The 57,671-nt window shown below is 39.3% G+C and carries 50 protein-coding genes, 2 tRNA genes and 3 pseudogenes (1 of these 55 running past the window's edge); 20 read left to right on the forward strand and 35 right to left on the reverse strand.

Features of this window, described 5'->3' with window-relative positions:
* From FIM66_RS04840 to FIM66_RS04875, 8 genes and pseudogenes are all read left to right on the forward strand, one after another.
* On the forward strand, positions 1-763 hold a 763-nt coding region (locus FIM66_RS04840), incomplete at its 5' end, for a coiled-coil domain-containing protein (RefSeq protein WP_140600133.1).
* Positions 764-773: 10 nt separating this feature from the next.
* Positions 774-3,203 (forward strand): annotated as a pseudogene (locus FIM66_RS04845) (hypothetical protein).
* Positions 3,200-3,769 carry a hypothetical protein gene (locus FIM66_RS04850; RefSeq protein WP_140500937.1) on the forward strand — a complete coding sequence of 190 codons (570 nt, stop codon included), beginning with the start codon at positions 3,200-3,202 and terminating at the stop codon, positions 3,767-3,769. Before FIM66_RS04845 ends, FIM66_RS04850 begins: the two are co-directional and overlap by 4 nt.
* 15 nt (positions 3,770-3,784) lie before the next feature.
* Positions 3,785-4,045 (forward strand): WXG100 family type VII secretion target, encoded by a 261-nt coding sequence (locus FIM66_RS04855; protein ID WP_140500935.1) that lies wholly within the window; start codon positions 3,785-3,787, stop codon positions 4,043-4,045.
* Between the two features lie 10 nt (positions 4,046-4,055).
* Positions 4,056-5,525 (forward strand): annotated as a pseudogene (locus FIM66_RS04860) (HNH endonuclease).
* Positions 5,495-5,914: an SMI1/KNR4 family protein gene (locus FIM66_RS04865; protein ID WP_120927571.1), complete on the forward strand. Its 420-nt coding sequence runs from the start codon at positions 5,495-5,497 to the stop codon at positions 5,912-5,914. Before FIM66_RS04860 ends, FIM66_RS04865 begins: the two are co-directional and overlap by 31 nt.
* A gap of 1 nt (position 5,915) precedes the next feature.
* Positions 5,916-6,263 (forward strand): hypothetical protein, encoded by a 348-nt coding sequence (locus tag FIM66_RS04870; protein WP_121294090.1) that lies wholly within the window; start codon positions 5,916-5,918, stop codon positions 6,261-6,263.
* Positions 6,256-8,682: pseudogene (locus FIM66_RS04875) on the forward strand (FtsK/SpoIIIE domain-containing protein). The gene FIM66_RS04870 and the pseudogene FIM66_RS04875 overlap by 8 nt, the downstream one beginning before the upstream one ends.
* Positions 8,683-8,753: 71 nt before the next feature.
* Here FIM66_RS04875 and FIM66_RS04880 read toward each other — a convergent pair.
* From FIM66_RS04880 to glmM, 10 genes are all read right to left on the reverse strand, one after another.
* Positions 8,754-9,551, reverse strand: a complete 798-nt coding sequence (locus FIM66_RS04880) for an urease accessory protein UreD (protein ID WP_140500934.1) — start codon at positions 9,549-9,551, stop codon at positions 8,754-8,756.
* A complete protein-coding gene (ureG, locus tag FIM66_RS04885; protein WP_000238764.1) occupies positions 9,551-10,150 on the reverse strand; it encodes an urease accessory protein UreG in 600 nt (199 codons plus the stop codon). The genes FIM66_RS04880 and ureG overlap by 1 nt, the downstream gene beginning before the upstream one ends.
* 28 nt (positions 10,151-10,178) lie before the next feature.
* Positions 10,179-10,943 (reverse strand): urease accessory protein UreF, encoded by a 765-nt coding sequence (locus FIM66_RS04890; protein WP_140600134.1) that lies wholly within the window; start codon positions 10,941-10,943, stop codon positions 10,179-10,181.
* A 22-nt stretch (positions 10,944-10,965) separates the two neighbouring features.
* Entirely contained in the window at positions 10,966-11,478 is a 513-nt protein-coding gene (gene ureE / locus FIM66_RS04895; protein ID WP_140600135.1) for an urease accessory protein UreE, read from the reverse strand.
* Between the two features lies 1 nt (position 11,479).
* Complete coding sequence (ureI, locus tag FIM66_RS04900) at positions 11,480-12,067, reverse strand: acid-activated urea channel protein UreI (RefSeq protein WP_120905126.1); 588 nt, start codon at positions 12,065-12,067, stop codon at positions 11,480-11,482.
* Between the two features lie 192 nt (positions 12,068-12,259).
* Positions 12,260-13,969 (reverse strand): urease subunit beta, encoded by a 1,710-nt coding sequence (ureB, locus tag FIM66_RS04905; RefSeq protein ID WP_000724308.1) that lies wholly within the window; start codon positions 13,967-13,969, stop codon positions 12,260-12,262.
* A 3-nt stretch (positions 13,970-13,972) separates the two neighbouring features.
* Positions 13,973-14,689 carry an urease subunit alpha gene (gene ureA / locus FIM66_RS04910; protein ID WP_000779222.1) on the reverse strand — a complete coding sequence of 239 codons (717 nt, stop codon included), beginning with the start codon at positions 14,687-14,689 and terminating at the stop codon, positions 13,973-13,975.
* A 249-nt stretch (positions 14,690-14,938) separates the two neighbouring features.
* Positions 14,939-15,014: transfer RNA gene (locus tag FIM66_RS04915), tRNA-Val, on the reverse strand.
* Positions 15,015-15,034: 20 nt separating this feature from the next.
* Positions 15,035-15,508, reverse strand: a complete 474-nt coding sequence (gene lspA / locus FIM66_RS04920) for a signal peptidase II (RefSeq protein WP_140490391.1) — start codon at positions 15,506-15,508, stop codon at positions 15,035-15,037.
* Positions 15,502-16,839: a phosphoglucosamine mutase gene (gene glmM / locus FIM66_RS04925; RefSeq protein ID WP_140600136.1), complete on the reverse strand. Its 1,338-nt coding sequence runs from the start codon at positions 16,837-16,839 to the stop codon at positions 15,502-15,504. Before glmM ends, lspA begins: the two co-directional genes overlap by 7 nt.
* A gap of 89 nt (positions 16,840-16,928) precedes the next feature.
* Here glmM and rpsT point away from each other — a divergent pair, with 89 nt between their 5' ends.
* The 4 genes from rpsT to FIM66_RS04950 all read left to right on the forward strand — a co-directional run bounded on the left by rpsT (position 16,929) and on the right by FIM66_RS04950 (position 21,540).
* Positions 16,929-17,198: a 30S ribosomal protein S20 gene (gene rpsT / locus FIM66_RS04930; protein WP_001273632.1), complete on the forward strand. Its 270-nt coding sequence runs from the start codon at positions 16,929-16,931 to the stop codon at positions 17,196-17,198.
* Between the two features lie 121 nt (positions 17,199-17,319).
* Positions 17,320-18,378: a peptide chain release factor 1 gene (prfA, locus tag FIM66_RS04935; RefSeq protein WP_120896683.1), complete on the forward strand. Its 1,059-nt coding sequence runs from the start codon at positions 17,320-17,322 to the stop codon at positions 18,376-18,378.
* A 420-nt stretch (positions 18,379-18,798) separates the two neighbouring features.
* On the forward strand, positions 18,799-19,566 hold the full coding sequence (locus FIM66_RS04945) for an outer membrane protein (RefSeq protein ID WP_140498832.1): 768 nt from the start codon (positions 18,799-18,801) through the stop codon (positions 19,564-19,566).
* A gap of 246 nt (positions 19,567-19,812) precedes the next feature.
* Positions 19,813-21,540, forward strand: a complete 1,728-nt coding sequence (locus tag FIM66_RS04950) for a dentin sialophosphopreproprotein (RefSeq protein WP_140600137.1) — start codon at positions 19,813-19,815, stop codon at positions 21,538-21,540.
* A gap of 373 nt (positions 21,541-21,913) precedes the next feature.
* Here the strand turns inward: FIM66_RS04950 and tlpC are convergent, their stop codons facing one another.
* The 9 genes from tlpC to fabD form a co-directional block, all read right to left on the reverse strand.
* The gene (gene tlpC, locus FIM66_RS04955; RefSeq protein ID WP_140600138.1) at positions 21,914-23,935 is read right to left on the reverse strand and encodes a methyl-accepting chemotaxis protein TlpC; all 2,022 of its coding nucleotides are present in this window, start codon (positions 23,933-23,935) and stop codon (positions 21,914-21,916) included.
* A gap of 154 nt (positions 23,936-24,089) precedes the next feature.
* Entirely contained in the window at positions 24,090-24,479 is a 390-nt protein-coding gene (rpsI, locus tag FIM66_RS04960; protein ID WP_001227270.1) for a 30S ribosomal protein S9, read from the reverse strand.
* Complete coding sequence (gene rplM, locus FIM66_RS04965) at positions 24,476-24,901, reverse strand: 50S ribosomal protein L13 (RefSeq protein WP_000167675.1); 426 nt, start codon at positions 24,899-24,901, stop codon at positions 24,476-24,478. The genes rpsI and rplM overlap by 4 nt, the downstream gene beginning before the upstream one ends.
* A 291-nt stretch (positions 24,902-25,192) precedes the next feature.
* A complete protein-coding gene (locus FIM66_RS04970) occupies positions 25,193-25,381 on the reverse strand; it encodes a DUF5408 family protein (protein ID WP_001178792.1) in 189 nt (62 codons plus the stop codon).
* Between the two features lie 6 nt (positions 25,382-25,387).
* A complete protein-coding gene (locus FIM66_RS04975) occupies positions 25,388-26,740 on the reverse strand; it encodes an FAD-dependent oxidoreductase (protein ID WP_000061414.1) in 1,353 nt (450 codons plus the stop codon).
* A 53-nt stretch (positions 26,741-26,793) separates the two neighbouring features.
* Positions 26,794-28,167: a C40 family peptidase gene (locus FIM66_RS04980; RefSeq protein WP_140490381.1), complete on the reverse strand. Its 1,374-nt coding sequence runs from the start codon at positions 28,165-28,167 to the stop codon at positions 26,794-26,796.
* Between the two features lie 19 nt (positions 28,168-28,186).
* Complete coding sequence (gene rpoD, locus FIM66_RS04985; RefSeq protein WP_140547932.1) at positions 28,187-30,226, reverse strand: RNA polymerase sigma factor RpoD; 2,040 nt, start codon at positions 30,224-30,226, stop codon at positions 28,187-28,189.
* 222 nt (positions 30,227-30,448) lie between these two features.
* A complete protein-coding gene (locus tag FIM66_RS04990) occupies positions 30,449-31,144 on the reverse strand; it encodes a 5'-methylthioadenosine/adenosylhomocysteine nucleosidase (protein WP_140547931.1) in 696 nt (231 codons plus the stop codon).
* Between the two features lie 10 nt (positions 31,145-31,154).
* Positions 31,155-32,084 (reverse strand): ACP S-malonyltransferase, encoded by a 930-nt coding sequence (fabD, locus tag FIM66_RS04995; RefSeq protein ID WP_108337884.1) that lies wholly within the window; start codon positions 32,082-32,084, stop codon positions 31,155-31,157.
* 132 nt (positions 32,085-32,216) lie between these two features.
* Between fabD and FIM66_RS05000 the strand changes: the two genes are divergently transcribed.
* The 3 genes from FIM66_RS05000 (at position 32,217) to FIM66_RS05010 (ending at position 34,341) form a co-directional block, all read left to right on the forward strand.
* Positions 32,217-32,308, forward strand: a tRNA-Ser gene (locus FIM66_RS05000).
* 215 nt (positions 32,309-32,523) lie between these two features.
* A complete protein-coding gene (locus tag FIM66_RS05005; protein WP_140600139.1) occupies positions 32,524-33,522 on the forward strand; it encodes an HTH domain-containing protein in 999 nt (332 codons plus the stop codon).
* A gap of 3 nt (positions 33,523-33,525) precedes the next feature.
* Positions 33,526-34,341, forward strand: a complete 816-nt coding sequence (locus FIM66_RS05010; RefSeq protein ID WP_140600140.1) for a DNA-methyltransferase — start codon at positions 33,526-33,528, stop codon at positions 34,339-34,341.
* A gap of 19 nt (positions 34,342-34,360) precedes the next feature.
* Here FIM66_RS05010 and futC1 read toward each other — a convergent pair whose 3' ends face one another.
* The 3 genes from futC1 to FIM66_RS05025 all read right to left on the reverse strand — a co-directional run bounded on the left by futC1 (position 34,361) and on the right by FIM66_RS05025 (position 35,894).
* Positions 34,361-34,801, reverse strand: a complete 441-nt coding sequence (gene futC1, locus FIM66_RS05015) for an alpha-(1,2)-fucosyltransferase FutC1 (protein ID WP_140547930.1) — start codon at positions 34,799-34,801, stop codon at positions 34,361-34,363.
* The gene (locus FIM66_RS05020) at positions 34,798-35,265 is read right to left on the reverse strand and encodes an O-fucosyltransferase family protein (protein ID WP_140600141.1); all 468 of its coding nucleotides are present in this window, start codon (positions 35,263-35,265) and stop codon (positions 34,798-34,800) included. The genes futC1 and FIM66_RS05020 overlap by 4 nt, the downstream gene beginning before the upstream one ends.
* Positions 35,266-35,363: 98 nt before the next feature.
* A complete protein-coding gene (locus FIM66_RS05025) occupies positions 35,364-35,894 on the reverse strand; it encodes a hypothetical protein (protein ID WP_140600142.1) in 531 nt (176 codons plus the stop codon).
* A gap of 72 nt (positions 35,895-35,966) precedes the next feature.
* Here FIM66_RS05025 and FIM66_RS05030 point away from each other — a divergent pair, with 72 nt between their 5' ends.
* Positions 35,967-36,911 (forward strand): D-2-hydroxyacid dehydrogenase, encoded by a 945-nt coding sequence (locus FIM66_RS05030; RefSeq protein WP_140568375.1) that lies wholly within the window; start codon positions 35,967-35,969, stop codon positions 36,909-36,911.
* A gap of 204 nt (positions 36,912-37,115) precedes the next feature.
* Here the strand turns inward: FIM66_RS05030 and FIM66_RS05035 are convergent, their stop codons facing one another.
* Both FIM66_RS05035 and thrC read right to left on the reverse strand, forming a co-directional pair.
* Positions 37,116-37,829 carry a hypothetical protein gene (locus FIM66_RS05035; RefSeq protein WP_140600143.1) on the reverse strand — a complete coding sequence of 238 codons (714 nt, stop codon included), beginning with the start codon at positions 37,827-37,829 and terminating at the stop codon, positions 37,116-37,118.
* 105 nt (positions 37,830-37,934) lie between these two features.
* Positions 37,935-39,395: a threonine synthase gene (gene thrC, locus FIM66_RS05040; protein ID WP_140600144.1), complete on the reverse strand. Its 1,461-nt coding sequence runs from the start codon at positions 39,393-39,395 to the stop codon at positions 37,935-37,937.
* A gap of 192 nt (positions 39,396-39,587) precedes the next feature.
* On the opposite strand from thrC, the gene tlpA reads away from it, so the two are divergent.
* The 3 genes from tlpA (at position 39,588) to FIM66_RS05060 (ending at position 43,601) form a co-directional block, all read left to right on the forward strand.
* Positions 39,588-41,615 (forward strand): methyl-accepting chemotaxis protein TlpA, encoded by a 2,028-nt coding sequence (gene tlpA, locus FIM66_RS05050; protein WP_140600145.1) that lies wholly within the window; start codon positions 39,588-39,590, stop codon positions 41,613-41,615.
* Positions 41,615-42,721, forward strand: coding sequence for an epoxyqueuosine reductase QueH (locus FIM66_RS05055; RefSeq protein WP_140547924.1), 1,107 nt, complete (start codon positions 41,615-41,617; stop codon positions 42,719-42,721). Before tlpA ends, FIM66_RS05055 begins: the two co-directional genes overlap by 1 nt.
* Positions 42,722-42,839: 118 nt before the next feature.
* Positions 42,840-43,601, forward strand: a complete 762-nt coding sequence (locus tag FIM66_RS05060) for an outer membrane beta-barrel protein (protein WP_140600146.1) — start codon at positions 42,840-42,842, stop codon at positions 43,599-43,601.
* On the opposite strand, the gene FIM66_RS05065 is transcribed toward FIM66_RS05060, so the two are convergent.
* The 8 genes from FIM66_RS05065 to FIM66_RS05105 all read right to left on the reverse strand — a co-directional run bounded on the left by FIM66_RS05065 (position 43,584) and on the right by FIM66_RS05105 (position 54,155).
* Positions 43,584-44,363, reverse strand: coding sequence for a glycosyltransferase family 2 protein (locus tag FIM66_RS05065; RefSeq protein WP_140547922.1), 780 nt, complete (start codon positions 44,361-44,363; stop codon positions 43,584-43,586). The genes FIM66_RS05060 and FIM66_RS05065 overlap by 18 nt on opposite strands.
* Positions 44,364-44,480: 117 nt before the next feature.
* Positions 44,481-45,629, reverse strand: a complete 1,149-nt coding sequence (locus tag FIM66_RS05070) for an HNH endonuclease (RefSeq protein WP_194146358.1) — start codon at positions 45,627-45,629, stop codon at positions 44,481-44,483.
* On the reverse strand, positions 45,629-47,650 hold the full coding sequence (locus FIM66_RS05075) for a DNA methyltransferase (protein ID WP_140547921.1): 2,022 nt from the start codon (positions 47,648-47,650) through the stop codon (positions 45,629-45,631). The genes FIM66_RS05070 and FIM66_RS05075 overlap by 1 nt, the downstream gene beginning before the upstream one ends.
* Before the next feature lie 129 nt (positions 47,651-47,779).
* A complete protein-coding gene (tlpB, locus tag FIM66_RS05080; RefSeq protein WP_194149260.1) occupies positions 47,780-49,435 on the reverse strand; it encodes a methyl-accepting chemotaxis protein TlpB in 1,656 nt (551 codons plus the stop codon).
* A gap of 242 nt (positions 49,436-49,677) precedes the next feature.
* Complete coding sequence (locus FIM66_RS05085; RefSeq protein ID WP_140548839.1) at positions 49,678-51,423, reverse strand: bifunctional metallophosphatase/5'-nucleotidase; 1,746 nt, start codon at positions 51,421-51,423, stop codon at positions 49,678-49,680.
* Between the two features lie 151 nt (positions 51,424-51,574).
* Positions 51,575-52,033, reverse strand: coding sequence for an S-ribosylhomocysteine lyase (locus FIM66_RS05095; RefSeq protein WP_194149258.1), 459 nt, complete (start codon positions 52,031-52,033; stop codon positions 51,575-51,577).
* A 37-nt stretch (positions 52,034-52,070) separates the two neighbouring features.
* Entirely contained in the window at positions 52,071-53,213 is a 1,143-nt protein-coding gene (locus FIM66_RS05100) for a cystathionine gamma-synthase (RefSeq protein WP_140600148.1), read from the reverse strand.
* Positions 53,214-53,237: 24 nt separating this feature from the next.
* The gene (locus tag FIM66_RS05105) at positions 53,238-54,155 is read right to left on the reverse strand and encodes an O-acetylserine-dependent cystathionine beta-synthase (RefSeq protein ID WP_194149259.1); all 918 of its coding nucleotides are present in this window, start codon (positions 54,153-54,155) and stop codon (positions 53,238-53,240) included.
* 114 nt (positions 54,156-54,269) lie between these two features.
* On the opposite strand from FIM66_RS05105, the gene FIM66_RS05110 reads away from it, so the two are divergent.
* Positions 54,270-54,851 carry a hypothetical protein gene (locus FIM66_RS05110; protein ID WP_140548835.1) on the forward strand — a complete coding sequence of 194 codons (582 nt, stop codon included), beginning with the start codon at positions 54,270-54,272 and terminating at the stop codon, positions 54,849-54,851.
* 229 nt (positions 54,852-55,080) lie between these two features.
* Here FIM66_RS05110 and dnaK read toward each other — a convergent pair whose 3' ends face one another.
* The 3 genes in view from dnaK to FIM66_RS05125 are tightly spaced (at most 29 nt apart) and all read right to left on the reverse strand, a layout consistent with a single transcriptional unit that may run on beyond the window.
* Positions 55,081-56,943: a molecular chaperone DnaK gene (gene dnaK / locus FIM66_RS05115; RefSeq protein WP_140478093.1), complete on the reverse strand. Its 1,863-nt coding sequence runs from the start codon at positions 56,941-56,943 to the stop codon at positions 55,081-55,083.
* A 29-nt stretch (positions 56,944-56,972) separates the two neighbouring features.
* Positions 56,973-57,548, reverse strand: a complete 576-nt coding sequence (grpE, locus tag FIM66_RS05120; RefSeq protein WP_140548833.1) for a nucleotide exchange factor GrpE — start codon at positions 57,546-57,548, stop codon at positions 56,973-56,975.
* Positions 57,548-57,671: the final stretch of an HrcA family transcriptional regulator gene (locus tag FIM66_RS05125; protein WP_140600150.1), read on the reverse strand. The gene runs 707 nt beyond the window's last position; only the last 124 of its 831 coding nucleotides appear in the window; its start codon lies off the right edge, out of view — the gene reads right to left on this strand; its stop codon occupies positions 57,548-57,550. Before FIM66_RS05125 ends, grpE begins: the two co-directional genes overlap by 1 nt.

Genomic DNA, 57,671 nt, shown 5'->3' on the forward strand with positions numbered 1-57,671 from the left:
GCTGACTAAAGAAAACGCCACACTGACAACCGAAAACGACAAGCTATTCGCAGAAAACGAAAGCTTATCTGTAAAAATCAGCGGGTTAGAAAACTCTAACGATCAACTATGGCAATCTAAAGACAAGCTGACTAAAGAAAAAGCCGAATTATTAAGAGAAAAAGACAATCTAACTAAAGAAAACACACGCTTATTAGCAGCAAGAGATCGGCTGACTGAAGAAAAAAGAGAATTGACAACAGAAAAAGAAAGGCTAAAAAGAAAAACCGCCGATCTGAAAACCGAAAACGACAAACTCAACCACCTAGTTAAAGCGCTCACTCAAGAGCAAAATAGCCTCAAACAAGAGCGAGCGCAATTGCAAGGAGAGCGTGGGGTTTTAGAAGAACTATGCACTAATTTAGAAAAAGAAAACCAACACCTAACCGAAAAGCTCAAAAAGTTAGAAAGCGCTCAAAAAAATTTGGAAAACACTAACAATCAATTACAGGAAGCTTTAGAAAACGCTAGCGCCCAATTAGCGCAAGCTAAAGAAAAAATAGCCATAGAAAAAACCGAGCTGGAGCGAGAAATCGCGCGTTTAAAGAGTTTAGAGGGTATGGAAGCCAAAAGCGACCTGGACTTACACAACAGGCGTTTAGTGAGCGCAAACCAGGATTTAAAACGCCAAAACCGAAAATTAGAAGAAAAGAACATCGCCCTCAAAGAGAGGGCTTATGGCTTGAACGAGCAACTCACATTGCAACCACAAAAACCACAATAAAGGAAATATCATGGTAAACCCCTTACAAAGTTTAAGACTGCCTCTTGGCCACCCCTTAGTAGAGAAATTGTGCGATCTGTCTTTAAAGGATGGAGTCAAATTCAATGAAAAAAGTGGAGTCAATTTCAAAGAAGAAGTGTCAGAAGAAGACAAAATCAAATTCAAACAAGTGCTGCGGGTGCTTCATGCGATCGTCAATAATGAGACTTCTTTAAGGTATCTTTCTGATGAAAATCAAAAATTCCTAGAGGATTTAGCGCAAGCTAAAAAGATCACTAATGAGAAAATAGAAAAAACCTTAGAGATCGTTTCTTATAGCGATGTGGATGTGGATTTTGAAAAATTTAAAGAATTGATGCTCAATGTGGATAACATAGCGGTAGGCCTTAAGAGCTATAGCCAGAGCCAATTGCTTGATTTAGGTGGAGGGCATTGGGATTTAGAGGTGCCTAGCGCGTCTAAAGAAAGCGTAACCTTTAGGTTTGATAATTTAGACTCTAGCGAAAAAGAAATGAACTTCTATGCGCGCTCAAGTTTGAAGGATTTAAAAAAGGGCGTTGTCGCTATTGACTTTGGGACTAAAAGCACGACCGCAAGCTATATGGATAAGAACGGAGATTACCGCTTGCTCTCTATTGGCGGGCTAGTAGATGACACAAGCCTGACAAAGTTTGAAAACCCTACGATCATGGAGTTTAGATATAAAGAAAACTTTCTTAACGCTTACAACGCGCTAGATCACCGTCCTTTCACAGAAAAGAACGATATAGGAGTGGTGCATGAAGCCCAAACGAACGCTGCAGGCGTTAAAGGGAATGGTTTGTATCGGTTTTTTTCTAAATTGAAGCAATGGGCTGGAGCGGATGAAAAACAGAATTTTAGGGATTTAGAAGAGGATTTTTCTTTAGAAAGCTTCACTAACTGCACGGATTTTAACCCTATAGAAATCTACGCTTACTACATCGGCCGCTGCATCAACAACATGGAAAATGGCGTGTTTTTGAAATACTTTTTATCCTACCCCATCAAGTATGAAAAGCATCAGGCTGAAAAAATCAGAGAGAGTTTTGAAAGAGGCTTGAAAAAATCCTTACCCCGGCATGTTTTTGACGATGAAAAAACGGCTAAAACTTTCAAAATGGAATTGAGAGCGAGCGAGCCTTGCGCGTATGCCATTAGCGCTTTAAAAAGCTATGGGTTTTTTAAATCAGAGAAGTTAGACAAGCCAATTTATTACGGGGTGTTTGATTTTGGGGGCGGGACGACGGATTTTGACTTTGGCAAATGGGAAAAAAGCACTAGCCCCAAATTTGCCTACAAAATGACGCATTTTAGCAGCGGAGGGGATAAATATTTAGGCGGTGAAAATTTATTGGAATTGTTGGCTTGGGAAGCGTATGCCAAAAATTTCCAAACGCTAAAAGAAAAAGACATTATCATCGCTAAGCCCAACTATGACAGGATCGATACGCAACGCTTTGGATCGTTTATGCAAAACTCCAGGGAAGTGCGTTTGAATTTGCAAGAGATTGCTTCTCAATTGCGCCCTTTTTTAGAAAATTTAGACGCTGATATTGCTGATATTATAGAAGCGATAGAAGAAAATGAAAAGTTTAGCATAGAGGATTTTGAAAAGGATTTTAAAACTACGCTGTTGGATAGGAATGGGGTAGAAACAGAATGCGATCTTAAAGTTGATTGCAAAGAGCTTTTAAACCTCTTAAAAGACAAGATCAATGAAGGCGTTGCCAACTTCTTTGCCGGATTTTCTAAGGTGATGGCTGAAAACATTGATGATCAGTGTCGGGCGTTTCATATTTTCTTAGGCGGGAATGCGAGCCGTTCGGCGTTAGTCAAACAAGCGTTTGAAAACGCCAAAGAAAAGCAGCTCAAAGATTACCAGCAAAAGACCTCTAAAGATGATTTCACATTCATTATTTATGAGCCGCTAGGCACAGAAAAATCAGACAAACAGATTTTAGATCTTACCGGAGAATATGTTTCTAACACACCCGCTTATTTGAAGCCCACTTGCAAAACCGGGGTGGCTTTTTGGCTTTTAGAAAGCAGGGACAAGGCTAAAGGGATTGAAATGCCCTCTATAAGCTCCAATCCTGTGTTTAAATACGATTTAGGCATTGAGATAGAGGGGAAATTCCACGCTAAAATCCATAGGGATTCTTTAAAGCCTAATGAATACCAGATTTTCTAAACTAAAGAGGAATGGGGAGGCTTTGATGAGTTAGAGATACGCTACAGCGACAAAGCCCTAGCCAACACCAACACTCTGGACATTAAAGATACGCAAATGATTTCCATAGCACTAGAAGAGCATGAAGAAGTGGATGTGAAGGTGTGTTGCGTGGATTCCCAAAGCATTAAGGTGGGGCTGTTTAAAGACGACCAACTAATCTATGAAAGCGAGGTAGAAAAATTATGATGATTAAGAACGCTTATGCGTTTGTCGTGATTGAAAAAAGTATTATGGTGTTTAAATGCGCCAAAGATAAGAGGCGAATCCCTATCACTGAAGGCTTTGCGCCTTTAAAAGAGGGCTTTTTGAAAAATTTTAAAGAGCGTTGCAATGTGGAATTTTTAGAAAATTTAGACCTTTTGTTTTTGTATGACTACCAGTTTTCAAGCGAGGTTTTTTCCTTGTGTAAGGATTTGAAAAATTCCATTTGGGACAGGAAGCTTGTGGTAGCGCTAGTGGAGGCTTTGGAGGGTTTTAAGGGTTTGAATTTGTCTCTTAAGATAGAAGACAGGCATTCTAACAGCTTGGGTAATGGCGTTCAAAAATTGCTCACCAACGCTGATTTAGGGAACACCCATAAAGCAATCGTGATAGACAGCATGAAAACATACCACCAAAGCCAGCAAGAAAAATACAGAAGAGAAAGAGGCGAAACGCTAGAGGTTCGCCCCACAACACCCCCTAGCTATGGGGGTGGGAGCATTAGAATCAGCGGCGATAAAAAGCCTGATTCTAATGAAGAAAATTTTTAAAAGAAAGGATAACCGATGAGCAAAGTGCAAATGGATACCGAAGAGGTCAGGGAATTTGTAGGGCATTTAGAACGCTTTAAAGAGTTACTAAGAGAGGAAGTGAATAGCTTGAGCAACCATTTCCATAATTTAGAATCATGGCAAGACGCTAGGAGGGATAAATTTAGCGAGGTGGTGGATAACTTGAAAAGCACTTTCAATGAATTTGATGAAGCCGCGCAAGAGCAAATCGCATGGCTTAAAGAGAGGATTAGGGTTTTAGAGCAAGATTATTAAGGGGTGGTTTATGGCTGAATGGAAAACGGACACAGAAGAAGTCAAAAAGGTTGTTGATAAATGCAGGGATTTTAAAAGATCCCTTCAAAAAGAAAGGTGTCTTGGTTTTATCAAAGACCTTGATAGTTACGCGCTAAAAATCATAGTAGAGCGCAGAAAAACTGAAATGCAATTGGAAAAAGCCATAGGAGAATTAAAAAAGCCATAAAAAAGCGAAAGGGCTTTTGGGGATCTGTTTTAGATTTTGGAAAATGTCTTTTTGATGCGGTAGGGTCGGTTATCCCTCCTTTTAAATTAGGCGCTGAACTTTGTGAAAAGGGCTTAAACCTTATGGAAGACAATATAGAAAAATGGGAACACAATGTAAGGTTATTAGAACAAGTGCTTGAAATCTACTCCACTCAAGCCAAAGCAAGCGTGGATCTTGTGAATCAAGCTTGGGAGGGCGTTAAAAAGAGGTTGCATTTTTATGCCGATAAACACCAGGAATTTATCAGGCGTTTGAAACAAGCGAGCGATGCGATAGATAATGAATACAACTTTCCAACCCTAGGCGTTTTAATGGAATACGATTTTGAACGGCCTGCTATCTCATTATACCCCTAAAAAAAGCGTTTTTAATGAGCTCTTGAAGGATTTGAGAGAAAATTTTAGCGCTTCTTTATACGCTGATTTGAAAGATAATATCAGCGCTTTTTCTCATAGGGATCGCGCCACAACTTCTAAAGAGCATGGATTGGATTTGATGAGTGCATCTTCTTATGATGAGAACCCTAACGATGAACTGGATCGCATGGCAAGCTCTAAAGAGCGAGAATTTGAAAAGAGTTTAGAGGATTTGATGCCAAGCGTTTTAAGCGTGCCTTCTTATAACGAAAGCTTGACTCTAGCCAAAAAGCATTGTGTTAAAAATTGTAAGAAAGTTTTAGAAGGTTTTACAGAAAAAATCAAAGAATCCCCTAACGATTCAAACGCTATCAATGAAGCCTTTGATAATTTAGAAACAGAGTTAGAGCGCGCTACGGAAAATTTGAGCCAAAAAATCGATCCCGTTTTAGAACGCAATGAAAATTATACACAAAAAGCGTTGGAGTATAGGGAGTTTTTAGAAAGCCGTAAAGAGGACTTTATTGTAGATGAAAAAAACCCCTACCCTGATGAGGTCAAATTCAATGATTTGCGTTTAGCGGAGTTTGATAGCGTTTTTAGCGCCATTGTGCCTTTAGAAGATTTAAATAAAACCGCATGCGCTCATCATGCCCTAAAGGCTTTACAAACCGCGCTTAAAGACAACGATTTGGGCTTTGATGCAACAGAGTTGGAACAGATCGCAAAAGGATTCATCCCTAGGGGCTATTTATGGCATTTTGACGCGAATGTTTTAGGGAATGTGGCGCTGGTGAGAGAAGAGTTATTATTAGGCGTGAAACACACGAAAGGATACAAACTATGGACAACATTCCTACAAACACAGAACTGAATTGGGAATTTGTAGAGCCGCTCAATGAAAATGCGTTTCATTTATTAGAAGAGCGGTTGAAAATAGGCTTGAGCGATGCGTTTAAGGACTTCATCAAACGATCAAACTATGGTTTTAGCCAATTGCGTTATTTCATGGTGGGCAATGAGTCTTACATGTTCAAACATGTTTTGAATTTCAACTTAGAGAGCTTGTTTATTGATTTCATGCAGAGCTTGAAAGAATGGTTAGAGCCTGAAGAAATCGTCTTTGCTAATGACGGGTATGGGGGGTATTATCTTTGGAATACGACTACTGATGTGGTGCTGTTTTTAGACACTGATGATGGCTCAAAAAAAGCGCTATTAAATCTTAATATGTTTTTAAAAAAACTGGAATCAAGGGGTTAAAATGTTTTCTCATAAAGTTTTTTTGGAGGGTTGCACCAATGAGTTAAGAAGGATTTGCGATGATTTCACAGAAAACGCCATGCAAGATGATTTGGGGCAGAAACTTAAAAGTGAGATGCTAGAGGAGATGCTAAAAATCGCGCATGACTTAGAAAATTTAGAGCAAGACACTCAATACCAAAGAATAAAAATCAACGAGCAAATTGAAGAAGCTAAGTATTTGGAGAAGCAAATTCATATGAATTTCCATTCACCAAGCGAGATCGATAGGCTTATGCGTGAAGCCAAAGAGCATGAAAGAGAAGCTAAGAGACGCTATGATGAATATCTTAAGGATAAAGATGATTGATGCGGGTAATTTATTAAAAGAACTAGACGACGCCTTAGATAAGGTTGTTGCTAAAAAAGAGCCAGAGAGTTTTCTCAAGCCGTCCACTTTAAAAATAGAGGAGTATCAAAAGAGTATCAGGCAAATTCAAGCACAATTCATAGACGCGCCACAATTCAATGAAACGAGTGCTTACCCTAAATTTTTAAGCTGTGGTTTGTTGCATGTTAAGGGCAAAAATGGCGCTAATATGGAATTTTTATTGCCTAAAGTTTATCCTTTCTCCCCTAAAAGCTTGTATATAGAGCATGAAAAAGACGGGCAGTTTTTGAGAGAAATGCTCATGCGCTTACTCTCCAGTGCGCCTTTAGTGCAACTGGAAGTGATTTTGATTGATGCGTTGAGCTTGGGGGGTATTTTCAATCTAGCCAGAAAGCTTTTAAATAAAGACAATGACTTTATTTACCAGCAAAGGATTTTGACCGAAAGCAAGGAAATAGAAGAAGCCCTAAAGCATTTGTATGAATATTTAAAGGTTAATTTGCAAGAAAAATTAGCCGGTTATAAAGATTTTGCGCATTATAATGAAAACATCAAAGACCCCTTGCCTTTAAAAGCGCTTTTTTTAAGCGGGGTAGATGCTTTGAGTAAAGACGCGCTCTATTATTTGGAAAAAATCATGCGTTTTGGCTCTAAAAATGAGGTTTTGAGCTTTGTCAATTTGGAGAGCGAAAAAAACAATAAATCCGCAGAAGATCTGAAAAAACATGCGGAGTTTTTTAGGGATAATAAAAGTTTTGAACGCTTTAAATACCTTAATGTGGAAGTCATCAACGATCAAGGGATTAAATCCCAGCACATGCAAGACTTCGCCGATAAAATTAAAGCGTATTATAGGCAAAAAAAAGAAGTTAAAAGGGAGTTGAAGGACTTACAAAGAGATAAAGAATTTTGGACTAAAAGCTCTCAGCATGAAGTAAGCGTGCCGGTGGGGTGGGATATTAACCATAAGGAAGTGTGTTTTGAAATCGGTAACGAACAAAACCACACGCTCATTTGCGACCACAGCGGGAGCGGGAAATCCAATTTCTTGCATGTGCTGATCCAAAATCTGGCCTTCTACTACGCGCCCGATGAGGTCCAACTCTTTTTGTTAGACTATAAAGAGGGGGTGGAATTTAACGCATATGTAGCAGATACCACTTTAGAGCATGCGAGGTTGGTGAGCGTGGCGAGTTCGGTCTCTTATGGCATCACTTTCTTGAAATGGCTTTATGATGAAATGGAAAAAAGAGCCGAGCTGTTCAAGCAGTTTAAGGTGAAAGATTTAAACGATTACCGAAAGCATGAAAAAATGCCCAGATTGATTGTAGTGGTTGATGAATTTCAGGTGCTTTTTAGCGATAAAAAAGGAAAAGGAAAAGGTGAGGTGGAGCGGCATTTAAACACTCTGCTTAAAAAGGCCGCAGCTATGGGGTGTATCTAGTTTTAGCCACACAGACCATGCGCGGCACTGACATTAATCCAAGCTTTAAGGCTCAAATCGCTAACCGCATCGCTTTGCCTATGGATGCAGAAGACAGCAGTAGTGTTTTGGGCGATGATGCGGCTTGTGAGCTTGTCAGGCCAGAAGGCATTTTCAACAACAACGGAGGGAATAGAAAATACCACACCAAGATGAGTATCCCTAAAGCCCCTGATGATTTCAAATCTTTTCTCACAAAAATACACACTGAATTTAACCAAAGAAACCTCGCACCCATAGAGCGTAAAATCTATAATGGCGAGACACCTTTAAAAATGCCCAACACCCTTAAGGCTAATGAAATGCGTTTGCATCTGAGCAAAAAAGTGGATTATGAGCAAAAGGACTTGATAGTGGAGTTTGAAAACAACGAATCGCATTTGCTAGTGGTGAGCCAAGATTTAAACGCTCGCATCGCTTTAATGAAACTCTTATTCCAAAACATTAAGAGCGTGAACAAAGAATTGGTTTTTTGCAATAAAGAAAAACGCTTGATAAGGTTTTTTGATGCGCCAAAAGAATACGGCATCACGCCTGTAGAAAATATTTTAAGCGTTTTAGACACCGCCATGAATCCTAACAAGCGTGCTTGTGATAGACAATCTCAACGAAGCGAAAGAATTGCACGACAAAGTAGGGGCGGAAAAGTTAAAATCGTTTTTAGAAAAAGCCACTGACAACGAGCAGTATTGCGTCATTTTTGCGCATGACTACAGACAAATTAAAACTAATTACCATTTTGACAAGTTAAAAGAATAGTTAAACCACCACTTCAAGCAATGCCTAGCCTTTAAGTGCAATGGGGAAAACTTAAACGCTCTCCAAAGCGGTTTACCTTCACCAAGCAAACCCAACGCACTCTTCATAGAGCTTTCTAAAGACAGCGTTACTGAATTCAGGCCCTTCAGTTTATAAGGTCAAAAAAGGGGGAGTTAAAAAAGGGGGGGTTAAAAAGACTAAAGGGATTTAATCTTTTTGAAGCGCTTTTAAACCTTTTGCGTGATGGTTTGCGTGGTGAAACGAGCGATTTTTTCTCTTAAATGCAACAAGGGTTCTGAGCCTTTCGCTAAAGCTTTCACGCATAAATGAGAACTAGCGATTTCACTCACTGCCCCATCCACCCCTTCGCTTTCTTCAATCCGTTCTCGCACACCAGAGAGCTCTATGGGGCAATTGACAAGCACCAAATTCAAATAATGCGTATAGCCATCAAACATGCACATGTTATTCATGTCGGTGGTTTTGGGATCTAAAATCGTGTTGTCATAATAGATGGGTTTCTCATCTTGTAAAATAGCGATTTTGGTGTGCAAGCGGTTGAATTTAAACAACTCATTGTGCGCCACTCGCCCAGCGACAATGATTTCACTATAAAGCAATTGAGAGCTAGAGCGTAAAGAAATCGTGGTGTTGCCCTTAAAATGCGCGTTTTCAAAGGGGATTAACGGGAAGGGCGCAAAGTCTAAAAAGGCGTTTTCCCCCACAACGATATGCATGTCTCTGCTGGCAAACCCGTCTTCAGTGTTATGGATTTTTTCAAAGGATTGCGAAGTGATCCTTAGCTTGCAATTTTGACCGATATGTAATTGCATGTCTTGCGCATCGCCTTTCATTAAACCAGGGCTTACCGCTAAAAGCATGATTTCAGCTAAATCGTCTTTAGGGTAAAAGGGTGCCATGAGCTTAAAGGGGGGCGTGAAAAAATTGTCTTCAATCACGCACCGCCCGTCAGCCCCTATTTTGGTTTTTAGCCTAAGCTTGGATTCTTGAGCGTAAGTGTTCATCAATCTTCCAATAAAGCGTTGCGCTTAATCCATGCGATCACATCATTTAGGCCTTCTTTAGCGCGGATATTCGTAAAAATAAAGGGCTTTTCGCCGCGCATTTTTTTAGAATCCCTTTCCATGACTTTCAAGTCCGCTCCCACATAGGGGGCTAAATCAATCTTATTGATGACAAGCAAGTCTGAGCGCGTGATTCCTGGCCCGCCTTTTCGGGGGATTTTATCGCCCTCAGCCACATCAATCACAAAAATCGTAAAATCCGCTAGCTCTGGGTTAAAAGTCGCTGAAAGGTTATCGCCTCCGCTTTCAATCAAAAGCAATTCCAAATTAGGGAAACGGCCATGCATTTCTTCTACCGCTTCTAAATTCATAGAAGCGTCTTCTCTAATGGCGGTGTGCGGACAGCCTCCCGTTTCTACGCCAATGATCCTCTCTCGTGGCATCACCGAATTTTTACACATAAACTCTGCGTCTTCTTTAGTGTAAATATCATTAGTGATAACCGCCATGTCGTAATCCTTTGACATGTGGCGCGTTAAAGCTTCAATCAAGGCGGTTTTACCGCTTCCTACAGGACCACAAACTCCAATTTTTACCATAAAATTCCTTTCAATTTGAGATTAAAATTCAAGACATATAAAGGCGCGAGTATAAACTCTCATGCTGCATCGCCTTAATGTCGTTTTGAACGCTTGCCGCGCACAGGTGGCTTTCGTCTAGTTCTAGGGTTTTTTCTATGAGCTGGTTGAAAGGGCTTTGCAAGCTCAATAAGATTTTTTGCCCATCGTTTTGAGATAGTGGGACGCTTTTAACGCAGTTGATCACCATGTTAGAAGTTTGCGCATAAAGATAATGCCTTAAAGCCTTTTTCAATTCAATCCCCAAACTCGCCGCAAAAACGCCATAGCTAGTGGCATGGGTGGGATCTTTGGTTTTTTGAGCGTAAGCGTTAAAAAATGTGCCCATGTCTAATTCGTTCATGGCTTGTAAGGTTTTAATGAAACGATTGCCTAGCTTTTGATTGGCTAATCGCAATTCCATGGGGCTTGTGGATAGCATTATAATTTCTTCAACCCCTAAAATTTTTTTTAAATCTTGTTGGAGGGTGCTTTCATAGGTTAATTTCAAGCTCAGCATTTCCGTATAAAGGAACTGGCTAGAAAGATTGGCTTTTAAATACTCTAAAGCACTTTCTTTATTGCTAACCTTTTTTTTTTGGATGTAAGTTTCTAGCCCAAAAGAATGCGTGTAAGATCCAATAGGGAACACCGCATCATTGACTTGCAGAATCAGAAACTCATTATCCACATGAGCATTGTTGTCTGTCTTTGGGGTTTTTGGGGGCGTACCCACGCTTTTTTTAGTGCTTTTCACGCTCTTTCCTTTATCCATCTGTTATTTTTCTATTTCTTTTTTATTTCATGACCACTTTAAAATCGCTCGCTAGCGAGACCTTAAAATTAGGCTCACTATGGGGCATGCTCACGGTTAAGCGATCTTTAGAATCCAGTTTTGAACTTAAAACACGATTTTGAACCCCTAGCTTTTCTAATAAGGCTAGTGTGGGCTTTTCAAATGGTGTTTTAAATTCAAATTGAGAATCGCCATAGTATAAAGCCGCATGGCGGTTTCCTATTTCATAGCATATTTTAGCTACTTCTGCCACGCTCTTAGCTTGGATGTGAATGACTTCAGAATCCAAGATATTAACGGCGATAATTTCCTTCTCTTCTTTAAATAAAATATCCCCTTGAGAGAGACCCAACTTGGGAGCGTCTTTAAGGCGTATGGCTATGTCTTTGCCTTGTCTGGTTTTAAAGCGAGCGATTTTTTTCCTCGTTTCAAACCATTCCAAATCCACATAATCCACGCTGAAATCCAAGGGGTTTAAATCCCTTAGATTGCCAACTAAACGCTCTATGATCATCTCACACCCAATGTTGGATAAAGAGTAACCAAGCAGGGATCCAAGCGGTTAAAATACCCTCAATGATAGCAAGCCATAGAGTGAATTTCCCTAAAGGGATTTTCAAGATGTTTTCAATGAAAGCGGTAAGCCATAAAACACCCCAAGCCAACCAAATGATCGCCCACCAATCTCCTTCAGTGATGCCTAACACTTTGTGGTCATCAAGCATATCGCTATAGTGGGATAAAATCGCAGCAGGAACAGTGTTGATCGCTACGAATAAGCTAAACCAAGAATACGGCCTCCAATCCAAACCAAAAGTGTGGTTGATAGCCGCATACAAGTAGGTAAAACCAAACAACAACCCAGTTGCTGGTCCGTAGAAACTAGTCAAATGGTGCGATACTTGAGCAATATCTTCTGCGCCTTCTACAGGGGCTGTAGGGTGGAGTGCAGAATAAGTGATGACAACCACATTACAAACAATGGAAAGCCCACCCACAAAAAAGTTCATCACCGCAGTGCTTTTAGGATCGACTTTGGTTAATCCGCAAATCCCGTTGCTGATTAAAACAATCCCAACATATAACAATACAAGTCCTAGCATTGCCTTTTCCTTCCAAACAAAAATTTTTACAACAAACGCACCTTACGAATAACTTTTGTTGCTTGAGCTAATCATAAAGAAAAATAGTAAATTGACAAAAAATAAAAACAAAAAAAAGCCCCCAATTTTTTGATAAACAAAAAATCAGAGAGCTAAAAACTAAGGATTTAAGGAGTGTCGCTCCTAAAGATCCTAGAAAATGCTAAAGAGTTGTGCCAAGCTCACTTTATTGGCTGGTTTAGAAGTTACTTCCTTGCCATCCACGAACACATGGTAAGTTTCAGGATTGACTTCAATGTGAGCGGTAGTGTCGTTGAATTGCATGTCTTTTTTAGTGATGTTTCTGCAATTTTTTACCGGCAACACCTGTCTTTCAAGCCCTAATTCTTCTTTAATGCCTTTGTCATAAGCCGCTTGAGACACAAAAGTGATGTTTGCATCGTATTTGGCTTTACCATGGTGAGCGAACATTTCTCTGTAATAAACCGGTTGTGGGGTAGGGATAGAAGCGTTCGCATCACCCATTTGGCTTAACGCAATGAATCCGCCTTTGATGATCATGTTGGGTTTCACGCCAAAGAATGCTGGACTCCACAATACCAAGTCAGCCACTTTGCCCACTTCCACAGAACCTACATACTCGCTAATCCCATGAGCGATCGCTGGGTTAATGGTGTATTTAGACAAGTAGCGTTTGATTCTGAAGTTGTCGTTATCGCCTTTTTCTTCTTTCAAGCGGCCAAATTCTTTTTTGTTTTTGTCAGCTGTTTGCCAAGTTCTGGTGATAACTTCACCCACACGACCCATAGCTTGAGAGTCAGAACTGGTGATTGAGAAAATCCCCATGTCATGCAAAGTGTCTTCAGCCGCAATGGTTTGAGGGCGGATCCTTGAATCAGCGAACTGAACATCTTCTTTAATGCTTTTATCCAAGTGGTGGCACACCATAAGCATGTCCATGTGTTCTGCTTCTGTATTCACAGTGAAAGGGATAGTGGGGTTAGTGGAAGCGGGAAGAATGTTGTGTTCACCGGCTACTTTAATAATATCAGGAGCGTGTCCACCGCCAGCACCTTCAGTGTGGAAAGTGTGCATAGTGCGTCCGGCAATGGCTGCCATAGTGTCTTCTACACAACCGGCTTCATTCAAAGTGTCTGTGTGGATAGCGACTTGCACATCGTATTTGTCCGCAACATCTAACGCATGATTGATTGCAGAAGGAGTGGTGCCCCAGTCTTCGTGGATTTTAAAGCCAATCGCACCGGCTTCAATTTGATCGGCTAAGCTCGCATCGTTAGAAGTGTTACCTTTAGCCAAGAAACCCAAGTTCATAGAATATTCTTCAGCCGCTCTGAGCATCCATTTTAAATTTCTTCTACCTGGAGTGATAGTGGTTGCGTTAGTGCCATCAGCAGGACCAGTTCCGCCACCAATCATGGTTGTTACACCGCTTGCAAAAGCTGTAGGGATTTGTTGGGGTGAAATGAAGTGGATGTGTGTGTCAATACCACCAGCCGTTACGATCAAACCTTCACCGGCTAAGGCTTCAGTAGCAGGACCCACGCTAAGATTGTTTTTAACGCCATCTTGCATGTCTTTGTTACCGCCTTTACCAATGCCAGCGATTTTGCCGTCTTTAATACCAATATCCGCTTTATAAATACCGGTGTAATCCACGATCAAAGCGTTAGTGATGATTAAGTCTAGTTCTTCTTTGCTGGGGTTGTTGGATTGGCTCATGCCTTCTCTTAGGGTTTTACCGCCACCGAATTTAAGCTCTTCGCCATAAATGGTGTAGTCATGTTCTACTTCAGCGATCAAATCTGTATCGCCCAATCTCACTTTATCGCCTGTAGTAGGGCCATACATAGAAACATATTCTTTTCTGCTAATCTTTTTCATTTCTTACTCCTTAATTGTTTTTACATAGTGGTCATCGCTTTTAGCGCCATGAAAACCACGCTCTTTAGCTCTGTGTAAAGCGATTTTTTTGCTTTCGTTGTCTGCTTGCCTATCAACCAATGCGTTGAATCCAAAGATTCTCCTGTTACCGCCAATGTCAATCAATTCTACGGATTTTTCTTCGCCAGGCTCAAACCTTACCGCTGTCCCGCTCGCAATGTCTAAGCGTTTACCGAAAGTTTTTTCTCTGTCAAAGTCTAAGCATCTATTCACTTCAAAGAAATGGAAGTGTGAGCCGATTTGAACCGGTCTGTCGCCAACATTTTTAACTTTCACGCTAACGGCTTTTTTGCCTTCGTTGATAGTGATGTCTTCATTTTTTAAGAACAACTCACCAGGAACTAATTTACCATTAGCCTCAATAGGGGTATGCACGGTTACGAGTTTAGTTCCATCAGGAAACATCGCTTCAATACCCACTTCATGGATCATGCTTGCCACGCCATCCATCACATCATCCGGTTTTAAAAGAGTGCGCCCTTCTTGCATCAATTCAGCCGCAGTCTTTTTACCAGCTCTCGCTTCTTCCATAATATGGGCACTAATCAAAGCTACCGCTTCTACATAGTTAAGCTTAATGCCTTTTTCTTTGCGTTTTTTAGCTAATTCTCCAGCGTAGTGGAGCATCAACTTGTCTAACTCTTTTGGGGTGAGTTTCATCTCATTCTCCTATTCTTAAAGTGTTTTTCCTTGAAGACATAACGAAATCAAGGTTGGATGTAATTGTAGCAATGTTTTGATTTACTAAGATTAACAGAAGCGTTCATTAACTAATTATTATTTAAAATGAATTAGTGTTATATTTTTGAAGCGCTATAAAAGCGTTATTAGAAGTGCGTTTAATACCCCTTTAGAATTTATAAAGATCAAAAACTCGCAAAAAAATGAGAATTAAAATTGGAGTGATAATGGTGGCCACGACTGGACTTGAACCAGCGGCCACTACCATGTCAAGGTAGTGCTCTACCAACTGAGCTACGCGACCTTTTATTTTAAAAAGGGCAATTATGCCTTAATTTTGTTTTGTTTTTGCTTAAAAAAGAATTGTTTCAACAATAAAACGCCCACGCCCACATCTATCATGACATCAGCGAAGTTAAAAATGGCAAAATCAAACCCATAATGATAATACACATAATCCACCACGCCCCCATGCGCAAACCGGTCTAAAACATTAGAAACCCCAGCGCCAAATACCATGCCAAACTCTATCGCATGGGTTTTAAAAAGCTCTTTTTGACGCATTAAAAAGATAAAAAGCCCTAAAATCAAAAGGATTTGCAAGTATTTCAAACCCCACTCTAAAAAACTGAGCAAGGAAAACGCCACGCCTTTATTGAACACTAAAACAATATCTATAATCAAACTTTCATAGCGAAACCCCTCTAAAATAGCGTATTTAATCGCTTGATCCGCGCCAAAAATAAGAAAAAAAACCCCTATAAAAATCAACAAGCTTTTTTTTGTGGTTTTTAGCACAAATGCCCTTCAAAAAACTCTTTTAATTCTTGCATTTTGGATTCTAAAAGTTTTTCATCTTTAGCTTCTAAAAGGATTCGTAATTTGTTTTCAGTGCCACTATAGCGGATCAAATGGCGGATTTCTAGCTTGTCTAATTCTTTTAAAAGAGCGCTATAACCTTTCAAGCTTTCTAAAGGAGTCTTTTTTTGGATATTCAAATTTATTAGGCTTTGGGGGTATAATTCAAAGGGGTTTAGCGCAACAGAGCTTACTTGCTTGCTTTCTAACACTAATGCGCTCACTTGTAAAGCGCACACCAAGCCATCGCCCGTTTTAGCGTAATCGCTAAAAATGATATGCCCGCTTTGCTCGCCTCCAAAATTGGCTTTATTCAATTGCATGCATTCGCTCACAAACTTATCCCCAATCGCGCAATGCTTCAACTCTAAATCTTGGGATTTTAAATATTCTTTAAGGGCTAAATTGCTCATGCTCGTAGCGACAATTGCTTGAGAAGAAAGGGCGTTTTTAGATTTTTGATAAACCCCTAACACCCCTAAAAGCTTATCCCCATGCACGATATTCCCTAAATTATCTACCACCACCAACCTGTCAGCATCGCCATCAAAAGCAAAGCCCAAATCCGCGCGGTATTTTTTCACTTCCTGGCTCAACTGGTTGGGGTGTAAAGCCCCGCATTGCTCATTAATATTATACCCATTAGGCTCATCATTAATCACCAAAACATCAGCCCCAAGCTCGCTAAAAACTACCGGAGCCACCTTATAAGCCGCACCATTAGCCGTATCTAGCACGATCCTTAAACTCTGTAAATTCAAATGTTTGGGGAAAGAGTGCTTTAAATGCACGATATAACGCCCTATGACATCGTCTATCCTTTTAGCGCTACCGACGCTCTCGCCCACTTTATAACTGGAATGCAGCAATCTTTCATCATGAAAGATTTCTTCAATCGCTCTTTCTTCTTCTTCTTTAAGCTTATAACCATAAGAATTGAAAAATTTAATGCCGTTATCTTCAAAAGGGTTGTGGCTCGCGCTTATCATAATGCCCGCATCGCAGCGCATGTCTTCGGTTAAAAACGCAATCGCAGGGGTAGGCATAGGCCCTATTTGAATCACATTATAGCCTATGGAAGTTAAAGCGCTCACTAAAGCGTTTTCTACCATATAGCCGCTTTTTCTGGTGTCTTTACCAATTAAAATTTTATTCGTTTTAGAATGTTTTTTAAAATACAATCCGGCGGCAATGCCCAAACGCATCACAAACATGGGGGTGAGTTTCACCCCTGCTTTACCCCTCACGCCATCAGTCCCAAAAATTTTCATCGTTATAAAATACCTTTTAAACTATTTTTAATCAATTTTTAGATAGGATTATGCCAAATTTTACATTACAAAGGGATTAAAACAAGGCTATGGCAAATCATAAGTCCGCAGAAAAGCGAATCAGACAGACCATTAAAAGAACCGAACGCAATAGGTTCTATAAAACTAAAGTTAAAAATATCATTAAGGCCGTGCGTGAAGCGGTCGCTGTCAATGATGTAGCAAAAGCTCAAGAGCGTTTGAAAATCGCTAATAAAGAGTTGCACAAATTTGTCAGCAAGGGGATTTTAAAGAAAAACACCGCTTCTAGGAAAGTCTCAAGGCTTAACGCTTCAGTGAAAAAAATCGCTCTCGCTTAGGGGCGTTTTTTGACTTCTTCAAGCTCAATAATGGGTTTTTATTATTGGGCTTCTTTTTGAGTTTTTGCGTTTTTTAGATTGTTGCGTCTTTTTATCCACATCTTTTTATAGGTAGTCTTGCATGTCTATTTTGGCTGAAAAGCTTTCTTCCATTCTCAAGCGATACGACGAACTCACAGCGTTGCTTTCTAGTGCTGAAGTGATTAGCGATATTAAAAAACTCACCGAATTGAGCAAAGAGCAAAGCTCCATTGAAGAAATCTCTGTAGCGAGTAAGGAGTATTTGAGCGTTTTAGAGAATATCAAAGAAAATAAAGAGCTTTTAGAAGACAAGGAATTGAGCGAACTGGCTAAAGAAGAGTTAAAAATTTTAGAAATCCAAAAAAGCGATCTAGAAACTGCCATTAAACAACTCCTTATCCCTAAAGATCCTAATGACGATAAAAACATTTATTTAGAGTTAAGAGCCGGCACAGGGGGCGATGAAGCGGGCATTTTTGTAGGGGATTTGTTTAAGGCGTATTGCCGTTATGCGGATTTGAAAAAATGGAAAGTAGAGGTAGTGAGCTCTAGCGAAAACAGCGTAGGGGGCTATAAAGAAATCATCGCTTTGATTAAGGGCAAGGGCGTGTATTCAAGGCTCAAATTTGAAGCAGGCACGCATCGAGTCCAAAGAGTCCCCGAGACAGAATCTCAAGGGCGTATCCACACTTCCGCTATCACAGTAGCGATCATGCCTGAAGTAGATGATGTGGAAGTTTCTATCAACCCTAGCGATTTAAAGATTGAAGTGTTTCGCGCTGGTGGGCATGGGGGGCAATGCGTCAACACCACAGACTCTGCGGTGCGCATCACGCACCTTCCCACCAATATCAGCGTGAGCATGCAAGATGAAAAATCCCAGCATAAAAACAAGGATAAAGCCCTAAAAATCTTAAAAGCGCGCCTTTATGAAAAACAAATTGAAGAGCAGCAACTCGCTAACGCTAAAGACCGAAAGGAGCAAGTGGGTAGTGGGGACAGGAGCGAACGGATCCGCACTTATAATTACCCGCAAAACCGCTTGAGCGAACATAGAATCAATTTAACTCTGTATAGTTTAGAAGAAATCATGCTTTCAGGGAATTTAGATGAAGTGATTAACCCTTTAATCGCCCATGCCCAAAGCCAGTTTGAATAAAACCATTACTAAAACGATAAAACAAAGCGATAAAACACTCAAGCATTTTTTAAGATAGCCACCCACTACGACCACAAACCCTAACATGTTTACATGCTCTAAATTTTCACCCCACACAAAAACAGCGTAAGAGTTCCCATAAAATCTAGTTATAAATATAATTTTAAATTCTATATATATATTTTTATATATAAATACACTTTTAAAAAATAAAACGATTTATTTAACCTATTTTTAACAAAAAATTCACTTTTTTATGATATAACTTCAAAGCTCAATATTTGTAAGAGCGAATTGTATTCTGTAGAAGCGAATGTATGAGAGCAACTCTCAAATTTTGATGATCCCCATATTTTTGCGGCATGCATGAATGCAATAAAAAAAGAAATCCTTAGGATTTCTCACATTAAGGAGTTTTAAATGAAAAAAGTTTTTTTAGGTATGGCGTTAGCCTTTAGTGTGTCTATGGCAGAAAAAAGCGGCGCGTTTTTAGGAGGGGGGTTTCAATATTCTAATTTAGAAAACCAAAACACCACCCGCACCCCAGGTGCTAACAATAACACCCCGATAAACACTTCAATGTTTGGCGGCAATCAAGTAGCTCCAGCCCAAGAAACGCCAAGCGTGGTTAACACCAATAATTACGGGCAAATGTATGGGGTAGATGCGATGGCAGGGTATAAGTGGTTCTTTGGCAAAACCAAACGCTTTGGCTTTAGGTCTTATGGATACTACAGCTATAACCATGCGAATTTAAGCTTTGTGGGGAGCCAGCTTGGAATCATGGAGGGCGCGTCTCAAGTGAATAACTTCACTTATGGCGTGGGCTTTGATGCGCTCTATAACTTCTATGAAAGTAAAGAGGGCTATAACACAGCAGGGTTGTTCCTAGGCTTTGGATTAGGAGGGGATTCGTTTATCGTTCAAGGAGAGAGCTACTTGAAATCTCAGATGCAAATCTGCAACAACACCGCCGGCTGTTCAGCGAGCATGAACACGAGCTACTTCCAAATGCCTGTGGAATTTGGTTTTAGGAGCAATTTTTCTAAACACAGCGGGATTGAAGTGGGCCTTAAATTGCCTTTATTCACCAACCAATTCTATAAAGAAAGGGGCGTAGATGGATCGGTAGATGTGTTCTATAAAAGGAATTTCTCTATCTATTTTAACTACATGATCAACTTCTAAACCTTTCTCTTCTTTCCAATAGAGGGTTTCTCTCTGTTGGTTTCTTTTTTCTTTTTTTGTGGTATTTATTTTGTGGTGTTGGGGGTTAGGTTTTTGTTTAAGAAAGTTTTTTAAAACTAAAAAAGCGTTTAAAACAGAACCTTTTGTTTTGGGATTTGATTTTTTACTTTGGCTTGTTTTCAAAAGTCATTTTGATTTCTAAAAATAATCTATAATGCTCGCAAGAGATATTTTTTAAGGTTATGAATGAAAGCTATAAAAATACTTTTTATAATGACACTCAGTTTGAACGCTATCAGCGTGAATAGGGCGTTGTTTGATTTAAAAGATTCGCAATTAAAAGGGGAATTAACGCCAAAAATAGTGAATTTTGGGGGTTATAAAAGCAGCACCAAAGAGTGGGGAGCTACGGCTTTAAACTATATCAATGCGGCTAATGGCGATGCGAAAAAATTCAGCACGTTAGTGGAAAAAATGCGTTTTGGCTCTGGCATCTTGGGGAATTTTAGAGCGCATGCACATTTGAGGCAAGCCCTAAAATTGCAAAAGAATTTGAAATATTGCCTTAAAATCATCGCTAGGGATTCTTTTTATAGTTACCGCACCGGTATTTATATCCCCTTAGGCATTTCTTTAAAAGATCAAAAAACGGCTCAAAAAATGCTCGCTGATTTGAGCGTGGTAGGGGCGTATCTTAAAAAACAACAAGAGAATGAAAAGGCTCAAAGCCCTTATTACAGGAGCAACAACTATTACAACTCTTACTATAGCCCTTATTACGGCATGTATGGCATGGGTATGTATGGCATGTATGGCATGGGCATGTATGATTTTTATGACTTTTATGATGGCATGTATGGCTTCTACCCTAACATGTTTTTCATGATGCAAGTTCAAGATTACTTGATGTTAGAAAATTATATGTATGCGCTCGATCAAGAAGAGATTTTAGACCATGACGCTTCCATTAACCAACTTGATACGCCTACTGATGATGACAGAGACGATAAGGACGATAAATCCTTACAACAAGCAAATCTTATGAACTTTTATCGTGATCCCAAATTCAGCAAAGGCATTCAAACCAACCGCTTGAATAGTGCTTTAGTCAATTTAGACAACAGCCGCATGCTCAAAGACAATTCGCTTTTCCACACCAAAGCCATGCCCACTAAAAGCGTGGATGCGATAACTTCTCAAGCCAAAGAGCTTAACCATTTAGTGGGGCAAATCAAAGAAATGAAGCAAGATGGGGCGAGTCCTAGTAAGATTGATTCAGTGGTCAATAAAGCTATGGAAGTGAGAGACAAATTAGACAACAATCTCAACCAATTAGACAATGACTTAAAAGATCAAAAAGGGCTTTCAAGCGAGCAACAAGCCCAAGTGGATAAAGCCCTAGACAGCGTGCAACAATTAAGCCATAGCAGCGATGTGGTGGGGAATTATTTAGACGGGAGTTTGAAAATTGATGGCGATGACAGAGATGATTTGAATGATGCGATGAATAACCCTATGCAACAACCTGTGCAACAAACGCCTACTAGCAACATGGCCAACACCCATGCAAATGACAGCAAGGATCAAGGGAGTAACGCGCTCATAAACCCTAACAGCGCCACTAATACCGACGATACTCACACCGATGATGCTCACACTGATACTAGCACCACAAACGATACCAGCACCACTGACACTCCCACTGATGATAAAGATGCTAGCGGCAACAATACCGGCGATATGAATAATACGGACACCGGTAACACGGATACCGGCAACACTGATGATATGAGCAACATGAGCAACGGCAACGATGATATGGGTAACGCTAATGACGACATGAACAACGGCAACGACATGGGCGATGACATGAACAACGCCAACGATATGAACGATGACATGGGTAATGGCAACGATGATATGGGCGATATGGGGGATATGAACGACGATATGGGTGGCGATATGGGGAATTGAGATTAACCCCCAACATCAAAGAGTGATAGCCAAAACTTAATATTTTTATTTATAATTCTTTTAAGGGGGATACTTTGGCGATGAATACCCCTTTAACCCCCAACTAACTCCCTTTAAGAACGCTTTTTAAAATCCAACCAAAGCTTTTTATCAAACTGAACGCAAAAAACTCCGTCCTTTAGGGCACAAGATGCAAGCGCATAGCCGTTAGGCTATATTCAAGCTAAAAGATAACAAAACACCTTTAGTCTTTTAGGCTAGGGAATGTCTTTGCAGACTTTAAAGAGCCTTTTATATTGAGCTTCGTTAGAGCGTTTAAGCCCCTTGCTTTAGGCGGTTTCACATTTTAGACGCTCAAAATTAAAAGCAGAAATCAAAATTTCTTCTTGCTCACATCTTCTAAAATATCTTGGGAAATCCCATCAATTTTAGTGCTGACTTGTAAAGAATGATTAGCGATAGTCAAATTATCCTGCACATCTTGTTGCAAGGCGTTAATGGAGTTGTGGATGTTTTCTACGCCCTTGTTTTGCATTTTGATAGACTCAGCGTTATCGGCGATGCTTTGAACTAAGATATTAATATTGGCTTCAATCTCGCTGAGCGATTTTTGCGTCCTTTCAGCGAGCTTTCTTACCTCATCAGCCACCACCGCAAAGCCTCTGCCATGCTCGCCGGCTCTTGCGGCTTCAATAGCGGCGTTTAGGGCTAATAAATTCGTTTGATCGGCAATATCTCTAATCATATCCACCACGCTTTTAATGTCTTCGCCTTGAGAGATCATCTCTTGGCTTTTAGAATCAATTGTGGTAATAATATTCGTGATTTCTTCTAAAGATTGAGTGGTGTTTTTCAGGCTTCTTTCTTGTTTGTGGGCGGTTTTGGTTAAGTTATCCACGCAAGTTTTTAGATCTTTGGATTCATGATTGAGCGCGTTTGCAAACCCTAAAGAAGCTTTAAGCATGCTAGAAATTTCTTGCCCTAAAGTGTTGAGCGCTTTTTCCATGTTGGCTTTAGGGTTTTGGATGTGGTGGGTGAAATCCAAGTTCTTATAATGCTCTAGGGCGTTATTTAGGGCTTCAATATTGGCGCCAATTTGGTTACGGAAATACTGGATAATGCTATTAATCGTATTTCTTAGGGCTTGCAAATCTTTATTTTTAGGCACGCATGCGATTTCTTGCGTGAAATCCCCATTTTCCACATGGTTTGTCACTTCAATGCTGTTTTGAATGGCTTTATTATCGGCTTGAATGCTTTCTTGGGTTTTAAGAATGTTTTCATTGATAGAAGCTTGCATCTGCCCGATTTCATCATAAGCGCTTGGGGGCGTTAGGCTTATGGCATGGTTATTTTTGGGGTTATTAAGCAAGTTGAAAAAATCATTTAGGGTGTTATTGACCCTACTGATGCGTTTGGTTATGAGATTAGAAACGATGATAAAGACTAAAAAGGCTAACACCAGCACGCCTAAAATCAAAGTGGTGATAATAATGAATTTGGTGTTTGCCGCTTCTTTAAAGACTAAAGATTTATTGACATATTTTCCGATTGCCCAACGCCAATGATTGCCGTTATTCCCTTTTTCTTCAAAAAGATCAAAGGGCTGTATGGCTAAAAAGGTTTCTGTATTCCCGCTCAATGAATGGTAGCTCAAAGTCCCTGCTTCGTTTTGATTGTAATACTCCACAGCTTTAGCGACTCGTTTGTCTGGATTGATAGCGCTTAAAATTTTATCTTGAATCTCACGATTAGGGTTGATTAAAATCCTGCCATCTTTCCCCATTAAAAAGGTGTTGCTCTTATTTTGGCCTATTACATCGGTATAAAAAGCGTCAATGTTTAAAAAGAGGTTCAGCGCGCCTATCACATTTTGATTTTTACCCATTAGGGGGAGGGTAATATCCATGCCATAGATTTTATCGCCATTAACCTCTTTATAATAGGGATCTGAATGGGTTATACTTTTGAGCGAATGGATTTGATTAATCATGTTTTCATTGAGCGTGGTATTAGGGTAAGCGATTTTTGAATCCATGTTCATGGCAGTGATGACTCGTCCATTATTATTCGTATAAATCGCGCTAATCAATAACACATGAGGGTTTGCCAGTAAAAACTCAGAGAGCATGCGCCTTTTTAGGGTGTCGTTGATAGCACTATTTTCATCGCTTAAAAACCTTTCAAGGGTGTTAGCGCCAATAAAAATACGCTTCATGATGCTTTGAATCTTAAAACTGACTAATTGAGCTTTTTTTTGCAGCAATTCTGTGGCTTGGCTTTGCAACACGCTTTCAACCTTGTAGCTGATAATAACGCCCATAACAGTGCTAATCGCAATGACAACCGCACACACCATCATGACGATTTTAGAACCAATTCTTGTAGATTTCATTCTCTTTGCCCTTTTAAAACGAATTGATAGAGAACGATTATTATACATTATATTTGAAATTTTAATAAAACAAGAGAGGACAAAAAAGCAGAAAATAAAAGAGAGCCAAAGCCCTCCAAAGCTCCCCCAAAAAAGAGGCAAAAAGAAATAAAAATTACCTTTTGGAGAATTGCGGGCTTCTTCTAGCCTTTCTTTTACCATATTTTTTGCGTTCAACCACCCTTGAATCCCTAGTGAGCAAGCCTTTAGGTTTTAAAACGGCTCTAAAAGCAATATCATAAGCGTTCAAAGCTTTAGAAATGCCATGCCTTAAGGCTTCCGCTTGCGCTGAGTAGCCCCCCCCAAAAACCACCGCTTTAATATCCACAGATTGCTCTTGTTTGGTTAAAAGCAAGGGCTGCATGACTTTCATTTTAATGGCTTCATGCCCGCCTAACCATTGATTCAGGCTCTGCTCATTGATACTCAATTCGCCTTTACCCGGAGTGAGCCACACTTTAGCGATAGCGGTTTTTCTTTTACCGGTAGCATAGATTTTTCTCATTTAGCGTCCTTTTTGCTAGTTTGTGCGGTGTGAGGGTGTTTATCGTCACGATAAACTTTGAGTTTTTTAATCATCGCTTTCCCTAATTTCGTTTTAGGGAGCATGCCCCTAACGGCTAAGTGGTAGAGCTTTTCGGGGGTTTTTTCTAGCATTTCTTGGAGAGTCTTGCTCTTAGTGCTGCCAAAATAGCCTGAATGGGTAAAATACTCTTTATCCTCTAATTTCATGCCTGAAAATTTAACCTTATTAGCGTTGATAACCACTACAAAATCCCCACAATCCACATTAGGGGTGTAAAAAGGGCGGTGTTTGCCTCTTAAAAGCACAGCGATTTCAGTGATCAAGCGGCCAAAAACTTTGTCTTTAGCGTCTAAAACGACCCAATCACGAACGATGTCATTGACTTTAGCGGTCTTTGTCATGAGAATCCTTTGATAAAATTAAAGCACTCATTATAAGGAAATAAGCTTAAATATTGTTGAATTTAAGGAAAGTTTAAAGTTTAAAAAGGGGATTTTGGCTACTTTGTTTTATCGTTTCAGATTTTACTTTATAGTAAAACCCATTTCCTTAAGAGGATAGAGGGTATTTTGCGATAATGCCCCCTTAACCCCCAACCAAAAACCCTCTAACCCCAAAAGACCGCTTAAAAAATTACCGCTTGATTAAAAGATAAGCTTTTTACTATTTGATCGTAAAAATACAAAAAGCCTTTATTTTCGCTCCTGATTAAGCCTTTCTTCTATCTTTTTGATTTGTTGGCTCATTTGAGCACTCGCGTTGATTTGATTGATGAGCATGTAAAGGTTTATCATCATCAAAAGCACCACCACAAGCCCTAAAAAAAACACGATTTTAACGGCTTTTTTAGCGATTTCTCGGGCTTCTTGTTCGTTTTGCATGCGTTTTTAATTTTCCAATTCTTCTGGGGATAAATCTTTGTAAAAGCGTTCTAATTCAAAGCTCTCGCCCAAATACGCAGCGATTTCTTGGGAATCCACAAGGGCGTTTTGCAAGCAACTCGTCGCGCCTGGAGAAGGGGTCATGTTAAAAGTGATGCCTTTATGGGTGCAAATCTTTTTTTCGCCTAATTCCAGTTTTCGCTTGGTTCTGTCTAAAACTTGCGGGCGCACTTCGCCAAAACCATGAGCGTATTCTAAATCTTCTAGGCTAAGAGAGGGGATGATTTTTTGAGCGTCTTTTAAAAATTTCCTTTTACCGATAATAGGCAATTCAAAAACCATGTTTTTAAACACATAATTACGGATTTCTTTATCGCTCATCAAATCAAACGCGATTTTAAACACATCTTTATTCAAATCCATTTTCAACAATTCCAAACTAATGCCCTTAAGCCAACATTTGTTGCGCTCCAATTTAGGCATCGTTAAAGCGGTAGGCCCGATTCGTGTTTTTCCTTTAATGACAGCATCAGGGTCGCCATGCACGGCTGCAAAAGGGAGTTTGGGGTTTTGAACGGTATAAACCTTACCCCTTAATAAATCCGGCACAAAATAAAAGCTGCCCGCCACAGGCAAGCACCCTAAATCCAGGCCATAGCCCATGCTCTGAGCCAAAGGCAAAGCGTAAGAGCCGGCATTGACCAGCACGAATTTAGCATACACTTCTTCAGCGTCTTCAGAAATTACGGCGTAAGTGTCGTTGCGTTTTTCAATCTTTTTCACTTTGAAATTCAAAAACACCTGGTTGTTAGGCTTTAATTTTAGGGCTTCTTCAACGAAGTTTTCACTCAACTTCGCAAAATTCATGGTGCTCCAATCTTTTTGATAACCATGCCCGATAATGTTTTCATGCCTGTCTATGCCATTAGCCCCTAAAATCACATTAGGCTCTAATTCTTTAATCTTTTGTTTGTCAAATTCTTCTAACCCCACAAAGATTTCTTTAAAGGATTCGTAGCGTTTTTTCATGAACTCGCATTCTTCATCGCCCACGCCTATAGCCATTTTCTGGGTTTCAAAAATCACTTCATTTTGCAAGCCTTTATTGAGCGCGTATTGCCTGGTCTTATAAGCGCTCAAACGCACTTTTTTAGCTTTTTCGGGAGTGTAATTCGTTTCAATAGAGCCATCATGAATGGTTTGCGAATTAGCTTTAGCGCTGGAGCTGATTTGAGCCAATTTAGAGCATTTTTCCACGATAGCCACGCGCTTTAAAGAGCTGTATTCGCTCAAAGTATAAAAGGTCGCGCACCCTGAAACCCCACCTCCAATAATAACAGCATCAAATTCCATACTCATTGTCTTTCTCCAAATGTTTTAAATTAATGAATCGTAATCATAGTATAAGAAAATCAATTCGCATTCAAAGGGCTTGAAGTTTTATTGACAAAATCTTTCAAATCGCTCATTCCAAGCACCCTGTCAATCAATAATTTCTTTTTAGAAAACGCCCCATTATGTTCTTCGGCTAACCATAATGAAGTGATCACCACGCCCCCTATTTTATGGCTCAAGGTTTTAAAATGCTTTTGGGTTTGCACCGACCAAATGCTGTGAGCGACTATCGCTTGATGGTTGTATGCGCCTAAATAGAGCATGATATGCCCTTTTAAATAGATGAGCGTTCCAAAAGGCGTGGCGTTTTTAAGGATGTAATCTTCTTTTTCTTTGGCTTTCATGGAGCTTAAATCCACATAATTGTTCGCATAACGGCTTTGCGCGTAGGAATTTCTGGGGAGCAAAATACCAAAATTAGCAAAACTATCCCTAGTGAAAGCCGAGCAATCCCTATTACCCAATAGCCCACCCCAGCCGTATTTTTGCCCTAGCATGGTGTCTATAAAATACGCCATGTTCTCGCTAGTAAAAGCCTTAGGGAAAACAAAAAAATCTTTTTCATTCAAGATCACGCTTTGTAAGGTCGCATAGCCTTTAGAATCCCTCAAAAAACCATAGGCTTTCAATTCCTTTTTTGGGGGGTTTTGAGATGCGTTTTGACTTTGGGGGATGAGAGCGAACAATTCGCCCACCCTAGCATTGGTGTAAAAATCCCCATAGTCTGTATAAAGGGGGATTTTATCTTTTATAGGCATGACATAATTTTTAAGCTTGGTTAAAAGCTCTATGTCTTTATCATGCATGTAAGCTAAATCGCTAACTTTAATCCAGCCATAAACAAAACTGCTTTGAATATGGGCGTAAGTTTTATCCGTATTAAAATGCGTGATCAAAACCGGCGTGCCTTGAAAAATCAGCGAATTTTGATACCTATCAAAAGGATAGCCTTTTTGAGAAAGGTAATAAGGTTTGTTAGTAGGCACAGCCCTCACATCGCTATCTCGCACCACAACAGCCTTAATATTAGCACTCGGGTAATGCTCAATATCCATGCTTTTAATAAGCTCGTCATTGAAAGCTTTTGCGTTGGGTTTTAGATCTTCGCCATAACCGGTGGATTTATTCATCTCCTTAAGGATCCAAAACACTTCTTTTTTATTGCTTTTGATTTTCGCATCTAGCCATGGGGAATACCACGCTTTGAGATAGCTCTCTTTTAGATTTTCTCTTAACGCTTGGGGGTCAATGCTTTGGTTATTATGACTATCATTTTGAGAGTTTGCAAGATAGCTTGAAGCCTCTTGGGGCAAGGATAAATCTTTGAGCGTGAAATCCTTTTTCATGCAACCCACAAACAAAAACAAGAAAACTACAAGAAAATAACGCATGCTTTAGAGAACCTTAACATCAAATGCGCAAATAGTTTCTTAAAATGCGCCCGTATTGCGGGCTTCTCAATTTTTTGATCGCAGAGCTTTCAATCTGGCGTACCCTTTCTCTCGTAACATTCAATTCCTTGCCGATTTCTTCTAAAGTTCGATCGCTTTCATCGTCTAAAAGCCCAAAACGCATGCGGATCACCGCTTTTTCTCGCTCATTCAACTGATCCAAAACGCTTTCAATTTGTGCTTTTAAGTCTTCGCGCATGATGTGATCAATAGAACTAACGATATTCTTATCTTCCACAAAATCCCCAAATTTGCCGTCATCATCATTGCCGACTGGGGTTTCCAAACTGATAGGCTCTTTGGTAACCTTAATCACATTCTTCACTTTATCTAACGAAAGCCCCACTTCTTCAGCCACCACTTCTAAATCAGGCTCTTTGCCGGTTTCTTGAATGTGTTTGCGCATGACTTTATTGATGCGATTAATGGTGTCAATCATGTGAATGGGGATGCGGATAGTGCGGGCTTGATCGGCTATGGCTCTGCTAATAGCTTGTTTGATCCACCAGGTCGCATAGGTAGAAAACTTGAAGCCCTTTTCATGCTCAAACTTATCCACTGCTTTCATCAAGCCGATATTGCCCTCTTGGATCAAATCCAAGAAAGGTAAGCCTCTACTTGTGAATCGTTTAGCGATGCTCACTACCAACCTTAAATTGGATTTAGCCATTTTGTTTTTAGCGCGATCGGAAATCAATTTCCCTCTTTTGATTTGCTCTAAAATTTCTTTTAGCTTGTTAGGGGCTAAATCAAAGCCTTCTTCGCTCGCTTCTTTAGTCAAAAAGAGTTTTTTGAGATCCATATACACGCTCACCATAGTCGCTTCTGGCACTTGAGCGATAATATCTTCTTTAGTCATGTTAGTGATATTAGCGAGAATTTTTTTATGGTTAGCGATCAAAACATCATTGAATAAGGGTAGCTTGTATTCCAAGCGTTTCAACTCTTTTTCAAACCCATCGCCGCTTTTTAAAGTGGTCTCCATCGTTTTGACTAATTCATTAATCAGTTTGCTAGTAGGCTCTAAATCATAGAGTCTGTCTTTGAGCGTTTGGCGTTTGTAAGCTAGGGTCAATAAACGCACTAGCTCATCTTCTTTTTCATCTACAGGGGCTTCAAGGGCTTTGAGCCATTCTTTTTTAGCCTTATCTAGGGCTTTAAAGCTTTCTTGAACCTTTTCTACGCGCTTCTTGTCTTTTTCGGAAACGACTTTTTTCCTTTCTTCGTTTTCTTCGTATTCTTCGTTGTCGTCATCTTTTTTAGAATCGCTCACGCTATTTTCATCGTCATCATCAAAGCTCCTGAAAAGCTCTTTGACCCTTCGTTCACGATTGATTAAAGCGTCTTTATACGCATAAATAAAATCAATCAAATACGGCACCGAGCAGATCGCGTCTAAAATAATGTCTTCACCCAAGCGGATTTGCTTGCTCAATTCAATTTCTTCATCTTTGCTTAAAAGTTTTATATCCCCCATTTCACGCAAATACATGCGCACCGGGCTATCGCTCCTGCTCCACTCTAAAAAATCCTTTTCTTTCAAAAAGTCATAGCCATCTTCTAATTCTTCATCTAAAACTTTTTGCTTTTCTTCGGTGTTTTTAATCTTATCAATCGCATTGAGTTTTTTAGCGTATTCTGAAGAGCTGACCAATTTCTTTTGGTATTTTTGGCACAATTCTTTGATTTTTTTGATTTGGGCTAGAGTGGGGACTTTCGTGCTGATTTGAATGATGGACTCATAAGAAACGCAATCGCTTAAGGAATTAGCGAACAATTCTTCTAACGCTTCATTAAAACTAAGCTTTTTAACAGGAACAGGCTCTTTCGCTGTTTCTTTGACTTTGCTTTCTTTGGTTTTGGCTTCTTTAATTTTGCTCTCTTTGGTTTTGTTGCTTTCTTTAGCTTTGTTTTCTTGTTTAATTTCTTGTGTGGCTTCTGCTTTGGCTTCCTGTTTAGCTCTTTTGGGGGCTTTTTCTTCGTTAGCTTTCTTTTTCATTGGACACTCCATAAAATAAGAACCCATGCTTTCAATCAAAAGCTAGGTTCATAAGATAAGATACACCTAATCCTTTGCCATTTTACTAAAAAATAGCTTAAATTCTAATTATATTATTGGAATTTTTCCCCACTTTATTAAATATTCATCACAAAATGTAAAAAATACTAAAAAGCTTTTTTACATTCCACCACTCCATTCCATAACTCTATAAAAACAAACTTAAAGCTTATCCACCATGCTTTTTAAAAATTTCGCTGAAGTTTGAGTGCTTTTTTCTAAAAACGCATCAAAGCTCATGTTAGCTTCCTCATCAGCGTTATCGCTAATGCTCCTTAGCACGCAGCATGGCACGCCAAATTTTTGGCACACAAACGCCACGCTCGCTCCCTCCATTTCCACTGCGCTCGCCTTAAACTCGCTAACTAAAAATTCTTTCCTTTCTTTGCTATGTACAAACTGATCGCCTGATGCGATGACGCCTTCTTTGAGCGCGATATGTTGCTCATTAGCGACTTTTTTAGCTAAAGCGTTCAAACTTTCGCTCGTTTCAATAAAAATCGCACTTTCAGGGATAAACCCTAAAGGGTGATCAAACGCGCTCAAATCCACATCATGCTGGACTAATTGGTTAGCCACTAACAAATCATTGATTTTTAAATCTTTAACCAAACTCCCAGCCACCCCGCTAAAAAGCACCTTTTGAACGCCAAACGCTAAAATCATGCTCGTTGTGGTTAAAGTGGAATGCACCTTGCCAATCTTGCTATAAGCGACAATGATTTCTTTATCATTATAAACGCCTTTATGGAAAACATTCCCCCCTAAAGGGATCTCTTCAAAACCCACGCCAAACAATTCTAAAATAGGGGTTATTTCTTCTCTCATCGCCCCCAAAATGCCAATTTTTTGCACCATTTCCTCCCCATCACACGTATTCTTCTAAAAACTCAATGGCTTCATCAAGCCCTTTATTATCCCCCACGCTTATAGTAGGCTTATTGCTCAATCGCTTGTTAAGCCCCTTTAACACGCTCCCGCAGCCTAATTCAAAAAAGACATCCACTCGGTCGTTGTTAGATTTCACGCAGTCTTGATAACGCACCGGCTGAGTGAGTTGCAAGCTCAATAATTCAACGGCTTTTGCTTTGTTGTGATACGCTTCGTTAGTCGCATTGGAGATGATTTCAAAATGGAATTTATCTTTTAGGCTTTTTTCTAGCAATTCCTGGAATTTAAAAATCATAGGCTCTAAAAAAGGGCAATGGCTCGCCACGCTCATTTCTAAAAAAACCACTCTTTTAGCCCCCATTTCCTTTAAAGTCGGCTCTAGGGCTTTCAAATCGTCTTTAATCCCGGCTAAAACCACTTGCATGCCGCCATTGAAATTGGCGCACCACACGTTTTTGGTTCTTTGACACAAACTCAAAAGACTTTCTTCAGAAACGCCCAAAACGACCATCATGGAAGCGTCTTTATTCGCGCACGCTTCTTGCATCATTTTGCCTCTTTGGTGCGTGAGTTTAAGGGCTTTTTCAAAATCTAACGCCCCGCTCAAAGACACCGCGCTCACTTCGCCGAGCGAATGCCCTAAAGCAAAAACGGGTTTTAACCCCCCATTTGCTTGCTTGTTGAGCAATTGGTAAGCGATATAGCTCACTAAATAAATGGCAGGCTGGGTGTAAGCGCTCTCTTTTAAAAGCTCATTTTCTTCAAAAAGCGTTTTTTTCATATCCACTTTAAGCACGTTAGAAGCCCTTTCAAACAATTCTTTAGCTAGGGTGTGGCTCTCATAGAATGATTTCCCCATTCCTATACATTGCGAGCCTTGCCCTGGAAATAATAGCGCGTATTGCATGGTGTTATCCTTTAAATTTTATTAATCCATAATTTAAAATTGTAATATAAAAGCCCTTAGTTTTGTTTAGAAACCATTAAAGTTTAAGGTTTATTTTAACTTATTTTTACTATAATTCCACTTTGTGAATGAGGACAGGTGGGTGAGTTGGCTGAAACCACATCCCTGCTAAGGATGCGTAGCCGTCAAGGTTACCGAGGGTTCGAATCCCTCCCTGTCCGCCAGCCTTTTTGCCTTTAAAAACTTTTTGTTTAGAATGTATTAACGAGACACCATAGTTTCTAAGCATTCCTTTTACGACACTCCTTTTACAGATTTTACAAATACAAATTTTAGGTTGGGTGAAGAGAGACACCCAGCCTAAACCCTATATCCACTGCGGTATTTTCAAACATTTTGAGTATAATCGTTTCCATTACAATCATAAAAAAGAAAGAACATGACTTACAGAGAATTAGGTAAGAAAGTTTTAGAACAAGCAGAGAGGCCTTTGAAAGTTAAAGAAATTTGGGAGAAAGCTTGTGAAATGGGATCAGATAAAGAACGCAACGGCGGAAAAATACCTAAGGTTAGTTTTGAAATAGCAATTCGTGAAGACAAGAAGCAATTTTATGTTGCGCACAAAGAAAAAGGAACCTATTGCTATTGGCTCAAATCTCGTGAAAGAGAATTTCCTCCACAAAAAACCCTAGATGCCAAAGAAGAAGATGATGAACAGAGCGAGTGTTCAGGCACAGCCAAAAAAACAAAAAACTCTTTTCATGAAAGGGTTTTACACTCACTGCTTGTGAAATTCCTCAGCGAAGATCCAAATTTCAAGCTCCTATGCAAAACCATCCGCCATGAAGAATGTAAAAAAGGCGAAAGGGGCGAATGCAAGTGGAGTTATCCTGACATCGTGGGCGTGTATTTTCCCTATAATAAATATTTTCCCTACAATAAATATAAAGAAGAAACTTTGAAATTTTTACACCATACCGGTCAAAAAAGACACAAGCTTTTTTCCTTTGAGCTTAAAAAAGAGCTTAGTTTTTCCAATTTAAAAGAAAACTATTTTCAAGCAGTGAGCAATTCTACTTGGGCTAATGAGGGGTATTTGGTGGTTTTTGAAGAGATTGAAGATAAAGTTTTGGTCGAATTAAGACGGCTCAACCAAAGCTTTGGTATAGGGGTGATCAAGCTAGAATCTGAGATTTCAAACTCCAAAATCTTGTTGCCAGCTAAAGAAAGAGAGATTGATATACCCACACTTAACATGCTTATAGAACAAAGTCCGAAGGATTTTAAGCCTTTTATGGCAAACATTAACAAGCAAATTGAAAAAGGACTTGATACGGCAGTGGATATGGGGGAGTTTTTTGATGAAGTGTTTGATGATGAAGCAATGCAAAAACACATTGAAAAACACATTGAAGATAAAGGCATTAAAGCAGAATAAAAAATGGGAGCGTCTTATCTTTCTTGTCCCATTTTTAAAAGCCAAGACCAGCTTTTCACCCTTTATCAAGGGGATTGTAATGAGGTTTTGCCCCAATTTGAAAATGCTTTTGATTTGATTTTTGCCGATCCGCCTTATTTCCTTTCTAATGACGGCTTAAGCATACAGAGCGGTAAAATCGTGAGCGTCAATAAAGGCGATTGGGATAAAGAAGACGGGATTGACGATATTGATGAGTTTAATTACCAGTGGATAAACAACGCCAAAAAGGCTTTAAAAAACACAGGAAGCCTTTTAATCAGCGGGACTTACCACAATATCTTTTCATTGGGGCGTATTTTACAAAAACTAGATTTTAAGATTTTAAACCTCATCACTTGGCAAAAAACCAACCCTCCCCCCAATTTCAGCTGCCGTTATCTGACGCATTCAGCTGAGTGGGCGAGAAAAAGCCGCAAACACAAGCATGTTTTTAACTATGAGATTTTAAAAAAGATCAATAAGGATAAACAAATGCGCGATGTGTGGAGCTTCCCAGCGATCGCTCCGTGGGAAAAAGCCAATGGCAAGCACCCCACTCAAAAACCCCTCGCTTTATTGGTGCGCTTGCTTTTAATGGCGAGCGATAGAAATTCCCTCATTGGCGATCCTTTTAGCGGGAGCTCTACCACAGGCATTGCGGCCAATCTTTTGAAGAGGGAATTTATCGGTATAGAAAAAGAAAGCGAGTTTATCCAAATATCAATGAACAGAAAATTAGAATTAGACGCTCGCTTTAAAGAGATTAGATCCAAGATTAAAGATTTAAGTTTCCTTTAAGCCCCTTTTTTAAGCCGCTTTAAGCGTTATATTTTTCGGATTTTACTTCAAAATGGGATTCTATTTTTACCCATTCCTTACAAAGGATGTTTTCATGCCCAAAAAGCCAGTGTTTGGGGCCAATAATGATTTTTTCTGGATTTTTTATCAAATAAGCCGCCCACCAGCTATAAGTGCTATTAGCGATAATGCCATGCTGACAAGATTGCATGAGCAGCATATCCCAATACGCCTCTTCTTCTTTATCCCTAGTGGTCATGTCTATAAAAGGGTGGCCTAGATCAAGGTTTTGCGTGAATTCTAAGTCTTCGCAAAACACAAAAAGCTCCATGTTTGGCACGCGCTTTGCCATATACTCAAGCGCCTTTTTTTGATAGTCAATACCAAGCTGACAGCCAATCCCCACATAATCCCCTCTTCTTATATGCACAAACACGCTGTTTTTAGCGGCTAAAATCAAAGCAAGTTTGCGGTGGTATTCTTCCTCTTTTTTTTTATTATTCTTATTATTTTCGGGGGGGGGGGGGGTAGAGTGAAGGTCTGCTTGATTAAAGGGGATATAGCGTCAAAATATCGTGGATCTTGGAAATAGCCAAAAAAATAAGTCAAGCGGCTTGGCTTTAGTAATTTGGGCTCGTATTCAAAAACGATTTCTTGACTCACCCTATCAAATCCTATGTATTGAAGCGCGTCTCTTACTAGCTTGGGGAGGTGTTGCATTTTAGCTGTAGCGATTTCTTTTTCACTCGCATAGGGCAAATCAATAGGGAAAAGTTCTAATTGCATTTTCCTATCGCTCCAATCAAAAGAAGTAATATCTAACAGCACAGGCGTATTAGAGTGTTTTTGCAAACTTTTAGCAAAAGCGTATTGAAACATTTGATTCCCAAGCCCTCCGCAAATTTGCACCACCTTAAAAGCCATTCAATCCCTTTGTTTTTCAAATAAAACGCTCATTTTAGCTTATTTTAAAGCCCTTTTTCAATAAAAGCCTAAAAAGTGGGGCAAGTAACGCTTTCAAATCATTTGAATTTTTTATTTGAAAAAGACGCGTATGAGGGTTCTAGCAAGCGTTTTTGGTATTCTAAAAGAATCCTATCTTCGCTATTGAGCGAGTAGGCTTCATCGTATTTGCGCTTGATGATGCCCTTTAAAATGGTGTGCTGGACTTGGTATTTATCTTCTTTAAGCATTTCATCTACTAAAGCGTAAAGCTGAATGTCTTGAATGAGTAAATCTGAAATTTTAACGCTTTCTTTATCAAACAATTCTTCATTAGCGCAATATTCATTCACTAAAATAAGCACTCGGTTATACACATCAGAGGCGATTTTAGCGTTTAGGGTTCTGTAAATGTAATCTTTGATTTTTTTGAGCTGCTCTTCTAAATCTTCACTGGCCTTGCTCGCTAAAGCTAGAATGCTTAAAATTTGAACTAGAGTCATCATTTTATGGCTTAAAGAGCGGGTGCGCCATTTAATGAGAAAGCGCATGAAATAAGACATTTTGATAGAAAGGCTACAGGGGAGGGTGTTTTTCTTGGGTTTTGGCATGCTTAGTTTCTTTTAAAAAAGGATTTTATGGTTTAATTATATAATTTTAAAATTAAAACTAGGAGTAAAGAGATGAAAACATTCAAAAAAGGCGTGGTCTTAGACGCTAAAAGCGTGGGGTTAAAAGCGCTAGAAGTTTTAAAAGAAGCGGCAGATTTTGATTTTTATGAGATCACTTCGCCTAATCAAGTGGTTGAGCGTTGCAAAGACGCTGAAATCATGGTATTGAATAAAGTCGTTATCACTCAAGAAATTTTAAGCCAATTGCCTAAACTCAAACTCATTTGCATCACCGCTACAGGCACGGATAATGTGGATATAAAAAGCGCGAAAGCTTTAGGCATAGAAGTCAAAAATGTGAGCGCTTATTCTACGGAATCTGTAGCCCAGCACACTTTAGCGTGCGCGTTGTCTTTGTTGGGGAGGATCAATGATTACGATCGTTATTGTAAAAGCGGGGAATATAGCCAAAGCGATATTTTTACGCACATTAGCGATATGAAAATGGGGCTTATTAAAGGAGGTCAATGGGGGGTTATTGGTTTAGGCGCAATCGGTAAAAGAGTCGCCAAGCTCGCTCAAGCTTTCGGGGCAAAGGTGGTGTATTATTCCCCTAAAGATAAAAAAGAAGAGTATGAGTGCTTGAGTTTAAAAGATCTGCTCACAACAAGCGATATTATCAGCATTCATGCCCCCCTAAATGAAAGCACGCGCGATTTAATCGCTCTCAAAGAATTGCAAAGCCTAAAAGAAGGGGCGATTTTAATCAATGTGGGGCGTGGGGGCATTGTGAATGAAAAGGATCTGGCTGGAATTTTAGAAACCAAAGATTTGTATTACGCGAGCGATGTGTTTGTGAAAGAGCCTTTTGAAAAAGATCATGCGTTTTTGAACCCAAAGATCCAAAATAAATTGCTTTTAACCCCCCATATCGCATGGGCGTATAGCGACAGCTTGAAAACCTTGGTAGAAAAAACCAAAGAAAATATCCAGGATTTTTTAGCTTCTCAAAAATAAACGCAAAAAAAAGGGGTTTTTTGATTGTTTGGATTTTTTACTGCTAACGCTTAATGTTTTTGGGTATAGCATGATAAAAAAGCTCAAAGCATTTTTTTAATGTAATGCAAAATAAAAGAGCTTGTTTTAATCAAGCGATGATTTCTCAAATAGAAAGAAAAGCCTTTGAGTAACCACCCCAAAGGCTTTTATGATAGAGAGCGATTACATCTTAGAAATATCAATTTTAAAGGTGTGGATTTCATCTTCTAAAAAGACTTTAACCACCACCACGCCCGGGGTTTTAAGGTTTTTGGTATCCACCACGACAAACCCTCCTTTAGCCTTATTTTCAACGTTAAGGGTGTTTTTCTTAAGGTAATTGATCGCTAGGATTTTTAAAGCCTGGCGGCTTTCTTGCATGACTTCTTGCTCTTCTACATCATCCATCATCATCATGCCAAAGCCTGGCCCATACATGCCCATTCCCCCATACATCATGCCGTTATAAGCTAAAAAACTCCCTTGCCCGTAATAAAACATAGGCGGGGTGATCATATTGATATTATCAATAGGGGCGGTCGGCACGCTGATATTAAAGCTTTGTAAAATGCCCTCAAAATCAAAACTGGATTTCATCACCTGTCTCAAGCTTAAGACCGGTAAATTCGTTTGGTTGATAGACACTGAAATGGCTTTACGGCTAAACACCACAGGATTTCCCTCTATAACTTGCGCCGCCACATACAGCACTAAGGGGGATTCATTCAAACCTTTCAATTTGCTTTGAGCGATTTCTAGCTGGACTTTAGACTTGGCTTGCGTGGAGGTCATCACTTGAATCCCATTATTATAGGAAGTAACATGTTCAGGCGTGATCTTATAGCTCGCACAAGCGCTCATCAATAAGGCTATCGCTACTAAAACGATTCTTTTCATTAAAATCCCTTTCATTAAAGTTTAATCTTCGTTTAGAATTTCCTTATTATAGTGTAGTTTGACTTAAAATTAAGATTTTATTAGGAATAAGGGCTTAAAAAAGATTTAATGTAGGCTTTCTAGCCACAAAAGGATAGAAGTTTTGATCTCATTGAGTTTTAAAACTTCTTGGTGCTTGATCCCTCTTTCAAACAAATCATCAAGGCGTTGGCTATCCGGGGTATTGTAGCTGTTTTTAAGCGTTTCTAGGGCGATTTTGTCGTTATCGTTTTTCTTTTGCTCGTTTAGGGCTAGAAGGGTGGTTCTAGGGAATTTTTCATAAGAGGCGGTGGCGGAAACAAGGGTTTTTTCGTTGGTTTTCAAGCTGGCGTTTAAAGCGGTGGCGGTGTGGGGGTCAATCAGGTATTGGTGCTCTGCATAAACTTCTTGGATCGTTTTCAAACAAGCTTCATCTGAGCAGCTCGCGCAAGAAAAATGCTCCTGTAAAAGGGCCAATTCTTTAGGCTTTAAGGCGTAAAATTTCTCTTCTTCTAAAGCTTGCATCAATTCTAGCGTGCGTTCAAACCCAAAAAGGCTAAAAAGCACCCTTTCCACGTTAGAGCTTTTTAAAATATCCATAGCCGGCGAGTAAGTTTGCTTTAAAGAGCGATGGGTTAAATCGTAACGCCCTGTCTCTATAAACTCCCTTAAAACATCGTTGCTGTTGGTTACAACCTTGATCTTAGCGATATTCAAGCCCATTTTTTTGGCATAAAACGCCCCTAAAGCGTTCCCAAAATTACCGCTAGGTATGGCTAGGGTGATTTTTTCTTTAGAATTGATCGCGCCTTTTTTATACAATTCTAAAAAGCCCCAAATATGATAGACGATTTGAAAAGCGATGCGCCCAAAATTCACGGAATTAGCCACGCTTAATTTCAATTGGCGCGCTTTTAAAGCCTCGTTAAAATCATCGTCTTTTAAAAGGTTTTTGAGCGCGTTTTGCGCATCATCAAAATCCCCACTGATCCCAAAGACCTTTAAATTGCTAGCGCTTTGGGTAACCATTTGGAGTTTTTGGACTAAACTTGTGCCGTCTTTGGGGTATAAACACACCACAAAAACATTAGGCATGCCCGCCAAACTTTCTAAAGTCGCAGGGCCGGTATCGCCGCTTGTGGAAACGAGCATTAAATACTTTTCATTTTTTCCTACCGCTAGGTTAGAAAACAAGCTCGCTAAAGGCTGCAACGCCATGTCTTTAAACGCCAAACTAGGCCCATGGTAGAGTTCTTGGACAAAAAGCCTTTCATTGAGTGCAAAAATAGGGGCTGGATTTTTAGGGTTATCAAAATTTTCATAGCGTTTTAAAGCGCTTGTCAATAAACCCTTAGGAATCTCTAAACCCAACCGTTCAAACACGCATTCTACTAGCTCGTTATAGCTCAGATTCAAACAATCTTGCCATTCTAATGTTTCAAAACGCTCTAAAGTGTAAAGCCCGCCTTTTGGGGCGTTGGGGTTTAATATTGCTTCAATAAAATCAATCTTTTTTTCTTTCAAAGAGCGCGTGGGGACAAAAGGCATTATTCTTCCTTACCATAATTTTTAGTCGTAGCATACCCTAAAAGAGCGAATGCAACCTTAAATGGTTTTTAATGAGAATGATTGATCGCCTTTTTAATCCAGTTTAATTTTGGATTTATGCTTATAATACTATAATGCGGTTTAAAATTTTGCCGCAAATGGGCAAAAAATTCATCATAGTAAGGTTGTGTTTTGTCTAAAGGTTTGAGTATCGGTAATAAAATCATATTGTGGGTGGCGTTGATTGTGATCGTGTGCGTGAGCATTTTAGGGGTGTCCTTGAACAGCAGGGTGAAAGAGATTTTAAAAGAAAACACCTTGCGTTCTATGCAAGATAGTTTGCATTTTAAGGTTAAGGAAGTGCAAGGGGTTTTGGAAAACGCCTATACGAGCATGGGAATTGTCAAAGAAATGCTCCCTAAAGACACCAAAAGAGAGATCAAAATCCACTTGTTAAAAAACTTCATTTTAGCCAATTCGCATGTCGTTGGGGTGAGCATGTTTTTTAAAGACAGAGAAGATTTGAGATTAACGCTTTTAAGGGATAACGATACGATCAAGTTAATGGAAAATCCGTCATTAGGGAATAGCCCTTTAGCACAAAAAGCGATGAAAAATAAAGAAATTTCTAAAAGCTTGCCTTATTATAGGAAAATGCCTAATGGGGCGGAAGTTTATGGGGTTGATATTCTTTTACCTTTATTGAATGAAAACGCAAAAGAGGTTGTAGGGGCTTTGATGGTTTTTATTTCCATTGACAGCTTCAGTAATGAAATCACTAAAAACAGGAGCGATTTATTTTTAATTGGCGTTAAAGGTAAAGTGCTTTTGAGCGCGAATAAGAGTTTGCAAGACCAATCTATCGCAGAAATTTATAAGAGCGTGCCTAAAGCCACCAACGAAGTGATGGCAATTTTAGAAAACGGCTCTAAAGCGACTTTAGAATACTTAGATCCCTTTAGCCATAAGGAAAATTTTTTAGCCGTTGAAACCTTTAAAATGCTAGGCAAAACAGAAAGTAAAGACAATCTCAATTGGATGATCGCTTTAATCATTGAAAAAGACAAGGTCTATGAGCAAGTAGGCTCGGTGCGTTTTGTGGTGATCATAGCGAGCGCTATCATGGTGTTAGCCTTGATTATAGCGATCACTCTCTTAATGCGAGCGATCGTGAGCAATCGTTTGGAAGTCGTTTCTAGCACCTTGTCTCATTTCTTTAAATTATTGAACAATCAAACCCATTCTAGCGATATTAAATTGATTGAAGCGAAATCTAATGACGAATTAGGCCGCATGCAAACAGCGATCAATAAAAATATCTTGCAAACCCAAAAAACCATGCAAGAAGACAAGCAAGCCGTCCAAGACACCATTAAAGTGGTTTCAGATGTGAAAGCAGGGAATTTTGCGGTGCGCATCACAGCTGAGCCTGCAAGCCCTGATTTGAAAGAATTGAGAGACGCGCTAAACGGGATCATGGATTATTTGCAAGAAAGCGTAGGGACTCACATGCCAAGCATTTTCAAAATCTTTGAAAGCTATTCTGGCTTGGATTTTAGAGGGCGGATCCAAAACGCTTCAGGTAGGGTGGAATTGGTCACTAACGCTTTAGGGCAAGAAATCCAAAAAATGCTAGAAACTTCGTCTAATTTTGCCAAAGATCTAGCGAACGATAGCGCGAATTTGAAAGAATGCGTGCAAAATTTAGAAAAGGCTTCAAACTCCCAACACAAAAGCTTGATGGAAACTTCCAAAACGATAGAAAATATCACCACTTCCATTCAAGGCGTGAGCTCTCAAAGTGAAGCGATGATTGAGCAAGGGCAAGACATTAAAAGCATTGTAGAAATCATTAGAGATATTGCTGATCAAACGAATCTATTAGCTTTAAACGCCGCTATTGAAGCCGCAAGGGCCGGCGAGCATGGCAGAGGCTTTGCAGTGGTGGCTGATGAAGTGAGGAAGCTCGCTGAAAGGACGCAAAAATCCCTCAGCGAGATTGAAGCCAATATCAATATTTTAGTTCAAAGCATTTCAGACACGAGCGAGAGCATTAAAAACCAGGTTAAAGAAGTAGAAGAGATCAACGCTTCTATTGAAGCTTTAAGATCGGTTACTGAGGGCAATCTAAAAATCGCTAGCGATTCGTTAGAAATCAGTCAAGAAATTGACAAAGTCTCTAACGATATTTTAGAAGATGTGAATAAAAAGCAGTTTTAATGCTCATTCATATTTGCTGCTCGGTGGATAACCTGTATTTTTTAAAAAAGGCTAAAGAGGCTTTTGTGGGTGAAAAAATTGTAGGGTTTTTTTATAACCCCAATATCCACCCTTATAGCGAATACTTGTTGCGTTTAGAGGATGTGAAACGCACTTGCGAGATGCTAGAAATTGAACTCATTGAAGGCGATTATGAATTAGAAAAATTTCTAAATAAAGCTAAGGGTAAGGAATTGTTAGGGGAAAAAAGCGAACGCTGTTTTGAGTGCTTTGATTTACGATTAGAAGCGAGCGCGTTGAAAGCCTTTGAATTGGGGGAAGAAAAATTCACCACCACCTTACTCACAAGCCCTAAAAAAGACCCTAACCAGCTCATCGCTAAGGGACAACACATCGCGCAAAGGCACCATTTGGAATTTGTTGTGTTCAGAAACGATAATTTTGAACATTTTAAGAGCGAGTTGGATTTAAACTTGCAAGCTTTGGCGAGAGAAAATGAGCTTTACCGGCAAAATTATTGCGGTTGTCAATTCGCTTTAAAAATCCAAAAAGAATCCCAAAACAGAAGCCCCTTTGAGCTTTACTCGCCTTTAAAACGCCAGATTTTACCCGCAAGCGTTGAAGAAAGAACGCAAGTTTTTAGAGCGTTAGACGCAGCTAAAAAGGACGCTAATAAGCCTTTTTTAGCCCAAAAAACGATCGCAACTTACCGCTTATTGAATGGGGGTGTGTGGCTTTCTAAAAATTCAAACCCCCTGAATTGCTACATTCTAGCGCGCTCTAAAAGTAAAGCTAAGGTTAGGATCAACGATTTAAGGTGGGTTTTTTCCCAGCGTTTAAACGCGCTAGTCGGTTATAGCCAAAGAGATGAAACCTTGTTTTTAACTTTAGAAGGCCTTAACACTCTTATGGCAAAAAACTACGGAAATTTAAAAGAATTAAACCTTAACCCTTTAAATTATGAAGAAGAGTTGTCTTTAAGGGCGTTAGTGAGCGGGAGCGAGAGCGTTAACCCTATTATCGTGCTAGAAGAACGCACAGAAAAAACCCTTTTTGTGGAAATTAAAAGCATTTTTCAAGAAGAAAAGGTGTTTTATTTGCTCTAAGCTAAACTTTAAAATATGGCGTTGTGTGCGAGTGGGGGTTATTGTAAAAACACACCAGTAATTTAAAGTTAATTTAAGATAATTAGGCACAATAGCCGTAAAAAGTTTAAGGCTGTATTTGAAAGCTCTATTTAGTATTTATCTCTTTTTGTCGTTGAACCCGCTCTTTTTAGAAGCTAAAGAAATCATTTGGTCCCAATTCTTAGAAAATTTTAAAAACAAGAATGAAGACGACAAACCTAAACCCCTAACCATTGATAAAAACCATGAAAAACAGAAAGTTTTAGACAAAAACCAGCAAATTTTAAAAAGGGCTTTAGAAAAAAGCCTTAAATTTTTCTTTATTTTTGGATACAACTATTCGCAAGCTACTTATTCAACCACTAATCAAAATTTGACTCTTCTGGCTAACAGCATAGGGTTTAACACCGCTACAGGCTTGGAACATTTTTTAAGAAACCACCCTAAAGTCGGTTTTAGAATCTTTAGCGTCTATAACTATTCCCATTCTGTTTCGCTCTCCCAGCCTCAAATCCTAATGGTGCAAAATTATGGGGGCGCGTTAGATTTTTCTTGGATTTTTGTAGATAAAAATATTTATCGTTTTAGGAGTTATTTAGGGATCGCTTTAGAACAAGGGGTGTTGTTAGTGGATACGATTAAACCAGGTGCTATCACAACGATTATCCCAAGAACCAAAAAAACCTTTTTTCAAGCCCCTTTGCGTTTTGGTTTTATCGTGGATTTTATCGGCTATTTGTCTTTGCAGTTAGGGATTGAAATGCCTTTAGTGAGGAATGTTTTTTACACCTACAACAACCATCAAGAAAGATTCAAACCACGATTTAACGCTAATCTTTCTTTAATCGTTTCGTTTTAATCCCCCTTTTCCCCTTTTAAATAAGCCCATGATTTTCCTAGGGTATTTTAAAAGCATGGAAAAAACATTCGCTCTAATGCCGTTTTCTTGGCATGCTCTTATGTTTTCTTTATTCCTTAATAAAAGGCTTTTAAACCCACTCGCGCTAACCCCACCGGTGCGCATGATGACTAACACTTCTTTCAAATAAGAAAAGCTTATTTTTTGCACCACAAACAAGCGGATGATCATCTCAAAATCCGCTGAAATCTTGTAATCGGTTTTGTATAAGCCGTAGCGTTCATGAATGGCTTTTTTGACAAAAAGTGTGGGGTGCGCTGGCACCACGCCATACAGCAAGGTTTTAGGGTTAAATTCCCCACTCTCATAATAGCGCACCACTTTTTCTAAACAATCCGGTTTGACAAAAACCAGATCCGCATACACGCTATCGCAATTTTTCTTTTCAAATTCATGCACCACTTTTTCTATTACAAACTCATCTTTGTAAAAATCATCGCTATTCAATAAAGCGATAATATCCCCACTAGAACGCTTTATGCCTTTATTCATGGCGTCATAAATGCCCTCATCTTTTTCACTCACCACGCAAGCGATTTTATCTCTGTATTTTTGAATGATTCCTAAAGTGCCATCCGCGCTAGCCCCATCTATAATGATGTATTCAATGTTTTTATAAGTTTGATTAAGCACCGAAAGAATGGTGTCTTCAATGGTTTTTTCACCATTAAAACACGCCGTGATCACAGAAACTTTTAACAACCCAACCCTTTTTTGATAAACTCCCCCTTGTTGCTTGGAATAAGGAATGTATAAAATCTTGATAACTATTTTGCATAATCTTTGGCATTAAAATAAGGTGGAAGATGCACCAAAATTTCACCACAACAAGAATGTATCCTTATTATATTGCAAAGCTAATGGGTCTGGACGCAACTCTAATTGTTTTGGTAAAAATATGGATTTATGATTAAGGTTGGCTAAAATGCCCTGATTATCCACTATGCGATTTGATGATGAAGTGATGATAACCACTTCATCATCATTTTCATATTCAAAACTAAATAATCCATTATCAAACATTTTATGCATTTCATAGCTTAAGGCCATGCCATTATTTACAGCAAAAGATCCACCGTCTCTATATGGGATAATATGTGCCGCTTCTAGCAAACATCTATTATCAATAAATAATGATTTGCCAGTTATGGCACATTTATAATTATAAGCCTCTAAAACACATTCTCTAAATAATCGTTGCTCTCTTGCTGGCCTAGAATTATCTTGAGTGGAATAATATAAAACAATATTATCCATTGTAGTGCTTAATGCATCCACCAAATTAAAATCAACGATCACATTATGAGAATCATCCAACACCAAAGCTGTTATAAGAAAGTTGTAAATATATGAAATGGTCCGGTTCAATTCTTTTTGTATTTTAGGATCAAGATTTTTAAAAGCATTTTCATCATATCGCATAAGTAAAATATCTTTCTTTGTGTGAGCTAAAATATTTTGCAAAATCTCTCTATTTAAATTTCTCATTCTTCTCACATAATTTAAAAGCACCAAATATGGGCGAATGGAATCTGCTGTATCATAATAGGACAAAATGAGATACAAAACTGACTGCTTATATTGATTCCAATTAACAATAGATGAAAATAAGTCTTTAGGCGACAAAGAATCAATATTTTTTCTATCACTTTTTAATACATCATTTTCATCATAAACATTGACAGAAGAACGATCAAAAGCGTTTATTATTTGCTCCGCTTCTGTGGTTGGAACAAAATAATAATCACTTGGTTTATTATAATCTATAAGTCCTATTTTTCTCATATCGGGATATTTTGACTTATTGTTGGTAGAAATAAGATTTAAATACCTCTCAGCACCAAGATGAATAAGTGTGGGTAATTCTATTCCTATAAGATTGGAAAGGTTGTGCTTAAAATGTTTGAAAGAGTCAAAAAATAAACCCGTACTATTCTTTTTATATCGCATATTAACATATTCCATCATTACCCCTTTTGCAAAACGATTATGCTCTCTCGTAAATAAAATTTAGCTTTAGAATCAACGATCTTCATCTGTTGACTAGATGTTTTAAGTTTCCTAGCAACAATGATTTCCTTGCATTTAAAGCCTAATTTTTGTGTCTCTTGTGCCAAGATTTCATCAGTTTGTATCGGTACTCCTTTATAGCAAGAATTTCCAACCACAATAAAGCAAAATCCTCCATCCTTAAGAACTTCAAAACAATTTTTTAAAACTTTTTGCATATCAAAAAAATAATTATTTAACATTGTCAAAGTGCTTGATTCTATACCTTTATTTTTAAGAATTTCTAATGTGTGATTGAGTAATATATTTTCTATTTTATCTTGTTGTTTTAAAGCTGCATTTTTGTTATTTCTTAGAGCAGATTTTTTAAGCTTTTTCCATTCTTCATAACTTTTTACAATTTTGCTACTCCATAACTCCATTTTGTAAATTTCAAAATAATCAAATAAATTTGCATATGGCGGAGATGTTAAAACACAATCAACTTTATCTTTTGGCTTATTGTCTATAGATGAGCAATTCTCTAAACTTATAACCTTAGAATTTTTTATATCAAATTCTCTTTTCAACACAAATGCCCTTAATGTGAGTGTCTTAAGATAAACTTCTATATCTTTAATCTTGCTTTCTCTATACTTAATGCCATTACCATCTTTTTTAAAATTCAGCATTTTTTCCAAATTACAAAATACTAGAAAACGCACAAAATGATAAATTTTATCATCTAAATCTTTAAAAGATTCTATAAAATCCATGATGAGATCAAATCGCTTCTTATTAGCATATTTGCCAAAAGATTCCCATTGTGGAAATGAATATTCTCTATTGCTATCCATAAAATTACCGACATGTTTTTCTGCTTTTTTTAAGTTATTAAAATCCAATTTTTCTAATTTTGCTTTAGCGACATTTATGGCAAATGGTGAAGTGTCAAAACCATAGCAAACTTGCGTTTGCGTATTTAAAAAGCTAGAGCCAACACCACAAAATGGATCATAAACACTCTCAATAGAACAACCAAAACGATTTTGTAAATGCTCTATAAGATAAGGGCTAAAGGCTTCTTTATAAGGAAAAACTTCATTTAAAGAGTCTAATATATTATCACTATTGACTAAATTTGTTAGTGTTGTAGGGTAGCTTTTCATGATAGGGATAGCTTGAGAATCTGTGATTTTTTGTAATCTTTCAATAGCCATTTTGCAATATTTGCTCGATAACTCAATACCGATAAACTGCCTGTTTAATTGATCTGCCACATAAGTTGTCGTGCCCGTGCCATTAAAAGGATCTAACACAATATCATTTTGATAAGAATAAATTTTTAATAATCTCTCAATTAATTCTTCTGGGTAAGGTGCGGGATGTAAATCTTTTTTGGCATTGTTACTAACGCATAAAATATTTTCAAAGCCTTGATCACTATCTTTATCAAAATACCAAATATTTTTTGTCCATTCTTTAAACTCTTGGCTAGTAATATCTGCTAATCCCCTTTCATTTTTATGAGTTTTATTTTCCTTATAAAACACTAATATTACTTCTCCTAAAGGTCTAAAAGACGGGCAGGAAGGGCTTTTCCAACTCCCCCAAGCTGTATTATTCCCTTGAAAATGCTTAACATCTTTTCCCTTGTGCCAAGTTATAAGCTCAAACTCCTTAAAACCAATTTCATTCAAAATTTGTGTTATATAAATACTTAAAAATCTCACCTCCTTGCTATCTCTATTTTTTACAGCAAAAGGTACATTGACACAGATTCTCCCATCCTCTTTAAGCACACGGTAGCATTCTTTAAAAATATTGTGCATTGAATTGAGATAAGATTCAAAATTTAAATCATCATTATAATTTTCATATTTGTGTGCCACATTATACGGTGGCGAAGTAATAATAATGTCTATAAAATTATCTTCTATATGATTTTTTAGAATATATAAACTATCTCCATTTAGAATCTCTTGCAAATCTCTATTCATTTTAGTATAACACAACAATTATAACTTCATATAGATTTTTACCATGGTTTGGTTGTCGCTTATGCCTTTTCTTTAGTCTCACTTAAAAAGCAAAATGATAAAAACCTTATTTGAATTTTATCTTGACCCTTAAGTTTTAAACAAATTCACTTGTTTGTCTAAATTCATAGTCGTTCCACTCACATGCGTAGCGATGTTTAAAATATTTGAACAATCAGCTAAAGTCTTAGAAGCCACTTTTTCCACTTCTACAAAATCGCTTACCATAGCTTCAATTTGGTGTCCGGATTTGGCGTAATCGTCCATGCTTTGATTGCTGTCTAAAACGACTGAGCTTAAATTGGAACTCATTTTTTCGTAAGTTTCTTGCACGCTTTTACTCATATCGCTCAAGCGCTCCATTTTTTGCGAATTGAGATTCATTTGTGAGCTTACGGTATTGATTTCTTGGACAATCACCATGATAGTGGAATTGATTTCGGCTAAAGACTTTTGAGTGCGCCCGGCTAAATTCCTAACTTCATCAGCCACCACCGCAAAGCCTCTGCCATGCTCGCCGGCCCTTGCGGCTTCAATAGCGGCGTTTAGGGCTAAAAGATTGGTTTGATCGGCAATATCATTGATAATATCCAAAATGGATTTGACATCATCAGCGTTACGGCTGAGTTGCTCCACTTGGCTAGAGAGCTCCTCTTCAGTGTGTGCGCTCTCTGTGATTTGAGAAAACAAATCCCCAATCGCATCCTTGCTCTCTTTGACAAACGCTTGCGTTTCAATCAAACGCTTCCTTAACCCTTGAGACTGCTCTATGGAAGCATTCATCATGCCCGCTATATCAGTGGCTTTATTTTTCACGGAATTTAGGGTGGTTGATGAATTTTTCATATTCTTTTGGGTTTCTTGCGTGATTTGGACTAATTTATCCATTGAAGTTTTATTGAGGGTGGAAATCCCTTTAATCTCTTCCATAATCAAGCGGGCGTTTTCCACAAACAAATTGACCCCACGGCCCACTTGCGAGATTTCATCGTTGCGATCACCCACATCAATTTTGGTCCTCAAATCCTTATCCCCATGGCTAAAAGCGTTGATTTTAAGGACCAGTTCATCAATGCGTTTCACGATCCTTAATTTAGCGTATACGAGCGTCAAAACCACTAACGCTATCGTCGCTGTCAGTATCCAAAGGAATAATTTCGTGGTGTTTTCATTAAAAACCTTATTCACGCCTTCTTTAATCGCTTTATTTTCGGTGTTAATGTCAGTGTAATAAGAAGTCGCTGCGATCACCATTTGAGACACCTCATCATAATGCGAGTAGGCGAATTTTTTCTCCGGCACGCCTCCATCGTATTTAGGCATTTTGTAATAAGTGTAGCCTCCCCCTTTTTTAGCCGCTTCCAAATACCCCCTAACATAATACACCCCATCAACGCTCTGAGCGTCAAGCCCTGATTGGCCTACGGTTTTAGGATTGACCGGATCAAACAATACTACCCCATTTTTATCCACCACCACCATGTAAATCATGCCCTTATCGTCGTTGATGCGTTTAAAATAATCTAACGCCATTTTTCTTGCAGTAGCGTTATCAAAATTTTTGTAATACTCATGAATGCCTTGTTCAAGAATTTTTGTCATGTAAGCGAGCGTTTTTTCACGCTTTTTGTATTGCCCGTTTTCTAAATGTTCCATGAGTTGCGCTAACACATCTTTTTGCATAACCTTTACAAAACCAATAAAAAGCCCCCCTAAACCTAAAAGTGCAGCTAACACGACCAGCATGATACGAGTCCCTAACGAAGTAAACATCATTTATCTCCTATAAATCATTTTTAAGTCAAACCCTAATTTTAGAGTTTAGCTTCCAAATGTACCCCCCCCCCCGAAAAATGAGAAGAGACACAAAGTAAAATTAAACCTCGGTTGTTTGAAAACCGCCCAAAAAGTGAAAAGCCAACAATTTAAGATTATATAACACCCTTTTTTAAGTTAGGCTTAAAAATAAATAATAAAAATAAAAAATCTTATTTAACTTCACTTTCTTTAATGGATCTTATGTTCAAAGTCCTCCCGTCTTTTGAAGTGGGGATTTTGATGCTCCCCTCTTTTAATTTTTCTCTCAATTTTTTTAGCAACGGGTTTTTGAAATCGTAGTTGATGATTTCCCAGTTATGTTCCAGTTCAGGGGTTACCTTCCCGCCTTTTTCTTCCGTGATGTATTTGATGATTAAATCCCGTATTTGCCCGTTATCTTGCAATGCATCGTAAGAATTATAATACCTATTAGCGTCTGTAACCAATTTTAATGTCGTGGATAATGTCCCGAATCGGTAATTGTTGATTGCTAATTTATAGATTGCTTTGGGGTCAATGGGTTTGTTGTTGATTGTGGGATTGATAATCCTTTGTCCGGCGGGTTTTGTAACATCAACTTTGTAGGTTACGCCAGAAAACATATCAAAGTTATAACCGCGAATATTTTCATTAAAGCTGATCGTCAGATCGCCTGGTTGCAACTGGTTGTAAAATTGATACGACCATTCCATGTATTTCAACAGATTTTCACCCGTTATATTCACTCCAATGAGCGTGTTAGCGAACTTGTAAATATAAGCGACATCTTTTCTTTTGAAAGGCCCTTTTTTCAAATTCGCCCCAAAATTGAATAAGGCTGCCGCTGAAACATCGGCTTTTGCGTAATATTTTTGCACTTTATTGATCAATTCTATCACCGGTGTTTCTTGCAAGGCGGCGGTGGGCATTGTAGTGATTTTTTCTCCTCCTGTGATAAAATCAGGCCTGTCAATAAAGGTTTTTGTAACTTCGCCGACCACTTCATTAGCGTATTCTTTTGATTTTTTATCCACATATTCATATTTTTTCGCTAATTCTTCATCTTCTGGCACGCCTTTTGTGGGTAAATTTTCAGTCGTTACGATTTTTTTCTTCGTTTGGGTGTCAAACACCACCACGCCCTTTGCCAGATAAGCCCCATACGCTCCAGGCTCAATGGTATGCACCTTTCCTATTTTAGTGTTATAAACCGCATGCTCATGCCCTGCAAAAATGATGTCAAATTGCGGGAATTTTTTCGCTAAATCCGGTATCCCATCGCCTCCTTTCTCATCTTCTCTCCCCAAATGAAAAGTGCCAATCAAAATATCATACTTCCCTTTTAGCTCACTCAAGGTCTTTTCCAACGCTTCTTCAGCGTCCAAAAACTCCAAGCCTGCAAAATGTTCAGGCGTAGAGGCCTCCCAAGTAGGGATGTGCGGCACCACATACCCCACAATTGCCACTCTCACGCCATCAATTTTCTTGATCGCATAAGGTTTCACAAACGGCTTATTGTCTGTAGTTTTGATGATATTCGCATTCACGACAGCGCCATTAAAACCCTTAATGTTTTTCTCTAAAAAATCCTTGCTGAAATTAAACTCGTGATTCCCAAGCACACGAATATCAAATTTCAAATCATTTTGAGCTAAAACTAGCGGGTGAATCGGCTCATCATTAAACAACTCCGCGCTATTACCCTGCAACAAATCCCCGCTGTCAATCAAAATCACATTTTTATTCTTGGCCCTTTGCTTTTTGATTAAGGTCGCAATCCTTGTCAAGCCGTTATCGGGTTTTTGCTCGCCAACCGCATAATCATACGAAAAAAGCCGCCCGTGAATGTCTGAAGTTTCTAAAAACACTATTTTGACTTCTTTTGCAGATATTGAAAGCGTTAGCGTTAAAAAGATGACCAAAATCAATTTTTTCATTGAAATCCTTCCATAAAAGAGATTCATAACGATAATTTTTACATAATATTAACACTGATACGATGGTTTTTGATTGGCATTTAACGCTTATGGGCAAAATGGGTAAAATGGATAAGGGGATAGGGGGGAGTAAAATCATTCCCCCCATTCATCAAACCCCCACTTCAGACCATTCAGCGCGTTTGTCTAAAAAAGCACGCGCTAAATTCTGCGCGCCCTCTAAAGTGTGGTTAGCCGCCCAACCGCATTGTTTTTCATTGCTGGCAGGCACTTCTGTAGCCTTTAACACATCTTGCATTGTCTTTTCTAAAACCTCTAAAACCTCTGTGTAATTGTCATGGTTTAACACCGTGAGATAAAATCCCGTTTGGCAACCCATAGGCGACCAATCCACGACATAATTAGCATGGTTGCGGATGATCTCAGCGACTAAATGCTCTAAAGAGTGTAGGCTTGGCATGTCCATGTGGTCTTGGTTGGGCTGTTTGAAGCGCACATCGTATTTGACGATCAAATCCCCATTAACGCCCTTTTTGCGATCAGCGACACGCACATAAGGGGCTTTGACTTTGGTGTGATCCAAATTGAAACTCTCTACATTCATTTTCATGTTTTTAACTCCTTTATTCATAAATTGTAATGAAACTTTAGCCTACTTTAGCGAATGCTTGCTCTAAATCTTCTAACAAATCCTGTTCATGCTCAATCCCCACAGACAAGCGCACCAAGCCATCTCTAATCCCTGCAGCTTCTCGTTGTTCTTTAGGGATACACGCATGGGTCATAAACGCCGGAATCCCCACCAAACTTTCCACCCCGCCCAAACTCTCGCCTAAAATGAATAATTTAAGGCTTTCTACAAAAAGAGTCGCCTCGCTGTCATTTTTGAGAGTGAAAGAGAGCATCCCGCTAAAGCCACGCATCTGTTTTTTGGCTAGCTCGTGTTGGGGGTGAGTGGGAAGACCCGGGTAATAAACCTTTTCTACTTTAGGGTGTTTTTCTAAAAACTCAGCCACGCAAAGAGCGTTTTTTTGATGGGCTTGCATGCGTAATGCTAGCGTTTTAATCCCTCTTTGCAACAGCCAGCTGTCTTGAGGGCCTAAAACCCCACCGATAGCGTTTTGGAAAAAAGCGATCTCTTGGGCTAGCGCTTCATTATTGGTGGTTACAAGCCCAGCAACCACATCGCTATGCCCGCCTAAGTATTTTGTGCCGCTATGCACCACAATGTCCGCCCCCAAAAGAAGCGGGTTTTGGCAATAGGGGGTGGCAAAGGTGTTATCCACGATAGTGAGCAAACCATGATCTTTAGCGACACTAGCGCATTGCACTAAATCCGTGATTTTAAGCAAGGGGTTACTAGGGGTTTCTAAATAAAGGGCTTTAGTGTTGGGTTTGATAGCCTTTTTGATTTGGGATAGATCGCTAGTGTCGATAATGGTGCAAGAAAGCCCGTTTTTGACAAGTACTTTATTAAACAAGCGGAAAGTCCCCCCATAAACATCATCGCCCAATAACACATGATCGCCTGATTGCAAGAGAGAAAAAACGGCGTGGATTCCAGCTAAACCAGAGGCAAAAGCAAACCCCTTAACCCCCCCTTCTAAATCAGCGATGAGTTCTTCTAAAGCAAAGCGCGTGGGGTTACCTGAGCGAGAGTATTCATAGCCTTTATGGCGGCCTATGGCGTCTTGGCGGTAGGTGGAAGTTTGATAAATAGGCACGCTCACCGCCCCCGTTGTCGTATCCTCGCTAATGCCCCCATGGATTAGTTTTGTTTGCATGCGCATGGTTTTTCCTTTTTTATTGAATTTTTATGAATAAATACCTTTAGAAAGATAACGATCGGCAACATCCGGGAAAATGGTTAAAACCTGGCTGCCTTCAGGAAGGCGTTGTGCTTCTTTCAGTGCTGCTACAAAAGCTGCCCCGCTAGAGCTCCCTACTAATAAGCCGTTTTTCTTGGCCAACTTCCTAGTGTAGCTAAAACCCTCTTCATCTGAGATCGTTTCAAAGCCATCAATATCCAAGTTTGCAAAAAAAGGGGGGATGAACTCCACGCCAATACCCTCAATCTCATGAGGCCCAGGCTCGCCCCCATTCAAAATAGAACCCTCCGGCTCCACCCCAATCAAGCGAATATTAGGGATGCGTTCTTTCAAATATCTGGCTGTGCCTGCAAAAGTGCCTCCACTCCCTATCCCGGCTACAAAGCTCGTAAGGTTTGTGCCTAATTCTTGGACAATCTCAGGGGCTAGGGTGTGGTAGTAAGTGGCAGGATTATCAGGGTTTTCAAATTGTAAGGGCAAATAGCTATCAGGGATACTTTCGGCTAACTCTTTACTTTTTTTAATGGCGCCAGAAATCCCCTCGCTAGTAGGCGTGTTGATTACTAAAGCCCCCAAAGCCCTCATGATTTGCTGTTTTTCTGTGCTGAATTTTTCCGGGACAACAAAGATGGTTTTGAGATGGTGCTTGATTGCCACTAAGGCTAGAGCGATGCCGGTATTGCCTGCGGTAGGCTCAATGATGGTCGTTTTAGAAGTGATTTTGCCTGTTTTAAACCCTTCTTCTATAAGGTATTGGCCTAAGCGATCTTTAACGCTCCCTCCCGGGTTTAAATGTTCTAGCTTGGCGTAAATGGCGGAATTTACGGGAATGGGGTAATCCTTGTTAGTGAATTTAAAAATGGGGGTGCGGCCTATGGCGTCTTGCATTGTGGTGATAATCATCATTCCTCCTATAACAAACAATAAAATTCAATTTTGCGATTATGCCTAAACTCGTTAAATGGAATAAGTTTAGGATAAAATGTTAGCTTATTAAGATGGATTAAGGAGTTTTCAATGAAAACGATAGAATGGAATGAAGAGCAAAGAAAAGCGTTTCAGGACTTGTTAAGAGAGTTTGTAGCACTAATAGACGCTAAAGTGCAAGAGAAAAAACAAACAGGCAAAACCCCAACGAACCCAAAATACGCTTCATACCAAAGAGGGCTGAACAAGTTTTTAGCGCCATGGGGTTATGCGTGTAAAATCAGTCCTGGCAGCCATGGGCGTTTATCCCATGAACCATCCATCGCCTTTTGCCGTCAGGATATTTTAGGGGAAGGGTTTGTCAATGGTGAAAAACCAACCCCAACAAAAGGTTTTTATCTTTGGTTTTCCTACTGTTGGTGCAACGATTTTGAAAAGTTTTATCTTTGTATAGGTCGATCCATAGAGGAGAATGGGGAAGAAGAGTGTCAAAAATGCCTAGCGTATGACAAAATCATCGATCCTAATGGAGACGCATACTACCAAGAGAGCTATGATGATTTAGAATCCCATCTTGAAAACATTACCAACGATTTTTTACGCTTTGCTAACGAATTTAATCAAATCCCCACTGCGTGTTTTGAATTAGAGCCATCTGGCGCAAGCCATTAGGAAATAACTCTATACAAAAAACTCCCCCATAAGGGATTTTCCTAAAATCCCACTAATGCTTTTTAGTCTAAACCTTGAAAAGCTATCGTTTGATTACAACCAAGCTTTGATATTTGGATTAAAAAACGCTATTTTTTAGATTTTGCAATCGGTATCTCATTGATGAATACCAAAAAGCAAGCGGGTTTTGATTAAAACCGCCCGCTTAAAAAAAAGTTTTAAAAGCGTTTCACTCCACTTCCGCATCAATCACATCATCGTCTTTTTTCTTGGGCTGCTCAGCGTTGTTTTTATTTGCCATGGCTTCGCCTAATTTTTGAGCCGCTTGCACTAATAATTTTGTTTTGTCTTCAAGCTCAGTTTTAGTAGCGTTATCGTTTTTGACGCACTCTTTAAGAGCGTTAATGGCGTTTTGAATCTCGTTAGCGTCGTTTTCATTCAAATTCGTTTTATGCTCATCAAGGCTCTTTTGGGTTTGGTGCGCCAAACTATCGGCATGGTTTCTCGCTTCAATCACTTCTTTTTTCCTGGAGTCTTCTTCTTTGTGCAATTCAGCGTCTTTCACCATTTTTTCAATTTCGCTATCAGACAACCCGCTAGAACCAGAAATTTTAATCTCTTGGCTTTTACCGGTATTTTTATCTTGCGCTGACACGGTTAAAATCCCGTTAGCGTCAATATCAAAGGTTACTTCAATTTGCGGCACGCCTCTTGGAGCGGGAGCGATGCCTTGCAAATCAAATTTACCTAACGATTTATTATCCCTTGCCAATTCCCTTTCACCCTGTAAAACCATAATAGACACAGCGGGCTGGTTGTCTTCAGCGGTTGAGAACACTTGAGATTTTTTCGCCGGGATAGTCGTGCCTCTATCAATGACTTTAGTCATCACGCCCCCTAAAGTTTCAATCCCAAGGCTTAAAGGCGTAACATCTAATAAAAGCACATCTTTCACATCGCCTTTTAACACGCCCCCTTGAATGCTCGCGCCCACCGCTACGACTTCATCAGGATTGACGCTTTTATTCAACTCTTTGTTGATAAACGCTTTCACCCTTTCTTGGACTTTAGGGATACGAGTAGAGCCTCCCACCATCACCACTTCTGAAATCTCATTTTTGGTTAGCCCCGCGTCTTTGATCACGCTTTCAATTTTAGAAATCGTTTCTTCCATGAGATCTTCTGTCAAGCTTTCAAATTTAGCCCTAGTGAGTTTTTTAACCAAGTGTTTAGGCCCGGTAGCGTCCGCGGTGATAAAGGGCAAATTGATTTCAGTCTCCATCGCAGAGCTCAGTTCTTTTTTAGCGTTTTCAGCCGCTTCTTTCAGGCGTTGCAACGCCATCACATCGTTTTTAATCTCAATGCCCGTTTCGCTTTTAAACTCAGCCGCTAAAAAATCAATCACACGATTGTCAAAATCATCGCCCCCTAAAAACGCATCGCCCCCTGTGGCTAAAACTTCCACGACATTATCGCCTGTTTCTAAAACGGTAACATCAAAAGTCCCCCCACCCAAATCATAAACCATGATTTTTTCGCTCTCTTTTTTATCCAAGCCGTAAGCTAACGCCGCGCTTGTAGGCTCATTGATGATCCTTAAAACATTAAGCCCTGCAATCGTGCCGGCTTCTTTAGTCGCTTTCCTTTGGCTGTCATTAAAATAAGCCGGGACCGTGATCACCGCTTCAGTAACGCTCTCGCCTAAATAACTTTCAGCGTCTTCTTTGAGCTTCATTAAAATTTTGGCTGAAATCTCTTGAGGGGTATAAATTTTACCTGAAATCTCAATCGCGCAAGCCCCATTCCTATCCACAATCTTATAAGGCAAGCGTTTTTCGGCTTCTTTAGCCTTATCTTCATTAAACATCAAACCCATGATTCTTTTAATAGAATAAATGGTTTTTTCTGGGTTGGTTACCGCTTGTCTTTTGGCGCTCTCGCCCACTAAAATCTCGCCCTTATCCGTAAAAGCCACAATAGAAGGAGTGGTGTTTTTACCCTCTTTATTCGCAATAATCTTTGCTTCATTGCCTTCATAAACCGCCATTGCGGAGTTGGTTGTCCCTAAATCAATTCCAATAACTTTTCCCATGCGTTATCCTTTCTGTTAAAATAAATGTTTTAATCGTTTTTAGCAATGCTCACCATTGCCGGCCTCAAAACCCTACCCTTATACTTGTAACCCTGTTGCAAAACCTGCACGATTTTCCCGTTTTCTTTTTCTTCGCTTTTGACTTGCATGATCGCATTGTGGAAATTAGGATCAAACTCTTCTAAGCATTCAATCCCTTCAATGCCATGCCTTGCCAAAACTTCATGCAACTTTTCCATCGTGAGCTCCAAGCCCTTGGTTAAAGCGCTCTCTTTATCCTCTTCAGCTGCACTTTTATGAGCCCCAAGAAGCGCATCAATCACCGGCAACAGATCCAATGCGATTTTTTCATACGCATACTCTAACGCCACGCTCTTGTCTCTTTCTAAGCGCTTTTTCACGTTTTCAAAATCCGCATGTGCTCTTAAGTATTTTTCGTGCATTTCTTGGTATTTAAGCTCAAAATCTTCCTTAATCTCGCATTCTTTTTCGCTTGTTTCTTGATTTTCTTCACATTGTTGTTCTTCGCAAGCACAAACCTTTCCGCAAGATTCTGGCTCTTTTTGGCTCAAATGATCGTGTTCTTGGTTGTGTTCATCTTTCATTATTCCTCCTCAGAAATCGTTTGAAAAAACCCTTCATAATCGCATTCCAATTTCCCCACGCAAAGCAGTTGCATCCGCTTGTTTTGAAATTCTATAGGGCGTATTACCAGCATGCAATCAGGC

The organism is Helicobacter pylori (assembly GCF_006439795.1).
GTDB lineage: Bacteria > Campylobacterota > Campylobacteria > Campylobacterales > Helicobacteraceae > Helicobacter > Helicobacter pylori_CR.

Coding starts and splice junctions, on each gene's coding strand:
- ureE (WP_140600135.1), bottom strand. CDS start 11,478: ATGATCATAGAGCGTTTAGTTGGCAATCTAAGGGATTTAAACCCCTTG.
- FIM66_RS04970 (WP_001178792.1), bottom strand. CDS start 25,381: ATGCAAAACGAACAAGAAGCCCGAGAAATCGCTAAAAAAGCCGTTAAA.
- FIM66_RS05025 (WP_140600142.1), bottom strand. CDS start 35,894: ATGCCAAAACCCAAGAAAAACACCCTCCCCTGTAGCCTTTCTATCAAA.
- FIM66_RS04950 (WP_140600137.1), top strand. CDS start 19,813: ATGAAAGCTATAAAAATACTTTTTATAATGACACTCAGTTTGAACGCT.
- FIM66_RS05055 (WP_140547924.1), top strand. CDS start 41,615: ATGCTCATTCATATTTGCTGCTCGGTGGATAACCTGTATTTTTTAAAA.
- FIM66_RS04850 (WP_140500937.1), top strand. CDS start 3,200: ATGATGATTAAGAACGCTTATGCGTTTGTCGTGATTGAAAAAAGTATT.
- tlpB (WP_194149260.1), bottom strand. CDS start 49,435: ATGCTGGTCGTGTTAGCTGCACTTTTAGGTTTAGGGGGGCTTTTTATT.
- FIM66_RS05070 (WP_194146358.1), bottom strand. CDS start 45,629: ATGATGGAATATGTTAATATGCGATATAAAAAGAATAGTACGGGTTTA.
- FIM66_RS05075 (WP_140547921.1), bottom strand. CDS start 47,650: ATGAATAGAGATTTGCAAGAGATTCTAAATGGAGATAGTTTATATATT.
- ureA (WP_000779222.1), bottom strand. CDS start 14,689: ATGAAACTCACCCCAAAAGAGTTAGACAAGTTGATGCTCCACTACGCT.
- rpoD (WP_140547932.1), bottom strand. CDS start 30,226: ATGAAAAAGAAAGCTAACGAAGAAAAAGCCCCCAAAAGAGCTAAACAG.
- FIM66_RS04890 (WP_140600134.1), bottom strand. CDS start 10,943: ATGGATAAAGGAAAGAGCGTGAAAAGCACTAAAAAAAGCGTGGGTACG.
- FIM66_RS04975 (WP_000061414.1), bottom strand. CDS start 26,740: ATGAGTATGGAATTTGATGCTGTTATTATTGGAGGTGGGGTTTCAGGG.
- ureI (WP_120905126.1), bottom strand. CDS start 12,067: ATGCTAGGACTTGTATTGTTATATGTTGGGATTGTTTTAATCAGCAAC.
- glmM (WP_140600136.1), bottom strand. CDS start 16,839: ATGAAAATTTTTGGGACTGATGGCGTGAGGGGTAAAGCAGGGGTGAAA.
- thrC (WP_140600144.1), bottom strand. CDS start 39,395: ATGCCTTTTGTCCCCACGCGCTCTTTGAAAGAAAAAAAGATTGATTTT.
- FIM66_RS04990 (WP_140547931.1), bottom strand. CDS start 31,144: ATGGTGCAAAAAATTGGCATTTTGGGGGCGATGAGAGAAGAAATAACC.
- FIM66_RS05085 (WP_140548839.1), bottom strand. CDS start 51,423: ATGAAAAAATTGATTTTGGTCATCTTTTTAACGCTAACGCTTTCAATA.
- ureG (WP_000238764.1), bottom strand. CDS start 10,150: ATGGTAAAAATTGGAGTTTGTGGTCCTGTAGGAAGCGGTAAAACCGCC.
- FIM66_RS04855 (WP_140500935.1), top strand. CDS start 3,785: ATGAGCAAAGTGCAAATGGATACCGAAGAGGTCAGGGAATTTGTAGGG.
- FIM66_RS05035 (WP_140600143.1), bottom strand. CDS start 37,829: ATGAAAAGAATCGTTTTAGTAGCGATAGCCTTATTGATGAGCGCTTGT.
- FIM66_RS04865 (WP_120927571.1), top strand. CDS start 5,495: ATGGACAACATTCCTACAAACACAGAACTGAATTGGGAATTTGTAGAG.
- FIM66_RS05010 (WP_140600140.1), top strand. CDS start 33,526: ATGGGAGCGTCTTATCTTTCTTGTCCCATTTTTAAAAGCCAAGACCAG.
- fabD (WP_108337884.1), bottom strand. CDS start 32,084: ATGCAATACGCGCTATTATTTCCAGGGCAAGGCTCGCAATGTATAGGA.
- ureB (WP_000724308.1), bottom strand. CDS start 13,969: ATGAAAAAGATTAGCAGAAAAGAATATGTTTCTATGTATGGCCCTACT.
- dnaK (WP_140478093.1), bottom strand. CDS start 56,943: ATGGGAAAAGTTATTGGAATTGATTTAGGGACAACCAACTCCGCAATG.
- FIM66_RS05005 (WP_140600139.1), top strand. CDS start 32,524: ATGACTTACAGAGAATTAGGTAAGAAAGTTTTAGAACAAGCAGAGAGG.
- rpsT (WP_001273632.1), top strand. CDS start 16,929: ATGGCAAATCATAAGTCCGCAGAAAAGCGAATCAGACAGACCATTAAA.
- rpsI (WP_001227270.1), bottom strand. CDS start 24,479: ATGAGAAAAATCTATGCTACCGGTAAAAGAAAAACCGCTATCGCTAAA.
- FIM66_RS04945 (WP_140498832.1), top strand. CDS start 18,799: ATGAAAAAAGTTTTTTTAGGTATGGCGTTAGCCTTTAGTGTGTCTATG.
- FIM66_RS05020 (WP_140600141.1), bottom strand. CDS start 35,265: ATGGCTTTTAAGGTGGTGCAAATTTGCGGAGGGCTTGGGAATCAAATG.
- FIM66_RS05105 (WP_194149259.1), bottom strand. CDS start 54,155: ATGATTATCACCACAATGCAAGACGCCATAGGCCGCACCCCCATTTTT.
- prfA (WP_120896683.1), top strand. CDS start 17,320: ATGTCTATTTTGGCTGAAAAGCTTTCTTCCATTCTCAAGCGATACGAC.
- FIM66_RS05030 (WP_140568375.1), top strand. CDS start 35,967: ATGAAAACATTCAAAAAAGGCGTGGTCTTAGACGCTAAAAGCGTGGGG.
- FIM66_RS05110 (WP_140548835.1), top strand. CDS start 54,270: ATGAAAACGATAGAATGGAATGAAGAGCAAAGAAAAGCGTTTCAGGAC.
- FIM66_RS05100 (WP_140600148.1), bottom strand. CDS start 53,213: ATGCGCATGCAAACAAAACTAATCCATGGGGGCATTAGCGAGGATACG.
- grpE (WP_140548833.1), bottom strand. CDS start 57,548: ATGAAAGATGAACACAACCAAGAACACGATCATTTGAGCCAAAAAGAG.
- rplM (WP_000167675.1), bottom strand. CDS start 24,901: ATGACAAAGACCGCTAAAGTCAATGACATCGTTCGTGATTGGGTCGTT.
- FIM66_RS04870 (WP_121294090.1), top strand. CDS start 5,916: ATGTTTTCTCATAAAGTTTTTTTGGAGGGTTGCACCAATGAGTTAAGA.
- FIM66_RS04880 (WP_140500934.1), bottom strand. CDS start 9,551: ATGAACACTTACGCTCAAGAATCCAAGCTTAGGCTAAAAACCAAAATA.
- tlpC (WP_140600138.1), bottom strand. CDS start 23,935: ATGAAATCTACAAGAATTGGTTCTAAAATCGTCATGATGGTGTGTGCG.
- FIM66_RS04980 (WP_140490381.1), bottom strand. CDS start 28,167: ATGCGTTATTTTCTTGTAGTTTTCTTGTTTTTGTTTGTGGGTTGCATG.
- FIM66_RS05095 (WP_194149258.1), bottom strand. CDS start 52,033: ATGAAAATGAATGTAGAGAGTTTCAATTTGGATCACACCAAAGTCAAA.